We start from the raw sequence: 41,567 nt of genomic DNA on the forward strand, positions 1-41,567 counted from the left end.
TTCTCTGGGCTCTTCGCCGCCACCTTTGCCGTTGTCTCCTTGACATTCCGCTTGACCGGCGTTGGCTGCATCACCCGGTAACCATCCCGCGCTTCTGGCTGCCGCACTGCCTGAGCTCCTTGCGGTGCCCCTGTCTCTGGTGCATTGGCTTTAGCCTGCGGAGCATTTGCCTTAGTCTGCGGTGCACTCGCCTTAGCAGCCGGACTAGCTACCGGAGCCGGTGTATCCTTCTGTACCGGAGCCGGTGCTTCATTATCCTTAGAAGCCACACTGGCCTTTGCCGCTGATGCTTGTGGCGCACTCGGAGTTGTCGCTTTTGCGGCACCACTCTGCGCTGCCTGTCCACTGGCTTGACCAGCTTTTACAAATACAACTCCGTCTTGCCCATCATTTTTAAGGCCTGTTTGAGCTGCCTGTTGTTCGTGTACGGGTTTAGGTACGTACATACAATTCACTCCTTATGATTTATTAATATCCGTATTTCTGTTTATTCGGATATTACAGCACTAACGTACCATCTTAAAATTGAAAATAAAATACTTATTCCGATTATTCCGATTATTCCGGTTATTCCGGTTTGTTAGTTGACATGAATATCCCAAAAGTTATCATTTTCCATTTTAGTAATACTTGAATAAAATCGTCTGTAACATTAGGAATACCTTTAACTGATAGCCGAGGTGTCCACCGAACAGACCACTTGGCCATCAATAATGCCAAGCGCAGGTAACATAAGCGTCCACTTAAAAAGCGAACCTGCTTTAGGAACTATCCTTAACGTAACCTTTAACCCTTCATTTTGTAGCCATTTAGCTAAACGTTGCCAACCAGCACGAGTTAAATTACTAACGCGTGCACGAAAGTCTCTTACAATAAGGGTTCTTTGATTTTGTAAAACAAGGTCTGCAAATCCAACAACCTCACCTAATTGAGTACCATCTGTATCTTGCCACGAGTAAGTGAAATCCCAAAAGCTATCGTCACTCAAAGACTGGGTAAACTTAACATGTTTTTTCGGGTTTGAGGAAATCGGTGTTATAACCTGCCCTTTCTCTTCTCCCCAGTTAATTAGATCACCAACATTGTAATTATCTATCTTTAGATTATCCTCACGACTGGAAAACAGGTTAACTATCTTGGTACGCAATTTTCCGACAATCATATCTTTCATTTTAACGTCAGGACAAATGGCTTCTAGAATGCCATTAGCAAAGTCTTCAGTTAAATATTCATGCTTAAACTTCTTAATTAGTTGTTCGTTGATAGTCATTACATTATTCCTTCTCACCGCTTAACCCTTTACTCCAAGCCGTTTATTAATAAAACTTCCTAACCGCTTAGCAATCTCGTTAAAGTCCCATTCATTATCATTAATACGGTCAAAATTATCGGTTATATGATAACGAACATGATCCGCGACGTGGTCGATTACTCCCGCAAATTTAATAACGGCCTCATCATTTTGCGGATTGTTTCGGTTTAGCGGTTCTTTTAGTTTCTTATAAAGTCTAGTAGCTAGTTCATGGTTAGTAATTGGGTTTACCAGTGCACCAAAGTAACCATCCAGCACTTCGTCTCCAGTGTTACAGAGCTCCTCTGAAGCTTTTTCCTTTAAAAGATACGGCTTTAACTTGATCAAGCGCCGATCGTTTAGCATACACTCTAACGCCGGAATAGTTGAACCAGAATGCGTCGCTGGGACACATTCCGCTTCGGCTAATGCAGCAATGATAGCATGCAATTCTTCTGAATCATAAGTCGTCATGTTATCCTCCCTTTTGCGTCTCTTTATAAATCTTTCTGTATTACCGCCATTATTCTTCTCTCTTCAAGAGACCTTCAGTATCTCCGTGTAAGTAACAAGTATGATAAGCAACTAACAAGCCATTCAATACAGATACCTGCATTTCTGCTAATTTTAAAATCATTTCCATATCGTCCGGCTTAGCCGGTTGCATACTAATGATCATATCCTTCTGTCGTCTATCGCCAATCCGGCATTGGTATTTTTTAAGCACCGGAGCTAACCAACGAGAAAATACATGCGGTAACTCACCTGCACCATTTCCCACACCAAAAATTGATAATTCGAAGAAAGTCTGGCCACCATCGTCGTAGCGCTGTGTTTTCGGATCAAAGTAAACGGAAATATTATCGCTAATGTGGTTATCCAGATTGGTTTCGTATGCAACGACGCCATCGTTTAACAACTCACGTTGATAAACTAACGGTACATTCTTATTCATTAATGTTTACCCCCATTGTGTTAAAAACCTCCGTATTATACGGAGGCTTCTAACAGGAAAACTGCACTTCATTTAATTAACCCGCCTTCACCATTTGTGGTGCACTAGCGGTCTGATTATTCCCCGTCTCGCTGACCTGGGTCTCACCCGTTGTTACCAACTGATGCGAAGCAGTCTCCGGCGCAGTTGCTACCGGATGGCCAGCAGCTACCATTTGCTTTGCAGTTACCGGTGCTGCAGTAGGCGTTGCTTGTTGCGCTACACCATTAGTTGGCTTCGTATCAACATCTTGCGAATCATTCGTTGGTTTTGATGCCGGGAGTGTTGAATGAGTTGTATCACTAACATCACTGGTTTGTGTCGAACCTGAATCAACACTGGAGCTTGTTTGATCAGCAATTCCTGAGCTACTTGACGAGCTGCTATTCGTTTCATTCGATGAACTCGAAGAACTTAACGTTGAGCTCGAATCAGCGTCGGAACTGGAACTGGAGCTAGAGCTTGAACTGCTACTTGATGAACTCGAGCTTGAACTACTTGAGCTATCTGTAGTCGGTGTATTTCCACCAGTTGCGGATGAACCCGCACCAGTTGAACCGCCACTGTTAATAATTGGCGGTGGTACTGGCGCCGGAGCAAGATGTCCGGTTGAATGCCCTGTCCCCGAGCCACCAATCACGCCACCAGTAGTCCCTGTAGTTCCGGTTGTACCAGTGTCACCAATGCTTGGCTGTGGTAAAGGTCTAATCGGCGCTGGTTGCGGCATTGGAATTGGATTACTCGGTCGGTATTCAGTCGGTTGATAAACCGGAGCTGGTGAAACCGTACTAGGAATATAACGGTTTTCGTGAGAACCCACACTATCCGCGTCCGCTAACGCTAGTGTTCCTTGGGTTGCTGCTAAGCGATCTTTAATGGATGCTATTGCTTGAGCACCGTCGTTATTCGTCGACGCCCCTAGTAACACTGACGCTAACTGCTGCGACTTACTATTACTGGCGTTGCCACCTGCTAATACGTCCATTAACGAAGTTGTATCACCGTTATGCGGATGACTATCCTTCGATACCCCCGCTAAATGGGCAACATCCTTCGCCTGACCTCCCGCCAGCAGAACCTCATCATTATGTTCCGAATGCTTATCTGCATGTTTATGTTTGGATGATGAGGTTACAAATCGTACCTTACGATAAGCAGAAGAACTGTCCGCCGAATGCTGCGCTTGCGGCTGCTCATTAACACTGTGATGATAGGCGGCTGCGCCTGCTGCGCCCACAACCGCTACCGCACCAACGGCCCCAATGCCCCAACCAAGCCCTTTCTTAGCATATTGCTTGTCTTGGCGATGAAGCTGTTGCGCCCGATTTCCTTGCGGCCTTTTCGGCCGTTTTGGTCGTTGCATAGTCTTCCCTCCTTTCCTTTATATAACGTTATTGTATTCCCGTTTTGACTTTTATTCCAGTATATTATGCAATATATAATTCTAATTTAAGGATAACCTATTTCTGAATAAGCTGTAATAACGTCTAATATATCATTATAAGATATGCTATAATGAAAAAGCCGGAATAAACTATAATAACAGTCAAAACTAAACATGAAAGGAAGCGGAACCCGGTGGTTAATACAAAGAAACGTGATTTCCAACCATTATCACATCCCACGTCTTTACGCGATTACGGAAAGGCTAAACGATTTATAACAATGGACAATGACCGTTTACAATTTTCTAAAGCAATTTCTGACCAAGTTACAGCCGTAGCCGGCGCACAACCATACGTCGTCTTTTTACAGGCTAAAGACACTAAGTCTTCGCAGATTATGCTGAGCTTTTATCAGGAACAGGTACAATACAGTGTCCACGCTAATCGTAATAATTCGGGGGCATTACGGATTATCTCTGCCGGTATGGTTCGAACCATAGCACAAATGATGGGACTTCATCGGCCGTATTCCCGCCATTTCACTGCATTGAACTTTAACGAAACAAATTACGGTTGTGATGTCGTCATTGACCTCTCTATCACTATTGAAGACGCAAATTAGGAAGGTGATAAAATGCGTAAACGACATCACTTTAATATAGCTAAGACAATGTTTGCGGTTTGCTGTGTAGGTGCACTTTTAGCTAGTTGTGCGCCAGTCAATCATCGGGTTCAATTTACTCACCACACAGAACAGAAAACTAATCTAAATCAAACGCCACAAACTCCAAACATAAACCAAACAACATCAGATGGTAATCCAAGCGGTTTAGCTAATTTAAATTACGTCCCTGGTCACAGTGCCATCGTTCAAGTAAATGGCGGTCACTCAACACTTAATATTAACGACTGGAAACAGAATCATGTAGCCTATCAGCAACTTGATGGTTTAAATCGGACTTCTGGAATTACTACAGCCTTCCTTGAAAAGCGAAACGTGGCTAACGATAGTTTGCGTGTCCGTCAAACGGTAATTCCTACTGGATGGCATCAGAAGCGCAATGGTCAAGGCGAAATGATCCTTAACCGAGGACACATCATTGCTTATTCTCTTTCAAAAGGAATTAGTATCAACGGCTCATACAGTCCCTTGCAACGCTCCGGTGACCAAAATAACCCGCGTAATCTGTTTACTCAAACAGCATTTTGCAACCAAGAATTACAGACCATCTATGAACAACAGGTTCGTCAAGCCCTACGTCAAGGGGCCAGAGTGGTCTATCAAGTTCAACCCGTTTTCCAAGGAAATGATTTGATGGCTAAGGGTGTTCATTTACAAGCGGTTGGTTCTAACGGATTAAACTTTAATGTATACCTCTTTAATGTCCAACCAGGATTCCGCTTTAACTATATAGACGGGACTTCAGTAGTTGACCAAAACATGCAAGTTCCAACGCCGTCAGATGCACCACGTTTCCATGGCCAGCATTGATACTGGTACACTAACTTCCTGAGAAAATAAAAATTATGTAGCTGTACTCATTACAATAAGGCTGTTAAGAGCTTTCCTTAACAGCCTTATTTTTTGTAAAGGAAACGGCAATGAAAAAAGAAAAGAGCGCTACTGCGCTCTTTAATCATAGATACATCTAGGGAAAAGTGTAATTCATTTGTCAGAAAGTCCGAAGAGAGTTAACACACTCTTTATTCATAATGCGTCCAAGCCGAATAAATACTAACAGTCTTTTTCTCCTCGTCCACCCGATAAACCACCCGGTGTTGACTATTAAGTCGACGAGAAAATCTGCCTGCACTATACGGTTGTAGTTTCTCAAAAGATTGACTAGGCTCGTATGGATTCCTTTTTAACGTTTCAACAATCTCTAAAAAAGAACTTTTAAGATGACTTTGCTTTACCTTCTTTAGATCACCTTTTGCGCTATTTTTTATTCTTACCTTGTACAAAATTACAGCTCATCCCAATCAATATCATCAATGTCCGTAAATCCGGATTTGTCGTTCTCACGCTGCTGGACTTTTTCCATAGTACCAGTTTGAATTAAATATAACGTCTCTTCAATTGATTCCCAGTCTTGCTTACCAACGACAACTGCGGACTTCTTTTCATTACCATCCGCTGCATCAATCATAACTGGCTTTTTTTGTTCGTTTACCGTCTTAATGATTGAATAGAGATTTTTTCGAGCATTTGTTGGTGTATACGTTTCAATCATCCTAATCACCTCATTTATATTGTAACGTACGCATACGGCGTACGCAATGATTTGAAATTAATTAATCACCATAATCTTAATTTTATTGTCCAAACAAAAAAGAGCGCTTAATGAAGCACTCTTCTTTTGACTCACTCTCCCTAAAGCCAAGCAAATTCATTTGCAGTAACGCCATGAACGGCAATCCGCGCCTGATATTCTGCTTTAACGACCTCAAAGAGGGTTTGCAAAATGTCATCATCGAAGCTAACAAATAGCTCCTGTTGTGGGCCGTGGGTAGCAATTACCCGCAGATAAACACCATTATGTCCACGCCCTGTCACCATAAAGTCAACGTCGCATAAGTTAAACGTGTACGTAACTGGTCGGTTACCCAGGAATTCCCGAGCATGATATTTACCAGTTACAATATACATCGGACTCCGCCGCAGCGTTGTCCGCCAGCCTACGCATTCTAATGCTGCTGCTTGGCAAGCGGCTTTTTTAACAAACCGCTCCGCCTCGCACCGAATATAAACCGTTGCCTGCATGGTACTGTGATTCTTAACTACCTTCGTTGAACTAAGCTTCTTCATTGTTATGCACTCCTTATTATTGTAAATACTCTAATTCGAGTCGCTGTCCATGCTGCAAAGCATCATCAATGCCCTTATCTTTCGGGTCCCAGTGCGCTACCGCAACATGGTAACCTTCCGCTTTCAAAGCAGCGATTAACTCCGCTTGAGCTTGTGCGACTTGTTCTTTACCTTGGTAGTCCATGTCATACGCAACAATAACATTGACTGCCTTCAATTCCCTTAATACCGGCAAGAATTGTTTCCACTGGGAAACGCCCCCATTACCAAGGATTACATTACCCAGCTGCTGCCGTTCCTTAACCGAATAAACGTGCTCTAAATGTTCCGCTGCAACAATTGCCTTTAATACCCCTTCGGTTAAAATCACCGTTTTTGGAGTATTATGTAGCCATTGATGCGCCGCGGCTGTCCGCCGTTTACGATCCAATGACGGTACTAACGCAACATTTACCCCAGTTTGCACCTGAGTACCATAGTCCCTACCAGAACTACTTACCCAAGTATATTTACCAAACTTCGGATCATGATGCCGAACCTGCATCGCAAAAACATTCCCATCAATGTCTTGACAAGGAATAAAATAGTCCTTATCCATCGCATCCGGATTGTAGTATGGCGTTTGTTCCTGCTTTTGCTTAAAGCCCGCAAAAACTGGCTGAGCTTCAGCTTTACTTTGAGGAAGATAGAATACCGCAGTATCCTTTTCAATGCCATCATTATCCGTGAAATGCCACTGATAAAAACCCGGTACTCCTTGCCAAGCATTTTCTGGAATTCGGTCTTTTACGAACCAATCAGCGTAATTAAAGCCGTTAAAGTTTTCCGTTTCATCCCGGAGATAGAGATGTTCATCATCGTTTGCATCGCGGTCTGTGCACGATGCTAAAACTAAACCAGCGACGGGTGTAATCCCCCACCGTTCAATGGTTATATCAGATAATCCACGCCGGTGTAAATCATCAATAACTCCGTTGAACTTTTCACGGTTAATTGCGTGCTTTAAAACTGACCGGTAAATTACATCTAGCTGCTTATGCGTCCGAATCCGATACTGCGGAACATCAGCTTCTTGCTGATACGTTATCAATTCTTGAGTTGGGGCCTGCTTTTCTCCTGATAGAGAGAACTTAAATCCTGCACTCCCCATGGGAATACCGGATTGTCCGTTCCATTCACGTGCTCGCGTGCATGCAACTTCTGTCTGTGCCTGATTAATCAAGCAATGTCCTTTATGTCCACAAACAGGACACGTCACACCAACCATCTCGAACCAGTCACCAAATGCCTTCCGGTATTCCTTCATTGTTAATTTCCTCCTATTCTGGAAAGACGATTGTTGTTTGTACCAACGCTCGTCTTAATTGGCTATTCATTCGTTGAAATAACTGGGGAATTTCTTCATCATCAAAGAAATATCCCATTTTGCTTGAGCCGGATAAGTAATGCAATGTACGCTCGCGTTCAAACCCGGCCATCGTTTCTTCATCAATTCGGATTTCATGTTCCGCAATCATCGCACGAAAACGTGCAACATCACGGGGACTTGTGCGAAAATCGTAGAGTCTTCCCCACAGAATTGTTTTTAATGCGACATAATCTTTGCCTAAACATTTCACATGGCTTTCTAAAACACGCATCATTAAGCTACGTGCTCGTTGATAGTCATGCTGCTGTAACAATTGATTAATTTTTGTTAAGTCATCCATCGCACATTCCTCCTAATAGGCCATTACTTGTTCATCAGCAGTCGCCCACGTTGGTTTCGTTGTAACTGCTGACAGCGAAGCAAAACCTGCTTCCGTTGCCGGGTAGAGTTCAGCTTCTGCTAACAGCTCTGATAAAGAATCCTCAGATTGGTCCATCATCTGCCAATCCATTAAATTTGCTGCTAAAACCTGGTTAGCCGCACTTTCAGTTCTTTGAAGTTGCTCAATTAACTCCATTACAGAATCAGCAACTTTTTCCCCATTACGGTCAATAATTTCCATCATTCTTGTCCTCCTATTTAATTTCTCGTTCTAAAATTGTTTGATAATCCATTGGCATCGTTGTTCCGTCATCAAATTGCACGACAGCACGAATACTTGCATCACTAGACGTTACAATTCGTACAACAGTTCCACGTCCGTGGCCCTTAGTAGCAATCTGTACGTGTAATAAATCGTTATACCGGATAAATTCGGCAACACGATGATTGCTATCTACCGAATGATTACGATTTAATTCCGCTGGTACGTAGACCACCGTAGGATTAATCTCATCTTCACCTGGTTGTGGCAAGACGATCAAAATTGGTTGTTTTTGACTAGCGCTATACCAAAACGTTCCTTGGACATCACTCGGAAAACCGATATGATCAGTGATTAATAAATCCCAAGTTAGTGGCCATTGTTCTTTGTTTTTGTAGTAGTACACTTCAATCGGATTAGCACCGTCGCCGTAATGATTTCTGAAAAGCAGCGGCTTCTTAAAATCATCCGTTAAAACAGCAATTTCTCCCGTTTCTGTCGATTGTTTAAAGCATTCATATTCCATCCTCATTGTTAATTCCTCCCAAAATAAAAGGCTCTGCTGCATAACTAAACACATAAGAACCCTCTTTTCAGGTTTTATCTGCTTAATTAAACAGCAGAGCCGTAACTCCACTATTTCATTATTTCTTTCGCTCTATTCGTAATAATCTCGAATGAACGTAATCAATGAACTATAATCCACTGCGGATAAATGCCCAATTATTTCTAACCGGTCACACATAATCCGCGTAACTTCTTTTATATCGACATAGGATTGTTTTCGCAGTCCCGCCTTCTTCCATTCTCTGATTGGATAAAACTGTCGCTTAATTTGTGCTGACTTGTTCTGATATTGCGATGTAATTGTCAATACAAGACATTCCTTCGCATTAACCTGAACAATTAAAACCGGACGGCGTTTACCACCAACCCGTTCTGGGAACCGAATAAAGGCGATTGCTACGTCACCTTCTTTAGTCACTTTCTCGGCCTCCTTCAGCAATAAACTTCATAAGCTCCTTATCCGAAGTTGCATCACGGATATTGTCCTTACCAATCTTTTTAATCATTAAGGCGATTGCTTCTTTCATTGCTTTGTCCTCCTCCGGTTGAGCAAGTTCAGCTTTAATCGGGAAAGCGCGTTGAGCAACAATTGCACTGTAAAAAACGCGAATTGCTGTTGTGCGTGAATATCCTAATTGCGCTAAAATTTGCTCTGCCTGTTCAACTAATTCAGCATCTAAGTTCACTTGGATACGTACATTTTTACTCATAATATACTACCCCCAGACTATCTATCTACTCATATAATAGCGAGATAATCTAGCAGGCGCAATTACTTTATAAATAGCAATTATATAAATCTATTCCGCACAAGAGTTTGGATGCAAAATTATAACTCAATTCAATTGGGATATACTCATCAACGCTTGTTTGGTAAGCATCATAATCTTTCTCTATTTCTAATTGGTGATACATGTCTTTAAAACGCTGTTTGCTTTCTGTAATCGAAAGTAATTCACCCTCGTCAGAATGTACCGACTCCAATGTTTTAAGCAACCTTTCCAATTCCTTATCCGCTTCGGTAAATTGTAACCGAATCACCTTTTCAATCATTGGATGCGTTGCTCCTTCTGCACGTAACCAACTATAGATTAATCCACCAATTACATGCACATCTTCACGAAAATGCTTCGTTAAAACGTTTAATTTCGATTCAAGCTTGACTGCGCACGCCATTTTATTCTCAAATGACGTTATTAATTGCTGATTATGTTTAAAAATTATCTTCTCAAACGTCGCAATCCGTTGTTGCGCATAATCTGCCGACAGCTCAACCATTTTAAGCAGCCATCGTTTGAATGAATAGGTCAAGTACACTGAACCAAACGTCGATTCCTTCGAAAAGTCCTGTTCCGTTAATTGATAAACACCCAATCGCTGTTTCCCCGCAAAGAGTGTTTCATCCACCTCTGCGATAGAAAACTCATGGTTAAAGGTATTGCTCATCAGATAATTAGATGATTCAGTTTGCCGCCGACTATACTCGCAGTACATCGTCACCCGACCATCTTTACTATTTCGTAAGCTATAGTGAACTGCCAACTTCTGTTGTGCGTATTTACCAGGTACGAAATCACAATTAACGGTTACTTCATCTGGCAATAGCTTACAAAGCACTTCGCCATGTACTGAAATTTGAACATTTTCCTGTTCATCAATCCATGAATGGGGTGTAATTACCACTGTAACATATTCCTTTCCATGGACGCCATAACCTTTACTATTATCAAATGTTACTTTCTTCATTGAAAATACCTCCTCTAAAAGGCAAAAGCTCTATTGCTACATTAAGCACACTAACGCCCTTATCGGTTCCGCTAACTTACTTAATGTAACAATAGAGCAATTCACCCTATTGTTCCTGATTACTTCAACAACTCGTGTTTAACATCCGTAGCAAAATCATGGATTTCACCTAACGTATGTAACACGACCCACCGGCAATCAATATAAATGATGCCGAAAGCAAAAATCATTAAAACTTGTCGCCAAAAAATTAACGCTAAAATCGCTAAAGCGTTACTCTTGATCCGATGTTTCTCACGATACCGTAAGAATTTCCGTAATAAATTTGCCATCGATAAAACCTCCTAAAAAAGAGCTCTATTATTGCATTAAGCACACTAACGGCTCCTTTTCGGGGTTTGCTAATCTGTTTAATGCAACAATAGAACTCACATTCTATTGTTCCTTTTGTTCTGAAAACGCCAATCTGTCTTATGCTAACTGTTCCAACTTAGAAGGCTGAAACCCACTCCATGAATCGTCTTCTGTAATTACGACTGGAGCGCTCATAAAACCCATTTGACGAACATACTCTGCTGCATCAGCATTCTCTAGCTGAAACTCCTTAAACGGAATGCGCAGTTCCTGCAATTTCCGTTTAGTCATTTTACACTGAATGCAATTACGCTTAGTAAACACCTTAACCATAAAGCATTCCTCCTTTATTAAAACGGTACTTCTGCTGGATTCAGCAAATTATCGTTTCTTTGACTGTCACCGGTCGGCGCGAAGGTTGATCCACCATTAGTGGTTGGCGCTGTCTGCGGTGCAGTATTTTGCGATGAACCAAACTGATTATTCTGGCTACCATAGGTTGATTGATTTGACTCTACATTAGCGTTCGCTTGATTCTTCGCACGCCGTTCTGCTGTAGTATTTTTATTCTCTAAGAACTTAACGCTGTTCACGTTAATCACTGTTTCATAAACTTCACGGCCAGTCTCTTGATCCGTAAAGTGTGACGTCTGGACTTCTCCGGATACAGCAATTAATGAACCTTTCGCCGTATATTTTCGAATATTATCAGCGATATTATTCCATGCTTCGCACTTAATGAAGTCTGCCTTATCACTGTTTCCACCACGTGAAACCGCAAGGATAAACATACCTACTGTATACTGCTTCTGTTGCGCCGTTGTTCCTGACTTTACCATAATTTTCTTAGAAATATGGCCAATTAACGTTACTTGATTTTCAACACTCATAATTTTTTCCTCCTAATTTGCTTGTTTTACATCATGCTGATGATCATTTACATACTTACTAAACTTCTGCCAGTCTGCAAAAGTTGGCTCGCCCTCAATCCGGAATAGTGCCTCCAGCTGACGGAGCGTATCCATGTAGTTCATACCATGCGCATCTGCAAACTTCTGAATTCGCCCTTTAGTTTGAGCAATAAAGGTTTGCTGCGCATTTGTTACATTACGCTTTGCAGTTGTTTGCATCGGTGACCGATCTTGTTGAGTATCATCACTTTGAACTGCGATGTTAAAACCGTTCAGCAATGCGTACCGCCGTGCATACGACAAGCTTGCTTGCACCGTTTTCGGATCCTGATTATTTTCAACCGGAACCCGAACCGTCGCCCAGGTTTCGGAATAACCCGATTCCGTATCGGTTAAAATTAAGCGCGCCGCAGCACAAGTTTGATCACTATTCACGCAAGATTCCACGTGATAAGCAATCGGTTGGCCATCGATCGCCTGTGCAATTGATTGCTCAATCCGGGCCAATGAAGCATACCCAAAAGTATACTTCTTCATCTCTGCATTTTGATCCGATGCCACCTCGATAGCTCGAATAACTGTTTGCGCATGTTGATGAAAAGCAACTTTAGCTTGCGTTTCCTTTGCTTGCTCGTTTTCACGAGCTGTCAGCAATTCTTTAATCACCTCAGCATTACCTTCTGCAATCGCTGATGTAATCACCTTTTCCCAGTCCATTTTTCATTCCTCCTTTAAATACAAAAAGAGCCTTCGAACAATAAACTCTTCTCCTAAACATTGCTATTTAGGAAAAATGGTTATTGTCAGAAGACTCTGACCTACTATAATTTACTAATACAAATCAATATAGCGTAAGAACCGTCGCCGTTTCTCACGTGCCCGCTAACAACACTGTCAGTGGCTAAACACATCACTCTGTAATCAAAGCGCTGTGCATGGTAATGACTTATAATCTTTATCATCAATTATAAGCAGTAACTGGGAATGCGAACCCCATTACCATCTTGCTCTTTATAGATAAGCCAACCTTCAAAGATGGTCAGCCTAACTTTGCATACCACAGTTAGTTTATTACTAAACCAACGACCGGGGAGCCGGTATCCATTAAACCCCATTAAAGGAATTAACCAAACGGTCAACTGGCGAGCCACCATTCCTTTATTAATGCTCATCGTCAGCACACGCTAACGGGTATCAAATAATACCTTTATTCTCCACTCTACATACGTAGAGCCAACCAATGTAGTTCCGCTACATACGGGGCTTTAAATCAAGCCAAATCTAAATACGCTGTTATTATAGCACAATTAACAATACGCATCAAAAAGAGCGCTAAATAGATAGCGCCCTTTATTTATCCTACAATTATTCGTCTAAATGCCCGAGATGCTCGAAATTTTGGCGACGTCGTTTCCGGCAGATACATCTGTTCACCAGTTTCCGGGTTCCGTCCTTTACGCGCTTGACGCGTTCGCATTTCAAATGTTCCTAAACCATATAGAACTACTTTTTTATTTTGCCGTAAATCATCTACAAGACACGTTCTGAAAGCAATGACATACTCTCGTGCAGCCTTATATGGTACACCCATTTGTTCTGCGATTTGCTGAGTGAATTCTCTTCGGGTAATCCGCTTTTCTTTTTTCACCATAATCCCTCTTTCTTGAGGAATTACCAATGTCCTACGGTAGTTAATGTATCAAATAGACATAAAAATAGCAACTGTTCTTCAACAGTTGCTATTCCGTATTAAGCCAGAAATGTCAATGTTATTGGGCACTGTTCATCATCTGTCACTGCCAATCGCCACGTACCCTCCAAGGCATGTAAACCACTATTATCCGTTACGTTATCCCGTTCTACCAGTAGTTGATAACAAACTTCATCGGTTAAATCTTCACGCCGGAGAACATATGAAATCGCTGTAGTATCATGTAGGTTACGAATAACTGCTGTCCGGATATTACCTTCTGATTCAAGGGATACTTCCCAATTACCATAGTTTTTAACATTGGACTCACGCCATACTTTATCGTCATTAAAAAAGTTACGTAACGCAACCCGATGAGACGTACCGACCAATTGATCTTCATCAAAGCTGATTAACTCCTTAACCTCCACTGGACGATACCGCTCAACGAGCCTTAATAGACCTTGCAACGTCCATTTCCTCTGCCTTTTAATTTGTCGTTCAATCGTTAATACTGAATCTATATTTATCCGGGATTCTGACCACCGTTGAATACTTGTAAAGACATTTTCCAATTCAGTACTGTTAGTCTTCACTAAAGTCCATCTCCTTAATTTTAGAAAAGAAAGTTTATCCTGTTCATCAAGTCTCATTATATTCCGCCATTTATTTGAAAGCAATATATACTGTAAATAAAGCATATTCGTTAGGTTGAAATAAATATCAACAAAATAAAAAGACGTATCTTTTAAAGATACGTCTCATACAGGGTTACTCAGCAATCATTGATTGCATCCCCGGGATCTGTTTATCAAGCTGTCGTTGAACAGCTTCGTTTACTTTCCGTAACAGCTCCGCAATGCGTGGCCACTGTTCTGATGTCCCGTGCAGATAGAAATTACCGTACGTTGACGAAATCTTCTCATTTAAGAACATTCCATCAGCTCGTGATAAAACGGATTTCGCGATCCGTTTTACACTATCCGGCAAATTAATCGCATTTAAGCGTTGCAGGACATTAATAATAGTTTCTTCAGATAAATCTCTTTTTAAGAGCTCCTGAATCAAACTGGTTTCCCATAAAGCTGCACAATAGCCTGCTACCGGACAATCAACTTTTTTCTGTTTCTCACCCCAGGTTAACAGCGGCTTTAGCGGCATCAAAACATAGTCAGAGTAATTTACGTACCATCCCTTACCCGGGATAAATACATAATTATATTCTTCGCCACGATCAATGAAATCATGTAGCGACGAATATATTCTTGGCTGTGTCTGTCGCCATTCTTCACCACGGTCACGGTGATATGCCGTGGTCTTATGATATACATCTTCCTTCAATCGTTGCTGCTCGGCCTTATCTAAGGCACGAAAATCATCCGTAAAGGAATAGTCAAAACCGAACTGTTGCACGGCTTCCGGCGCTTCAGGTTTATCGCCTAGTGAGCTAATATCGCCTAATGCCAGCAACTTATTAATATGCTGTTCATCCGTGTAGAAATTAGCTAATTTCTCGCCATTCCATTCCGGATAACCGTCCCAATGGCAATAAATCGCCTTAACTGTACCGTCAGTTTGTTGCAATCCAATTAATGATCGTGTACCCATGTCTTCTTCCTCCTGTTTTCTAGTTAGTTCTTTTATTAATACTTGTCCTTAAAAAGTGGGCGAATTCCACACTCAATTAATACGTCATCCATCGCCTTAAAAGCATGACTAGTATTCTGCTGTAATGCAGCATCATCCGGATGATGCGTAAGCATACTAGTAGCCAAGACAATCTTCTTCCAAAGCGGCTGAATGTCAGGATCAGCGATAAAATCACTAAAGGTTTCCCCAGCAAATGCAGTTCCACCATATGGAGTTTCATCGTCCACCAACCGAGTCTGAAGTATTGCTTGTAGTTCTTCTTTTTTCATATTGTTCCTCCTAACGAACCTGCGCTAACGTAACTCCGTGCTTCCGCCGAATCTGGCGGTACAGCCGAAGTAAGTCAGAATACTCAGCACCATAATAGTAGAAATCACTCAAGCGCCTTTCATCAAAGCGGCTCGCTAACAGTGGGTAAAGATTAATGAAACTTGAACCATCATGATCCCCAAGAACAATCTCAAGTTCACGCTGTTCATTTACGTTAATCTCCAAGTTATCCGCTTCGCAGTCATCGACCAACACGTTAATTGCATCTTGTAAGTCAGCACCCAGGATGAGCCGGAAGCCATACTTCGTTCCAAAGTAGCGGTTATCCCGTTCGTTAACTGCTAAATAACCTAATATCTTACCCCGAAGCTGAGCACGTTTTGCAACTGATTCCAACGCACACTCGTAATCTTCCTCAAACAAAGCTCCGTTAAAGTCATCCGCGTATAATTCGTTCGTCGAGTCAATTAATGTTTCTGTTGTCGTCATTATGATTTCCTCCTTAATTAAAAAGACAGTTGCCTAAACAACCGTCGTTCTTGTATTATTCCTTAATACCTATTCATGTTCAGTTTCTAATGTTTCTTTAAACGTTTCATCCATAAAATCAGTAATCCATGGAAGGGCGTCATCTGGATAGTCGTATGACCATAAGCCTTGTAAAAACTCGTTTTGTTGGATGAACTGCTTTAATTGCAGTAATTGTTCCGGTGTCCATTGTAAAGGCATCGGCACTTGGCGCTCACCATATTCGTTGCGGAACTGATTAATGATAACGTCTAAGTCTTCGTTAGAAACGACTGGTTCAGCTTCGCTATACCCAGTCGCACATAAGTTCTCCAGCGTATACGGAACATTTTGTTGCACTAGAACTTTGTCGACTACAAAGCGTCCGTTGCGGAAAACATATTGGACTTTACCCTTTTCGATGAATCCCTCATCAACTCCAATGTCAGTGTATGTTAGCGTCATAGTCGTTTCCGACTGGACTACAGTAGGCAACTGACTAAATATTCGTTGGGCTGTTCCTTGACCATACCATTCAGTATCAAATAGTCGCTCGAGAACGGCACTCCAACTCCAGCGACCAGTTCCTTCAAACCAGAGCGTATAATCGTCAACCTTTTCTATATAGTTAAAACCATAGACGTCCGATTCGCCTAACTTCTCTAACAAACCAACTAATTTTGGATTTATCTCTTTTTTGAAAGTTAATTTGCCGTCAGCAAATGTTATATTAGCCATCGTTCTTCCTTTCTTATTCTTGTGTTATTCCTTATCCATGCGTAACTTAAAAATCGTCCGGTTCAATTACACTGGCTAGTTCATTTTCGATGTAGCAGATAATATCAAACCATTCCGAACCGCAAATCCATATCCGCCAGGGATATATTTTTCAACTTTTAATTTCATAATGGTTTCCTTTCTACAAATTGAGAACCGCTTCAACATCATCCAAAAACGTTTCATAATCTGGGTCATCACCAGTAAAATCATACCCATAGGTGGCATCAGAAAGTGTTGACCAAAATGCCGCACCCAAATTTGTTCCGTTTTTAAGTGCCTGGACTAATTTCGGATGATTCTCAATTCCTAAATACTCACAGTCAACAGCAAACAGAACACAGTCCATTTGCCCTAAATCAAGAAACGGAAGCGTTAGTAGCTTATCTCTCTGTGAACCGCGACCGTTCTTTAAACGCGTCGCAATCACGGCAAACTGCATATCCTTAATTTGTTCAAATAGTTTTTGTGTTAGTTCTTCATTCATGTTTACTTCCTCCATTGCCTATTTAGTTCTTCGTCAATTTATTCTTTACTTGTTTAGCTACGACTAATAGCTGTTGCAACCGCGCACTAATGACGCAAGTACTTTCACCTTCGCCTTTGATGCGGATGAAATCTTCAATGCGTCCAGTATCCATATCGAGGTAATGCCACCGATAGTCATGCGCTCTTAAAGCAGACTCAATTAAATTACCCAGGTGCTGACGTGGTATTTTAACTTTCCCACTCTTAACACCTTCTGCTAATGCCTTTAACATTCCGCGGTTAACTAAGCCTGCCTGATAGAGCAGTGGCGTCCACTCGATTTTTAGCCGAACACAAAGATCAACCAAGCGATCAATTAGCGATACTGCAACCTGGTCTAAATCTGGTAAATCCAGTTCTGGGACCAGGCGTTCCATTTGGACATAATCTCGCGTATTCTCAATTAACAAATCCAGCTCTTCTTTAGCAGCTTGCTTACGTTGCGCTACTAAAGCCTGCTTGCGTTGATTAAGTTGAGTAACATCCACTTGATCTAGGTCCATAGGTAATTGCGTTAACTGTAATAACCGTCGTCGGGCCTCTTCGTCGTCTTCCATTCGACGTAGTTCATCGACATTATCAGCTGAAATCCCCCAAATTGCAGGGTCTTCCGGTCCACCGGATAGTCCAATGGCCAAAATTACATTAGCCGCATCAGACTGGTTTAAGCTGTGCAAGCATTCGCGGACATCCGCTTTACTGTCAATTAAACAACGCTGTTTGCGATATAGCTCTGTCAACAAAAAGTTTTCTGCCCTACTATGTGACATCACTAAATAGTAGCAGTCTGCCCCACTAAATGCAGGAAAGTCTTGAACTTTTTCGTTGCAAATTTCCTCAAAAATCATTATAAAAACCTCCTAAAATAAAACAGCTCGGTTGCTGCATTAAGCACACTAACTGCCCTTTAAGAGGTTCAGCTAATTTGTTTAATGCAACAATCGAGCTAACGATTGTTCCTACTTCTTCAACTAAAATAACGATAATTGTTCCGCAGCATGAATTGGCGCTTCCTTCGCTGCAGGAGCAACCAGTGTATTCATTTGCGGTTTAACAGTAATATGTGATTCATATAAATGACTGGTACCCGTTAAGTTACTACACCAATCATATAAGACACGCCAACTAGCAATGGCCATATTCCGTGCGCAGAACGAGTATTCGTCCGCATGGGGTAGGTTATTTCCACCAACTACGACGAAAACGCATGGTCGTTCCGCACGTTGGAACTTCCGGCGCTTCTCAATTGTATGATTACGGTAAATACTAAACGGCGCAATTGAATGGTCACAATAACTATAACCATCGATAATCGCACTCATTTGAGCCGGATTTTTCAAACAGTTAGCGTTATCATTCAACCCCCACTTGCGTAACCAGTTCTTATGTTCTGTACTCTTGTCATCAGATGGTTGTCGGGTTAAAAATAACCCAACATGACCAGCTTCATGGATCAGCGTATCTTTCATTAAATCCCAAGCATGGGGATTATGATTAAGTTTAGCGTTAATCCAACTAGCAACTAACAAGTCTTCGTTAATTTCAATATCAGCAGCGCGTTTCCGGTTAATGATTTTCGCTCTAGTTAACCCATAGTAGGATTTACTCCGACGAATCTTAACCGGAACTGTCTTTTTAACGCCAAACTCTTCCAACAACGATGCTACAAATTTTTCCATTCGTGCTTCAATTACTGGATAATTACGTCTAGCGGATATAATGCCTGCATTAAATGCAGCAATATTACCAGTTGCAAAAATTACCGCTCGCTGACTTAAACCATGTCTGCTTTGTGCCTTGATGAATGAAACAGTCGCAGCCTGCATTAATTCTTCTTTATTCATCTAAATCCCTCCTTGAAATAAAAAAATTCCGTTACTTCAGCAACACAACATCTTTAATCAAAGAAATCTGTTTGTTGAAATAACGGAAATTGTTATTACCTATGTAACTTAAATTAATCTATATCTTTGAGTGGCTGCACAACCACCAACGTTTTTAGCATACGCCAAAAACGCTTCCGACAAATGTTAAAGAGCAACACTCGCCGTAATCAGCCGTTTAGTAACGTTACCGTCACTACATTAAGGAATGCGAACCTTGACTGATTTATGCTCTTTTCTGCGCAATTGGTTAACACAAATAGCATATACACATCAGGTATATACTACCGAAATTGACCGGACAAGCCGTTTAATTTCAACGACATAGCATACGCTAGTCAGCTCAAGAAAAATTCTTGAACAATCGTTTTTTAGACAAACGTCTAAACTACAGGTTTCCCTGTATGGAAAAAATATGGTTCCGCCATATACGGGACGAAAATACGTCAAATTTAAATACATTGGTATTATAGCACACTAAAAATCATGGGCAAATTATCGGAATTAATTTACTGCTCGAAGTGCTTGTAGTTTCGCAAGATTCTGTGATAATTCTGCTCTAATCGAAACTGTTTTCTTAGCTGACTTTGGAGTAGGTACAAATCCTTCTTTGGCCCAATCTGGTAGCTGCTCTTTAACTTTTCTTTCTTTTCCCGGTAGATTCTTAGAATATTGGTGTGCTTGCATAGCTCGTTGTACTATCGTTTTAAAAAGATTAAGCATAACAGTCATAAAGTATGCTTCCCCGTTTTGCAGTCCACGTCGGGTAATATTTAAACAGGCAGCATTAATCGCCCGTGTTACTTTAAGACCTAATGTGGGGTTAGTTTCAAATGTCAGGATTTGGTCAACATTATCCTGATTGTTAAACTGCGTTTTGATTTTGGCTTTAGCAATGAAGATTGATTTAACGTAATGTGAAAACTTAGCTTGATTATCGTTACAGAAATCAGTTAATAATTTAAGTGCTGTCTCCGGTAATCCTGTTTTAGTATTTAAAACATGCAGTTGGTTTTGCCAAGATGATAAAACTTGATGATTGTAATCAGATTTGCGGTTTACCGCAGTATTAATAGTTTTATTATTAGTTTGATTAAAGTTAATCTGATTAAGAGACCGATTTGAACCGTTAGATGGGGTCATTATGGTCTGTTGCTCAGATTCATTGTTAAAAATGCGATGTGGTGACGAAATGAAAATAGCGTTAGCACGACTTTTAAGCCGCTTGGTGTATAACCAACCAGCCTTAATTAAAGATTTCATTGTCCGCTTAATTGTAGACGTGCCGACATTTAGCGTATCAGCTAACTCCTCAACGGTATAAATTACAAAGTATGATTGTTCTGTCTTATCAAAAAAATTTGGACGCTGACATGAGCTTTCCATTCGGTCGTAAATGGCCGTCATACACATAACTTGGGTAGGATTTAACCCGGCGTCCGTTAAGAATACATATTGTTTTTTGAATTGAAGTGTAGTCACTTTAGTCATTCCCTTCATGGGAACGTCAGTCCAAAATAGTCTTAGTCAGTACTAAAGAAACCTTGCTTGATAGCAGTGGTGATGCTATAATATAAGGCGTAACGAAGCGATAGAGAAAATCGTAATTTTAGTACTGAACGTGTTTGTGGTGGACGACGTTCAGTTTTTTTATGCTTAATTTTAAGATTGTTGCTGTTTCTCTTGTTTTACCAAGAATAGGACGAAGTTTTGAAATTCATCGAGTGAATTTTGTGGAACAAAAGTCTCTATTAATGGACCATATATCTCATCGATATAATTTTCTACTTGATCGAGCATTTCTTCTGAAAAAGAACGACGGCCTTGTTTAAAATCATTCAAACGCGCTGCCCGTAAATTAAGTTTACGAGCTAATAGACCGTTATTTACTAGATAAGTATTACTCAGCTCTTTAATTACAAAACGTATATAGATGTTACGAGCGTTTTGCGATAGGTTAGCATCTACTCGTGAATGAAACATCAAAGACTCCTCCTTAACGTGCGGGGTATGAACATACCCCTGTTGGGGTATGTTCATACTCCACGCTGTTATTGAAACATATATGTAACAAAAACTCAAGGGGGTATGTTCATACCCCAAAGCGTTAAATATCTTTGTAAGTTTATTATTAACTCCCTTTAACTCTAAAAAGTAAAATTTTTCGTTTATATATTCATATCATTAATCATATGTACTTTTAATACATTATGTAACTGATAACAGTATATAATTAATTATATGTTTGGATACGAATATATAATATTAAGAACAGTGATAATAAAGTCCTTTAATCTATGCTACATATAGTGTTTACTGAATAATTAGATACAAAATAATGATAATTTTGCGTTGCTTTGTTTGTAAGGTGTTATTTGCTGATTCGTGGGGTTGATTCATACCCCAAGGAAATGCTATGATATATTTTGTTAGAAATCGTATATACGATTTATTTAGTATATACGATTTAATATTATGTAATAAGTTATATACGATTATCGTCGTATATAATGTCGCGCAAAATTTTCAAAAAAATTTTGGGAGGTGCCGATTTATGGCGCAAAAAATCGCTTTCGCGAATAATAAAGGTGGAACAGCAAAGACTACATCATTAGTTAATATTGTAGGTGCTTTACATTTAAAACAACCAAATGCAAAGATCTTAATTATTGATACTGATGGTCAGGGCAATGCTGCACGGTCTTTTAATATCGATGCTAATGATAGTGACCTATCAATGTATGGGGTGTTCATGGGACAAACGAATCCTGTTGATGCTATTTACCCACATGTTTTTGATAATATTGATATGATCATGGGTAATAATGATCTGAACTACCTTGAATTTGATAAAATGAAGAAATTGAGTACAGAATCTGATTCCGATTTACAAGATCAATATTTCAATATGTTAAACGGAATTATCAAACGTCCTGCTGTAGACACTGATAACTCGCATCAGTATGTTGATGAGATGTATGATTTTATTTTCTTTGATACGCCACCTGAAATGAAGGCAGTTACCAGTAGTGTTTTGGCAACTTCTGACTATGTTATTATTCCATATGAGCCAGATTCATTTTCAATTGATGGAATTGTTAACATCATCGAACGAATTAGTGACATTCGTCAAAACTACAATCCGGATCTAAAGATTGGTGGTTTATTGGCTACGAAATACCAGCGAAATACGAAAATTGCGCCAGAAGTTGTTATGGCTGTACAAAATTACGCTAATGAGCATGGCGTTCCATTTTTCTCGAATTATATTCCGCGCTCAACAACGTATGCAAAATCCCCTGCTTATAAAGGATTACCTGCTACATTATCATTGGGTGATAATCGTTCAAAACGGAAGCGAAACCCATTGACGGATGCTTATTTTGATTTGTTAGATGAAATGATTGCGAAGAACATTATTACGCTTGATTAGAGGTGATCATCATGTTAAATGATACTGAAGGACGATTACAACGTGCACAAGGAAAAGTTAATCCGTTTGCGCAACAGTTAGGCAAGCATAATTCTAAGAAGAAAGAAGCAGGAATAAATAATCAACCCGTTTCTTCTACTAGTTCAAAAAACTCATCTTCAAAGGATACGTCAGATGTGGCATCTGTTAAAGGTAAGACTTTTCTACAACGTGATGTGCAAAAGAGCGACATCCAAGTACGTGCGGATGGTACTTATATCTTAGATTCAAAAGGTTCACCAGTACCAACCTCTCCTCGTTCGATTGCATTTCGACGAGATTTATTACAGATTCTTGATAAATATTGTGATAACGGTAAAGGAAGTAAGATCCGTGGTTTGGTTACAACGATTGCTTCTAATGGCGTGATTCGTGAGTTAGAGTCGTTAGGTGTTATTAACCACGAGGATGCAAAGCGGGAGCTTAATGACTATCGTTCTTTTAAAATGCGAGGATAATCTCTTTTAAATGATTTCACAATTAAAGCGTTCCAATAGGAACGCTTTTTTCATGCGAAAGTTATGCATACCTTTATATAATAAAATACATAATGCAGTATATAATGATATTATATTATATAATCTAATTGATTGTGAAGCTAATTTTTATTGATACTTAACATGACTATCATTAAAGCGTTTTGCATTATTTGATTATATAATCAAGTATATACATTATTATATAATAATACTTGTAATGACGTATATCTTTCGACATATGCTAGAGATTAATAATATATATTTCTATTATGTAACCGTAGTATATAATCAACGTACATAATAAAAGTATATATTAGTTGGTTTTTGGTGAAAGTTATTAATCATTAATTGGGTGTTGAGCTTCTTTGAATGAAAATGTTCTTCGTGTAGCAGCATAGACAGTTACATATGAGAGTACATAATACAATATATAACGTGTTATATAACCACTTATGTAGTTATACATATACTAATAATTATTATCGGTATGTATTATGTTACGCACTATATCGGAGTTCGTGCGTTAGGAGTTGTGACGAACTATAATTGTTCTATTTTATTGCCGATGCTCATATAAATAGCTACAAGTTAAAACACATATCGTTAGTATATAATAAACGTATATAATAGGGGTACATAGTATTAATATATACTAAAAGCCGTCCTCAAAGGAGAGCGGCTTGAAAGTTAGAATTATATTTCGTTTTTGGAGAAGCGTTTAACCTGTTCAAAAATCTCAGCAAGTAAATAAGCAATATACGCGCTTTGATGAAGATCAGGATTAATTTCGCTTAGTGCTTTTCCCAAGTCTAACCATAATTCTTTAGGAATAAGTGATCCAACAGGCCTTTTTGGGAAATATAGTCCGTTGATTCCTTGATATAACGGATAACTAGATATATCCGTTTTGTTCATATGATTTAACGTGTAATCAATTAACCAAATAATATAATCGCCAACTCGCATATCACATAGTTCAGCAACAGCGTTAAGTTGTCCTACTAAGGTAGCTGGCGTTGATAAGTAAATACTAAGATTGTGTCCCTGTTTGAGTTCTTCAACTCGTTGTTCTTTTTCAGCAGATTTTGTGATGAACAGAGACCAATTTGTATGATCGATTTTAAGTGGAGAGGGGTTGGATTCACTCCCGTTATATCGATCAATTAATGAATATGTTGATGCAATTGTTTCAATATTGGCTTCGCTCCCGCTTTTGATATTAAGACCTAATTGCTTAATTTTAACTTTGTTGGAGTGTTCAAAGCCGATTTTTAAGGCGTCCTTTATCTGCATTTGTTTCCTCCGGGTTACTTGTATAACAATTGAAAAAGTTCAATAAATGGTTGATACTCACTATGTTCTTTTATAACGTTAACTAGCGGATTTTTATTATATTCCAGTATTTGAAAGTCTGGTACCAACGGTAAAAACATTTTATTTGTTATTTTTGATAATGCTTTTTGAAATTGATGAGACAACGTTGATTCAGTAAACTTGTTCCCAATCGTTACGATTTTATTTTTCGGAACTGTAATTCTAGCTAAGTGTTCCTGGAATTCGGTATTGGCAACAATACTTAAACTATCGGGAGTAATAACGTCGATAATTTGGTCCATATGGGCAAAGATTAAATCGTTTAATTCATTTAACCCCGATGAGGTATCAAACAAAACCACTTGGTATTCAGTTTGTAACTTAATGTATTGTAACCATTTTACAAAATATCTTGAATCCCCATTGTTCGGCAAAACTTCGTTACCTGGAAGTAGGGTGCTGTTTTGTGTAATTATTTGAACATTGCAATCTAAGTAGTTAGATGTGAAGATTAAATCGACGTTTTGTTCGCTATTCATCGCGGTGTTAAGACTTCCCGCAAGTGCTGTTAGCCCACGTTGAGGATCACAATCAACCATCAAAACTGGAAGGCCTTTTTTGGCCAAAAACGCAGCGTAATTCCACAATAAGCTGGTTTTACCAACGCCACCCTTAATTCCGCCAAAAGCAATAAATTGTGTTGTTTTATGTCTCATACTAATGTTCCTCGTCTGATTCTGGTTCTTCGTTGTAGTTAGCTAGTAATTGTTCTTGGTGGTTGGCTAAAAACTTGGTTAAAGCAGTTGTTGGCGTGATTCGCGCGCTGACTCGCTTCTTTAACGTATAGCTGTTTAATCGCTTCTTACCGAATGCGGTGGTAACTGTTTTAGGAAGACGAAGCGCTGTTTCAATTGTACATAACCCAGGGACAATAATGCGATCCCCAGTTAATAAATGCTCACGAATCACTGTAATTAAGGAATTTAAAGCAACTAACGTTTCCTCATCAGACATATTGTCCAGTTGTGCGACTTCATGGACGAGTTCTTTTCGCTTTATTGTGCTCATTGTAACTACCTCGTAATTTTAGGTTCTCTTGCAATTATAATGTTATTTTCGTATAACGGTCAATTCGTCATAAGAAAAGGGCCTCAACTTGTGAGACCCTCTTGTCGGTTTAGAGTAGTGTACTTTAGAACACTAACTCTAGTTGCTGTTTATCAAAGTTATAGCGTAGTCGAGCTTTGTAGTCCTTGTTCTTACGTCGGGAATGGAACGTTAACTGTGAGCTGACATCTCCAGCGAGAAGCTTTTGCATGGTCTTATTAGAAAGGGCTTGTTTAGCATCAAAAGCGTGTTTGTTGATGGAAAAGTTACACCCGGAATGTTTCCATTCACCTGTAACCATTTTGGTGTACTGGCAATGTTCGCAGGTATAAGAGTTCTTCCGTTCAATTACGTTACCACCGCAGAGGGGGCAACGACCGAGAACTTCGGTTTCTTGTGAATCTAATGTTGAAATCTGGAGTTTACCTACATTAAGCACCTGGTCAACTTGTTTCTGCGTAAGATCAAAGTATTTTTCTTGAAATGCTGTAGCCGACATTTCCTGATTTTGAACAGCAGTTAAGTCCATTTCAAAGTGAACAACATCTGATAGCTGTAAAATTCCCATTTGATTTAAAGTATCTGCTAAATCAATTCCCGCATCGGTCGGGATTAAGCGTTTAGCCGGAAACTGTTCGCCTTTTTTAGTCAGCCGGAGACTTTTATTGCTAATAAGTTGGTCAATGATGGTTGCACGCGTAGAACTAGTTCCAATCCCTTGAGCAAAATTTTGCAACAGTTTCCGCTCGTCATTAGGTAATACGTCTTGCAAGTTTGAAAGTGTTCCTAAATGCGTCATTAACGTTTTAATCGTGTATAACGGTTGAGGTTTAGTCTGACCCTTAACGGCCTCTGATTTTATGTCAACGTCATCTCCTACGTTCACTGTTGGTAAGCTGTGTTTAACTTCGTCATCCGTCGCCCGCTTATGTTTTAGTTCTGACCAACCAGCTTTAATAATAGTGGAGCCAGTAGCCCGCCAATGATAAGTGTCATTACCAGCAACATCAATACTGGTTTCTGCGGTTTCTTTTGGCTCTAAGAAGGGCAAGAGGCAACGCAAAGCAACTTCATAAAGGATCTGCTGCTCATCCCGAGAATAGTCATCCCAGTTAAAGGACTTGTGTTCCTTGGTATTTAACATTAATGCTGGGTGGACAGATACCTTTTTGTCATTCACCCACCTTTTTCGCGGATCATTGACAACTTCCTTGAAGCGATTAAGTTTTAAGGCTCGTTGTGCGTATGGCTTGAGGGCCGGGATAGACATACACATGGTAACAATAGCTGGTAATTCCGGGGCCTGTGCGCGTTTAATTACTACGGAATCTGTCCGGGGATAGGTTAATAACAAGTCTTGATGATAGAGCTTTTCGAGAAGTTGATCAGAACGCTTCAATGACATGTTATACCGTTGGTTGAGAACCCCTTGGAGTTCCGTTTTTTTGAAGAACTGCGGTGCCAGGGTAATTTTGCGCTTCCGTTCCTGTTTAAAAATTGTGCTCTGTTGCGGCAACGTTTGGAGAATTTGCTGGAGTTCTGGTTGTGTTTTAAACCGGAGCTGGTGGTTCTTTTCATCCACCAGTTTAGCTGAGAAGTTACCGTTCGGATGCACGATGGTAGCACTCCCCTGATAGAATGTTTCGGGTTTAAAGTTAACGAACTGCTGGTATCGCTTATTGACTAACTGAATAATCGGCCCTTTAACGTAGCCGACCCGAATAAACTTCTGAGCTTTCACAGTGAGCGCTCTGGTCAAGGACGTTCCCATGGCGAAGTTGATTTGTGAACGAAGAATTCCGCTGTTATTGAACGATGCGAAGGTGGCATTACTGTCCGGCAAGCATTCTGTTTCCCGTGGGAGGTGCTTCATTGCCGTTAAGATAGTCTGGCTAGATAAATCATCAATAAAAAGCCGATAGCGGGGAAGCCGCTGGTATTTAGCGGGTAGCGTGGAAAGAAAGGCACTAGCTAAAAATGATCCCTCAATATCATCGTCTGTTCCGATGCAGATACCCTCAATTTCAGGATGTTCAGTTAACACCTTGATGATGTAGTTGTACTTTGATTGACAGCTTTTTTTGATCTGATAAGGACTGTCTTGTGGCGTGTTAACCGCATTTGGAGCAAAATCCCACGTTTTAAAAGCTGGAGGAATGTTTAATGCATTTTCAGCGGTCCATTTTTCCTTTGATTGGGCTTTTAATTCATCTACATGTCCTTGTAGCGAAGTAAAGTAAAAACGGTACGGAATTTCTTGTTGGTGTGCAAAATAAGCTTCTTTGTAGAGCTTACACTGACCTTCTTCTTTTTCAGCTAGTAATAATAGTGCGGGTTTTACCATTAAAATCACCTTCCTCATTATCGCTTAATAATTAACGTATATACGATAACTAATAACATTAATTATAATGTACTTATTAATTAAATAACGTATTAGTACGCTTAATAACAGCAATAGCAACTTCCATTATATAACTGTATTATCATATATACGTTTATACATAACACTGTCTATAATAAAATTAATAACAAACAACCGACAATATACAGAATTCCCAGCACAGATAACCAGAATTGCATTAATTGGGATCCCCAAAGTATTGATCAATGGGGCGGTCATCTTCGACTTCCACCATGGTAGTTTTCGGGTTTGCTTCATTCTGTTTATCAGCAGATGAATCCGTTAATGAAGGTGAATTGTTGCTATCCTCTGCATTATCAGATTTGTCCTCGTCTGGAGTGACTCGTGCCGTTGTTGTGGGGCCATTTGTCTCAGCTTTCGTCAAATGGTCAGTTTTCACCGCAGTGGGTTCTACAACTTCATCCGGCTTTCCCTCCACCAAGCGTTGCTCCTCGTTCGTTTCTGATGTCGGTTCATCAGTTGGAGATAATGCTGGTTTGCCCGGAATGTGGGCTTGGTGTAACAGCTTCGCCGTATAAGCGGCGTATTCATCCTGGATCTTTTCTCGCATTTGTGCATTAAGTTTTTTCATCAAGGTATCCGGCTGCGCTAATAATTCATCGAGAGTCACAGTTCGCCCGTATAGTTGGGTAGCGAAGTTCTCTAAATGGGTTAATAGTTTTGCGACATTCCGTTTATCACCAACAAAAGCCTTTAGTCGTTCGTTGATATAAACCGATACACCATAATCGTGACTTGATTTCTTTGTGGTTGCGATGATAAATCCTCCTCTGTTAGAAATACATGTTAATTGGCATTTATAAAGAAATTATTCTCTTTCCATATATTAGAATATACTGTAACTATGGTATAATTCAACCGTTCGGAAGGAGAATTCAGGATGAAAAAAGCAAAACAAATTAATAATGCTAAGCAAGCCGAACAAACGGCGCCATCGCTGAAGCAACGAGTAAAGCAAAGGATTGTACGTCGAGCAATCCAGTTGCCACATTATTTGCTGCTATATATTGGAACGCTTGTCCCCATTACAGCAGCGTTAAAGATTATTACCCTGGGTTGGCGTTGGTTAAAGCGGTGTTTTCATATCCATCAATTTTATCTACCGCATTTGACAGCATTAATCATTAGCCTAATTTTTTGGGCTGGGCTAGGTATTGTGGGGTTTGCAGCCAACGATGCCGCGCAGGTGCTTTATCCACGCAGTGCTGATGAACATCAGATTGAGCAACGATTACGGCGGTTTGTGGGCACTGTAATTACAGGTTTAGTGCTTTTAGGCGTGGCGTTATTAATTAGTTTAATTACACAAACGAAGTAGCGATTTAGGAGGTAGCGTGATGGCTTATTACGATGATAACGATCGACAAAGGTGGGATGATGCAGATGACTATGCCCGACGGGAAGAGCAACATGCGATGGACGATGCTCAGCGTCGCAATTTCTTTTATGGGCCACACCGGCGGATTCGACCTCGCAAGGCTGGTGAAAAGGAATCAAGCCACGTGGAGACTGCGCCGAAAACTAGCAAGTGGTCAGGATGGTTACAACGGTTAATCGCCACCGCCAATGAACGTGATAATGAACAGCGCTCCGGGTATTGGATTTATCGGGCATATTACAACGCTAACCAAAAGAATGGCCGTATTATGCGGCATTTAAAGCGCCTGAATCAGGGCATTGTTACTGGCTACGATGCGCGGGGAAGTTATGAAGATACAGACCAGGATTTAAGTGGAGTGGTGGACACTTACGAAAAGCGAACTCATCTATGGCACCAATTAGCAGTTGTGAGTGTTGGAGCAGGTTTCATCCCGGCATTGATCCCCCCATTTCATCCGTCACTACTTAATCTTTTAATTGCAGCGGGGTTATGGACCGCCTTAATTGGCCTTATGTGTGTCACAACCGCGGATAATGTTTTTGTTAGTAAATTAATGTCCCGAGCCCGGCTTTTACGTCGCCATGGAAAGAAAGTAATTATTTCAGATGATGAGAAAGTTACGAACCAACGGGAACAGATTACGCATATGTTTTGGACATTAGCGTTATTTGCGGCAGCAGCCATGCAAGTGGCCATTAACTTTGGGTTGTATCCGATGTTGCGTTTAGCAGCGCATCCTGGGCATGGCGTAACGTGGGGCATGTTCTATCTCACCCCAGCATTTATTGGTGCTTTTACCGGCCGGTTTTTAATGCCCGTTCACACATTGTTACTCGCTGCACCGGTAATGTTGATGTATACGACGTATAAGACAATTGAAAACAATATTACCCGGTTTCACAAGAACGTTGATGTGGCTTTAAATGAAGAACGCTACCGGTTAAAACCACTTCATGAACTCTTAGGGGGTCACGTGCCAAGTTATGAACCGGTATTGGTTATGGGGCAGAGTTTGATTACTGGGGATGATGTCACGATTAACGTTCAGGACCGGGCAAACGGGATGTTAGTTACCGGGACAAACGGTGCTGGTAAATCGGGAAGTATTTTTAAGCCGGCTATTTCGCAGGACTTAATTCACTATGTGATGTTTCTTCGGGCTTATCCGCAACTACGTGAATTACCCAATTACTACTCTAAAAATGTTGCTGCCAGGTATTTAGGTGGAATTGTTGCGATGGACACGACCAATGATCTTTGTCGGGATGCTTATGAATTAGCGCATAAAGACTTAAATATTCCGTCAGAAATGATTCGGTGGTTGGATCCTGGCAATCCAGATTCACAGTCGATTAATCTAATGCGGGGGCCAGCTCAAGCTGTAACCAACATGTTGGTCTCATGTATCGGTGGCTTAATGGATAGTGGTAATGGGAAGGGTAATCCTTTCTTCGATTCATCCGGGAAATCTTGGGTTCAAAACTACGTTTTATTAGTTAAGATGGCGGGGGTAATGAAACCATATCCGGTATCCTTTGATGAGTTATTTGACACGTGCTTGGATACCGCTAAGACGGATGATTATTTGAAGTTACTTACCGTGTATGAAGAGATTTTGCGGAAACTTCAAGCACTCTATTATCTATACGCACGAAAACACGTCGATTTACAAGTTCCCGTTGATCCAACAATTGAAACAGACATTGTAACGTATGAGCAAAGCGGTTCTCCAGCATTTAAAGCTGCATTAAAGCGGGTCCAGGAACCAACGGATGTTGAATTCCATACCCGAGCTAATCAAGTTTATGATGCTTACGAGCAAGCAGATATTGATCCGACTAAACGATTTATTGCCCAAGAGCAATTTATTAGCAATTTAGTTAATGCCACGGATCAATCATTCAGTGGTCCCGTAAGTTACAACTTAGTGATTCCATTTAATGAGATTCGGACTGCTTATATGAACGTTCATAATATCCATCTTTGGTTCCAAAGTAATGTTGCAAAGTATAAAGATGAACCCACGGTTAATGCCCAGGGTAAACTTGTCCAATCGCGCGCCCAACGGAATATCGAAAGTGCGGAAAAGCAGGGATTAACACCCCATCGTCGAGGAAAATACGTTTACTTTGATCGACAGGAATCCTACGTTAAACAAATCCGGGTAGCGTTAAACACCATGTCCGAAAATGCGTATGTACGGCGGATCTTTTTTAATCGCAAAGTGAATGATAACTTCTCGATCGATAACTTCTTCCATACCGGGGGCATCTTACTGATGTACACCGGGAAGAGTACCCCAGGCGTTTCCGTAGAAAACTCCCGGATGATTGCCAAGATTGAACAGGCGTTGGTTTTCTCCGCAGCGCAACGGCGCATGGTGGATGATGGTGCGGCCGCCGAACCACTAATGCCGATTTACTTTGATGAACACGTTGACTACATGACCGCAGAATACGTGCAGACCACTGGACAGGTCCGGAAATACGGGACGCCACTAATGTCAATCGTTCAGTCGCCAGCTCAGATTACGAATAAGTTTGGCGATGCCTTTACGAAGACGTTAATGGCCACCCTGCGGACGAAAGTAGCCTTCGGAGATGCAGAAGCTAACGACGCTAAGTACAGTTCGGCGATGTTCGGGACACATCAGGAATTTAAAAAGGCGTACTCCGATACGAAAGTACAGGGCCCGCGGAATGACCGCTTTAGTTTGCGGGGAAACTTCCAGCAAGTACCAAATATCACCCCAGAAGAACTGATGCGGATGCAGGAATATACGATTGCCATTCGGTATAACGATAAGAATTCCCCGGTGCCATACGACCACTTAAAGGTAACGCAGGTGGATCACCAACAGCTGCATCATTCACCATATCGGATGGATCCGCAAGAGAATGCTCAGGATCAAGCTGCTGTCCAAGCTTATCGGAAAGATATTAACCGGTCGAATCCTGACTTTGCCGGTGTGGATCTCATTATGCATGAATACTTTATGCGGGTGCGGTCATATTTTGAACATGATCATCAAGACCTTTATCAAACGGATGGTATGGATTATAACCATGCAGTCGAACCTTTGGCAGTAAATCTTCAGACCGCAATGGACTATGTAAATGAACTAAGCCATTCAGCTAATAACTTGCCACACTTTGAACAAATCAAGCCAATTCACCAAACCGTTATGGGAGTGCCGGAATGGGTTTTTGAAGAACTTCGAGATAATCTCTTTGAAGCACCGGACGAAGAAGATGCAGTGAATGAAGATGTTTCGACTGGTTCCCAATCAGTAAAAAATTGCCAGAACGAACCAATACAAACGCAAGCTCATGGTGGACAACGGGCTGACAGTGTTACGGAGGATGAGTTAACGGAACGGCTTCAACGGGCGCCGATTTCGGATGAAGATGACCAATCCACTATTAGCGATATTTTCGCAGATGATGATGAAATTGTATATGCCGCGGATGATGACGAAGACGATTAATTGAAGGGAAGTGAAGTTAATGTGGTTTTTAAATTTTGCTGGCGCATTTTTTAAGGGGTTTTTCTTTGGCATGTTGTAGTAAGGGAAAGTTTTCGGGCTAAGAAGATAATACAGAATAATAATTGAATAAGAGGAATGACATAAATGGATAAACAAGAATGGCGTGCTGAGCGGTTTCGCTTGGCCAGTAAACGGAGAAGCCAGCATCAATGTGTAACTAAACAAGTAAAGAAATCGTATATCGATAGTCGTTCTGTTATTACGTGCGAGGATAACAATAAATTTCCTTCCGTAATGGGCAATATATTTTTCGGCGATGTGCTCAGTACAATTATCACTACAATTTTAATTTTAACAGGGGCGATAAAACCTGTTTTTTCACTTTTCTCGGATTGGGAAAGATCATTCCAAAGCCTTTTTAATGGTCAATGGATTGAAGGAATAATTTCAATTGTAACGTGTTTGTTAGCACTATGGTTTGGTATGTTACTTGGTCATCTATTTGATAAAGGAAAAAGGTAATTATTTATGCTCACCAATTTTGGCGTGTTGTGGTTAGGAAGGAGAATTTAAATGGCTGTAGTGAAAGATTATAAGAAATACTATCGTGATTATATTACAAAGAATCCGTTGCAACGCTCTGCTGAATGGGAACGTCTTTACAGTGAGGAAATTTATCTCGCTTGTCATCCTTTGCCAGAGCTATATCAGGAAATGAAAGAAGTTGAGGAGCATCTTTCTAAGAAAGATAAAGAAAAGATTTTATTTGAGGAATTAATCCCTTGTGTACACGGCTACATTGTGAAGCCTTGGAAGGGAAGAAGAGCATACCGTGGATATTAAAGCCGGTGAATTTACTAAAGAAAAGGTTATTGGCTTCTGTAATTTCAATAGTCATCCACTAAACAGGAGAGGAGTGTAATCAAAATTATGCGAATCCTTGATGCTTGTTGTGGTTCCCGCATGTTTTGGTATGACAAGCAAGATACGAGAGTTACTTTCATGGATAAACGACGTTACTATGAGCGATTAGCAACGGGTCACATTATTGATGTTAATCCAGACGTTTTAGCTGATTTTACCGCCATGCCATTTGACGGCAGATCTTTTGATTTAGTCGTGTTTGACCCTCCTCATTTAATCCATGCGGGAGAATCTTCGTGGCTACGAAAAAAGTATGGCAGCTTAAATCCTAAAACGTGGCCAACGGTTATCCATGATGGTTTTTGGGAATGTCAGCGAGTCTTAAAGCCAAACGGTGTGTTGGTATTTAAATGGAACGAGGAACAAGTATCATTTTCTGATGTTTTAAGTGCCATTAAATGTCAACCACTTTTTGGAGATAAGCGCGGTAAGACTCGTTGGAGTGTTTTTGCTAAAGAACAGAATAATGAATTATCACTATTTAGTGATTAGAGAGGACTAAAAGAAATGAAATTAAGTACGTGGATAGCTGAATACAATCAACATGCTAAATTGATAAAGTTTTACCAAGCCTCGCCAGCAGTTATAGTTACATTTTTAACATTAGCACTTGTTAGTTTAGTTGTGCTGTTGGTATTTAACTGGTACATGAAGAAAAATAAGTTTAACCACTTTTTGCTGTTAAAAAAGATATTTAAATATACATTAGCAGCATGGACCGTATTCTTACTTTGTCTAGCTGGTGGAAAAGCCTTAAAAATGGAACAGCTACACACTCATTATGATAGGGTAATTCAAAAATTAAGCCGTGATGCCAACAAAATTAATACAAAAAACGTTTATATTGTTGGAAGTAATACCGATTGTGTTTCAGACAAAAACTCTAAATTAATAGTTAATTATGATGCGTCTGATGATGATGGCGATGTTGAGGTCGCTCCATTTTATACGTTATATACACTCAATAACGATAAATTAAAACTACGGTATCACTATGATTGTAATGATGATGACAAATCAGAAGACGAGACCTGGGCACAACATAAAGCAGTAGTAGCTTATTTAGAAAACTCCTTCTTAGGAGCACATAAATGCTTTCCCGGAACACAACTATAATCCACGAATAGGAGAAGATTAATTATGACTTTTGAAGAATTTACCAAGAATGTAATCAAGTGGGCAGACAAACGTCACTTATTGCAAACCGAAGTTAATGAAATTTTTTCGCAGGACGAATTAAACGCCTTGATGCAATCGAACCAGTTATTGAAGTTCCACGAAGAATGTGGCGAATTAACCGAAGACTATCTCAAAGGTAATGATGCTCATCTGATGGATAGCTTCGGTGATGTGCTAGTTACGCTAGTTATCTTCGCTAAGCAAAGGAACATTCCATTAAATAAGTGTTGGGAAAATGCCTGGCGTCATATTGCTAACCGGAAGGGCAAGACGGTTAACGGGACTTTCGTTAAGGAAGCAGACCTTCACAACAAAGAAGTGAAATAAAAATGATTAAGTCAATTAAGAATTTAATGCTGATTGGTGCCGTTGTAATGCCGTTAATTGGTAATTCAGCCAATGCTAGTTCAGTGAGTCAAACGCAACCGATTTACGTAGAACAGCCTTCCAAAGCACAAATTGAAAAGCAATGTGCTAAAGATGATATGGAGCTATTAAAGAAACATCAAATGGTTACGATGTTAGTGAATTAGTATGTATCGAAGATTCAAAGGGTCAAAACGTTCCTTTGAAAAAGCTTGGTTACAGTCTGCTACTAAAACTAGAACCAACGGCTTCACGGCTTATGACCGTAATGAACTAATCAGAAAGGATCTGAAATCATGAGCGACAAAATTACTAAGAACCCAACTATGCATCAATTTAGTGATTGTTTAACAGCAAGGAACAGCGACTTGAGGAGGGAAAAGATGAACAATCCAGACTTAAGTAAATATACTATGCACCTAATTGTTGGTACAGAGCAGGGGAGTAACAACATTTCTTCCCACATCAGCTTAAAAGACAAGTACCAAAATTTTAAAGACGTTATTGGTGATTCCGTCGCGTTAAGCACCATTGCTGCGACGGAAGGAATCAGCTATACCACTAAGATTGTCACTACCAACGCTAAAAATAAGAGTAAACACGAAGTTCAAAAAATCAAACGTCTAGCTACTAGTGACACGATTACTAGTGTACTAAAGAACCTGGGCTTTCACAATAATGACATTGACCAGATTGCTACTATCATCAATAACGCTCACGTGGAACTAAACGACGAAGAACTAATGTTAGTTAATGGAAAGAAGAAATGATAATGAACTAAGAAAGGAGAACAGAAAATGGAAAACAATTCTGAACGTGCCATTGCCAAACAGTTAATAACCACGCTTGACGGTCCACACCACGCTATTGGCGTTTGGCGAAGCGGTTCTAAGCTTAACGGACTAGCTTCTGATGACTCCGATAGCGACTTTGTTGTGCTAGTTGAAGATAAGCCTAAAGAAGTACTTACTAGCACACCAGTATCAAGCCAGCGGATTATCGACGAACCGGGACACACATACGATATTAAAGAATACAGTGTGCTCCAGGCTTGGCGCTTAATTCGGAAAGGAAACCCTAACCTAATTGAGCCTTTTGTGGTAGACCCGTTAGCATATGACCAGCACGATCCGTTTGTCAGTCAATTTATCGACGCTAAGTATGACATCCTGTACTACGACATGCCCCGATTCATTAAGAGCTGTCTAGGCATGGCGAATAGTCTTAGCGGGCGTTATAAAAACGACAATGTGACGCTCAAGAATTGCATTCAAATCATTAAAAATCTAATCTATGCCAAACAGCTTCTAATAGCTGATAAGCCAATTTTAATTAACCCCGACGTTAGTGACGTATCAGTTACGCTTCCGAACCTCGGCAAGACAATGACATTACGCGAAATTAAGTTCTTAAAATCAGGAACGCAAGATAAAAATCCATATAGACTCTGCATCCAATACGAACTAATAAATGTCATTAGGCAACTGCAAAAGGAAGTTGCTGATGAATTGCACAAGCAAAATCCTGTCAAGCAAGCACCTGCTGAATTTGACCGGTTGTTCTATGACAAGGTCGCCGAAGAATTACGGGAAGGAGAATAGCAATGCACGATAAGTACAAATTCCGCGCATGGGATAAACAAAAACAGAAGTACATCTACGGTGTCGAAAGAGGATTAAACGTTATTTCGCAGGCTGGCAATATTCGCGTATTAAGTATCGCTGAGATTGATGATAGTGAACGTTACGTACTAGAACAATGTAGCGGTTTAAAGGATAAACAAGGCCGATTAATCTATGAAGGCGATGTTGTACAAATAACAGAAAAGGAAGACGAAATCTACAAGGAACGTCTTTTAATTACCCTTAAAAATGGAATTTTCTGGGCTAACGATAATGATGATAACGAGTATCCAGAATTAATAACAGTAGATGAAATGGTTAACGATGACGCTGAAACATTTGAAATTCTCGATAACAGAATCATCGGGAACATCCACGAAGATCCGAAAATATAAGCTAAAAATAGATATAAAAGAGGCGAATAACATGGGTATATTTAGTGATTGGTCTTTAGATGATTTAAGAAAGGACTTTTCAAAGCATATAGCATCTGATTCATTTAAAGAATTATGTGAGGAATATTTTACTTCGTTGATACAAGAAGAAAAGAGGAATTCTAAGCAAAGAGACTAATGATGACTAAAGAAAGTGGGCATGGAGCCATACGAATAACAATAATTTGTTTTCTACTAAGTAAATTAATTAATTGGGTTGGGTATCATGGATACCAATTTTTAAACTAAGGGGCACACCAATGAACGATAAAGAACCTTTCTTTTAAAACAACTTAAAAACGACACACCGCAAGTTACAGCTAAAGTAAGGTGATTAATAATGACTAACCGAAGACAACTTCAAAAACATATGTTAAATTCCAATAATGGTGGCGTATTAGCAACGGCTTGGGCAACTTACAGAATGGCCCACAAACATCATTTAAATCCAGACGCTATTGCGGTGTTTTGTGTTAACCCTCGGTGTTCTACTGATCGACTTAAATGGACGTTAGAGCTTGGAGCATACGGATTAACAAAAAATAATGGTGGCTATGCTTCCATCTGCTCAGCGATTACCGATATTCATCGAAATAAACAAATTGAAGTTTGGGAATTTGACGACCACATTGATATCAGTGAACTTTATGAGATGGCAAAAAACGGTGCGATTTACCAGCTCTGGATTTATCGTTTTAATAACTATCATTTTGAATATCAGGGGTATCAAAGTAAGCAACCACCAGTAGCGTGGATGAAACAGTAACCAGAGAATGAGGAGCAAGCACAAAGTATGAACCAATGAATAAAAGTAATTTTTGTTTATAAATACAGTTGCAAGTGTATTTATATATGATATAATAATTGGCGTAGAAATAAATACTACTAAAAAGGGCGGATTAATTATGAAATATCTTATGGCACATTTTGTAATGCAATTAGTACGGAGAATGCTTTATCATTTGGCTTATCTTCATGGATTAATGCACGGTTGGGTAGGTGTAGTTGTAGGTGCTGGGATTGGTACACTTTGTTATTACCTCTTTCGTCGCTATTACCGTCGTCATTCTCGTCGTAATTATTCAATGTTTAATTTAAGGGAAAGAAGGTAGTGTTATGTTAGTTGAAGAAATGAGCCGCGAATGTTTACGGTTTAGGATTTATGATTATGGAACACATAAATACCGAAAGAAGAAGTTGCAAGATATTACCGCCATTTTCTCTAAAGATGCGGCTGAAGTTGTGCTGGGGGTTATGCCTGATTTTGATATTGAAATGGGTACTGGTCAAAAAGATATGCACGGTACTTTGATTTATGATGGCGATATTGTTTTAAAAACACTGGAACCGCGAAATAAAAATAACCGCTATTTGGTACATTGGTCAGATAAACGAGCGTCTTTTGTAGTTGCACCGGCAGTTCCTATTTGTTGCGGTAATAATAAGATCCAGTGGAAATTTTCTGATAAGCGAGGGTGCACACTTGAGAATTTCATGATTGCTTGTAAAAGGCAGTTGGAAATTATTAATAACATTCATGATGAGAATCTTATAAAGGAATAATTTAAGTAAAAGAGGTGTAAAAGTTGGAGAAACCAGAATTAAGAATGGTAACACGTGAACTAGAGCTGACACCAAGGGAATTTAATGCAATGACTGATCAGGAGCTGATTCGACGTACAGGTCTTACAGCGATGACAACGACCGGAGTAGACGTAACTGATCAGATTTCATTTGATAAATCAATGGTAGACCAACAACGGGTCGGTTTACCGCAGTCTATTCCGATTCTCTTTCGGGATGGACGTAGTAGTTCGGATCAAAAATATGTAGGTGCTCTTTCGGTGGTTTTAATTGGTACACAATTTCAAAAGCGTGGTGGAAATGGTAAACTCCAGCATCATCGTAAATGGTCATGGATTGTTGTTTTTTTAATAGTAATTGGACTTATTGTTGCTGGAATTCATCATCAACATTTGATCAACCAAGATAATCAGGCGGAGCAAACATCGCAAACATCGCGAATTAATAATAATGCTCAACACATTTCTGATCTTGCAGCGCAAGTTAAAGAGCTACGAGATGCAATTAAGCAGTATAAGCAAGACAACGATAACCAAGCATATCAAAATGCATTAAATAATATTCAACAGCAATTAAATAACATTAAGTCGCAGCAAACAAACACCGAGTTACAGAATTTAATTAATCGTTTGAATAACGTTATAGATCAGCTGCGAGGGGAAAGTCCAACTCAGGCGGAGCAAACGTTGCGAAATGCCCATTTAGCTTGGTGATTGGGAAGGAGGACTAATAAACTTGCAGCCAGTTAATCAATTTCGGGAGATCGACTATGAAACGTTATTATTTAACTCCTTATAAGACAACGACTACATTATCAGGTGTACCTGTATATGCGATTGATTATCACACAGCAATGCATACAGAATGTTTAGGGGTCGTATATGTTCCTCAGTACCATAATGCGCATCGTCTCGTAATGCCTGCGGAATCTTATCGGAATCATACGTCGTATATTCTTTCAGCAATCACGTATTGGGGATTAAAGCGTCTAAGGCGTCAAGTTTCACGCCAGTTTGGAGTGTATAATTTTCGCGTAATTTATGCTTAGGAGGTTAATTAAAATGAACAATATATTATTATTTTTTGGTATCTTGGATTGTACTTGTTTGGCACTGTTTGAAGTTGCTTTTATATATTTGGTTTGGCATGCAAAACATACCGTGAAAGAATTTCGTGATCATAATTGTGGGCTTGATCTCACAAATACCACATACAGTGCAATGGTTGAGCGCATCGGTATGGAAATGATTATGCCACTTAAAGTTATAATGATTACAGGGTTATTTGTTTTCATGGCAATCTGCATGGTTGGGCTTATTGCAAGTATCTTTTTATCATTTAATGCTTTTCTTGTATTAATTCTAGCAACGCTTTGTTTGGGGAGTCTTTTATTGACAGGTAGCAAAGCTATTAAAGTTAATTTGTCATTAAAAAAACAATTCTTAGCTTTAGTATCATAAAAGTGAATAAGAAATTCTTTCGGGATTTAAGAAAAATCCCGAGTACATAATGTTTAATTAATTCAATAAACCCATGTTGTTGCGGGTAATACTATACTCTTGATAGAATAGCAACGATAAAGTAGGTGATTGAAATGGGAATGCGTGCCATTCGCAAACAGCATGGATTATCTTTAGCACAACTTAGTAAAAAGCTCAGTGAAGAGGGAATTAAAGTTTCACCTGACACGTTAGCAAAATATGAACGTGGTCAACGAAGCATGTCTCTAGAACGGGCACGGCAAATAGCACAGTTCTTTGACGTTTCTTTAATTGAATTATATGGCGATCAGTACGTTGCTGATAATCTACGCCTGTTACGTGAACAGCAAGGGCTTTCGTTAACCAAGTTAAGCGAAAAGCTTGCGTCATATGGGATTAAAGTGTCAGTTGCTACGTTATCACAATATGAAAATCACGAAATTAAAGTTCCTAGACAGCGATTGGCTCAATTTGCAAATGTATACGGAATTGAACAGGAACAGCTTCTTATTAAACATACTAATAAAGGTAAGTTGATTCCGTCAGCGGAAGACGAAAAACAGCGTTATAGTCAAGAACGAGCACATGCTAAAGCTTTTATTAGGCAAGCAACAATTTCAGATTTACGTAAGTTACAAACAATGATTTGTGAGCGTTTAAGAAAATGTTAAAGTGTTATCGGTTTTACGTTTAAACGAGTTGAGAACTTAACAGAATAGAAAATCATGTTATACTGAATTTGTTAATGAGTGTGCACCTACACTCATATCTTCATTGTTATGGGGTACCCGAATTGGGTACCTTTTTTATTTTGTTTTTTAGATACATAGCAGGTTTGGGTTCGTAAAACAATGGTGTGATAGGATTGTCTTCATAACGCCGGTCAAGCGGAATGTCAAGGAGACAACGGCAAAGGTGGCGGCGAAGAGCCCAGAGAA

The 41,567-nt window shown here is 39.9% G+C and carries 54 protein-coding genes and 1 pseudogene; 20 read left to right on the forward strand and 35 right to left on the reverse strand.

Features of this window, described 5'->3' with window-relative positions:
• The 5 genes and pseudogenes from ACI3E1_RS06935 to ACI3E1_RS06955 all read right to left on the reverse strand — a co-directional run.
• A pseudogene (locus ACI3E1_RS06935) lies at positions 1 to 446 on the reverse strand (hypothetical protein); the annotation flags it as partial.
• 218 nt (positions 447 to 664) lie between these two features.
• On the reverse strand, positions 665 to 1,270 hold the full coding sequence (locus ACI3E1_RS06940; protein ID WP_405024926.1) for a hypothetical protein: 606 nt from the start codon (positions 1,268 to 1,270) through the stop codon (positions 665 to 667).
• 21 nt (positions 1,271 to 1,291) lie between these two features.
• The gene (locus ACI3E1_RS06945) at positions 1,292 to 1,765 is read right to left on the reverse strand and encodes a hypothetical protein (RefSeq protein ID WP_405024927.1); all 474 of its coding nucleotides are present in this window, start codon (positions 1,763 to 1,765) and stop codon (positions 1,292 to 1,294) included.
• Between the two features lie 49 nt (positions 1,766 to 1,814).
• Entirely contained in the window at positions 1,815 to 2,246 is a 432-nt protein-coding gene (locus ACI3E1_RS06950) for a hypothetical protein (protein WP_405024928.1), read from the reverse strand.
• Positions 2,247 to 2,322: 76 nt separating this feature from the next.
• Complete coding sequence (locus ACI3E1_RS06955; protein ID WP_405024929.1) at positions 2,323 to 3,648, reverse strand: hypothetical protein; 1,326 nt, start codon at positions 3,646 to 3,648, stop codon at positions 2,323 to 2,325.
• Between the two features lie 302 nt (positions 3,649 to 3,950).
• Between ACI3E1_RS06955 and ACI3E1_RS06960 the strand changes: the two genes are divergently transcribed.
• Together ACI3E1_RS06960 and ACI3E1_RS06965 are read left to right on the forward strand one after the other, a co-directional pair.
• Positions 3,951 to 4,292, forward strand: coding sequence for a hypothetical protein (locus tag ACI3E1_RS06960; protein WP_405024930.1), 342 nt, complete (start codon positions 3,951 to 3,953; stop codon positions 4,290 to 4,292).
• Positions 4,293 to 4,304: 12 nt separating this feature from the next.
• Positions 4,305 to 5,162, forward strand: a complete 858-nt coding sequence (locus ACI3E1_RS06965) for a DNA/RNA non-specific endonuclease (RefSeq protein WP_405024931.1) — start codon at positions 4,305 to 4,307, stop codon at positions 5,160 to 5,162.
• Between the two features lie 212 nt (positions 5,163 to 5,374).
• Here ACI3E1_RS06965 and ACI3E1_RS06970 read toward each other — a convergent pair whose 3' ends face one another.
• From ACI3E1_RS06970 to ACI3E1_RS07090, 25 genes are all read right to left on the reverse strand, one after another.
• Complete coding sequence (locus tag ACI3E1_RS06970; RefSeq protein WP_405024978.1) at positions 5,375 to 5,638, reverse strand: Txe/YoeB family addiction module toxin; 264 nt, start codon at positions 5,636 to 5,638, stop codon at positions 5,375 to 5,377.
• Positions 5,638 to 5,904 carry a type II toxin-antitoxin system Phd/YefM family antitoxin gene (locus ACI3E1_RS06975; protein WP_405024932.1) on the reverse strand — a complete coding sequence of 89 codons (267 nt, stop codon included), beginning with the start codon at positions 5,902 to 5,904 and terminating at the stop codon, positions 5,638 to 5,640. The genes ACI3E1_RS06970 and ACI3E1_RS06975 overlap by 1 nt, the downstream gene beginning before the upstream one ends.
• Before the next feature lie 140 nt (positions 5,905 to 6,044).
• Positions 6,045 to 6,479 (reverse strand): hypothetical protein, encoded by a 435-nt coding sequence (locus ACI3E1_RS06980; protein WP_405024933.1) that lies wholly within the window; start codon positions 6,477 to 6,479, stop codon positions 6,045 to 6,047.
• Positions 6,480 to 6,495: 16 nt separating this feature from the next.
• A complete protein-coding gene (locus ACI3E1_RS06985) occupies positions 6,496 to 7,785 on the reverse strand; it encodes a toprim domain-containing protein (protein ID WP_405024934.1) in 1,290 nt (429 codons plus the stop codon).
• Positions 7,786 to 7,798: 13 nt separating this feature from the next.
• Positions 7,799 to 8,188, reverse strand: a complete 390-nt coding sequence (locus ACI3E1_RS06990; protein ID WP_405024935.1) for a hypothetical protein — start codon at positions 8,186 to 8,188, stop codon at positions 7,799 to 7,801.
• Positions 8,189 to 8,200: 12 nt separating this feature from the next.
• The gene (locus ACI3E1_RS06995) at positions 8,201 to 8,473 is read right to left on the reverse strand and encodes a hypothetical protein (RefSeq protein ID WP_405024936.1); all 273 of its coding nucleotides are present in this window, start codon (positions 8,471 to 8,473) and stop codon (positions 8,201 to 8,203) included.
• A gap of 10 nt (positions 8,474 to 8,483) precedes the next feature.
• Positions 8,484 to 9,023, reverse strand: coding sequence for a hypothetical protein (locus ACI3E1_RS07000; RefSeq protein ID WP_405024937.1), 540 nt, complete (start codon positions 9,021 to 9,023; stop codon positions 8,484 to 8,486).
• A gap of 126 nt (positions 9,024 to 9,149) precedes the next feature.
• Positions 9,150 to 9,476, reverse strand: coding sequence for a type II toxin-antitoxin system PemK/MazF family toxin (locus ACI3E1_RS07005; protein ID WP_405024938.1), 327 nt, complete (start codon positions 9,474 to 9,476; stop codon positions 9,150 to 9,152).
• Positions 9,469 to 9,768 carry a type II toxin-antitoxin system RelB/DinJ family antitoxin gene (locus ACI3E1_RS07010; RefSeq protein WP_405024939.1) on the reverse strand — a complete coding sequence of 100 codons (300 nt, stop codon included), beginning with the start codon at positions 9,766 to 9,768 and terminating at the stop codon, positions 9,469 to 9,471. The genes ACI3E1_RS07005 and ACI3E1_RS07010 overlap by 8 nt, the downstream gene beginning before the upstream one ends.
• A 67-nt stretch (positions 9,769 to 9,835) precedes the next feature.
• Entirely contained in the window at positions 9,836 to 10,804 is a 969-nt protein-coding gene (locus tag ACI3E1_RS07015) for a hypothetical protein (RefSeq protein WP_405024940.1), read from the reverse strand.
• 119 nt (positions 10,805 to 10,923) lie between these two features.
• Positions 10,924 to 11,136, reverse strand: a complete 213-nt coding sequence (locus tag ACI3E1_RS07020; protein WP_405024941.1) for a hypothetical protein — start codon at positions 11,134 to 11,136, stop codon at positions 10,924 to 10,926.
• A gap of 139 nt (positions 11,137 to 11,275) precedes the next feature.
• Entirely contained in the window at positions 11,276 to 11,491 is a 216-nt protein-coding gene (gene nrdH, locus ACI3E1_RS07025) for a glutaredoxin-like protein NrdH (protein WP_405024942.1), read from the reverse strand.
• Positions 11,492 to 11,508: 17 nt separating this feature from the next.
• Entirely contained in the window at positions 11,509 to 12,048 is a 540-nt protein-coding gene (locus tag ACI3E1_RS07030) for a single-stranded DNA-binding protein (RefSeq protein ID WP_405024943.1), read from the reverse strand.
• A gap of 12 nt (positions 12,049 to 12,060) precedes the next feature.
• The gene (locus tag ACI3E1_RS07035) at positions 12,061 to 12,786 is read right to left on the reverse strand and encodes an ERF family protein (protein ID WP_405024944.1); all 726 of its coding nucleotides are present in this window, start codon (positions 12,784 to 12,786) and stop codon (positions 12,061 to 12,063) included.
• A 637-nt stretch (positions 12,787 to 13,423) separates the two neighbouring features.
• Entirely contained in the window at positions 13,424 to 13,720 is a 297-nt protein-coding gene (locus ACI3E1_RS07040) for an HU family DNA-binding protein (protein ID WP_405024945.1), read from the reverse strand.
• Between the two features lie 98 nt (positions 13,721 to 13,818).
• Entirely contained in the window at positions 13,819 to 14,355 is a 537-nt protein-coding gene (locus tag ACI3E1_RS07045) for a hypothetical protein (RefSeq protein WP_405024946.1), read from the reverse strand.
• A gap of 175 nt (positions 14,356 to 14,530) precedes the next feature.
• Complete coding sequence (locus ACI3E1_RS07050) at positions 14,531 to 15,367, reverse strand: hypothetical protein (RefSeq protein ID WP_405024947.1); 837 nt, start codon at positions 15,365 to 15,367, stop codon at positions 14,531 to 14,533.
• Between the two features lie 35 nt (positions 15,368 to 15,402).
• The gene (locus ACI3E1_RS07055; protein WP_405024948.1) at positions 15,403 to 15,678 is read right to left on the reverse strand and encodes a hypothetical protein; all 276 of its coding nucleotides are present in this window, start codon (positions 15,676 to 15,678) and stop codon (positions 15,403 to 15,405) included.
• Between the two features lie 10 nt (positions 15,679 to 15,688).
• Entirely contained in the window at positions 15,689 to 16,168 is a 480-nt protein-coding gene (locus ACI3E1_RS07060) for a hypothetical protein (RefSeq protein WP_405024949.1), read from the reverse strand.
• Positions 16,169 to 16,237: 69 nt separating this feature from the next.
• A complete protein-coding gene (locus ACI3E1_RS07065; RefSeq protein WP_405024950.1) occupies positions 16,238 to 16,924 on the reverse strand; it encodes a hypothetical protein in 687 nt (228 codons plus the stop codon).
• A gap of 181 nt (positions 16,925 to 17,105) precedes the next feature.
• Positions 17,106 to 17,450: a hypothetical protein gene (locus ACI3E1_RS07070; protein ID WP_405024951.1), complete on the reverse strand. Its 345-nt coding sequence runs from the start codon at positions 17,448 to 17,450 to the stop codon at positions 17,106 to 17,108.
• 22 nt (positions 17,451 to 17,472) lie between these two features.
• A complete protein-coding gene (locus tag ACI3E1_RS07075; protein WP_405024952.1) occupies positions 17,473 to 18,339 on the reverse strand; it encodes a hypothetical protein in 867 nt (288 codons plus the stop codon).
• A 123-nt stretch (positions 18,340 to 18,462) separates the two neighbouring features.
• On the reverse strand, positions 18,463 to 19,335 hold the full coding sequence (locus ACI3E1_RS07080) for a hypothetical protein (RefSeq protein ID WP_405024953.1): 873 nt from the start codon (positions 19,333 to 19,335) through the stop codon (positions 18,463 to 18,465).
• Between the two features lie 543 nt (positions 19,336 to 19,878).
• Positions 19,879 to 20,874 (reverse strand): hypothetical protein, encoded by a 996-nt coding sequence (locus ACI3E1_RS07085; protein ID WP_405024954.1) that lies wholly within the window; start codon positions 20,872 to 20,874, stop codon positions 19,879 to 19,881.
• Positions 20,875 to 21,036: 162 nt separating this feature from the next.
• Positions 21,037 to 21,357 (reverse strand): hypothetical protein, encoded by a 321-nt coding sequence (locus ACI3E1_RS07090; protein ID WP_405024955.1) that lies wholly within the window; start codon positions 21,355 to 21,357, stop codon positions 21,037 to 21,039.
• A 571-nt stretch (positions 21,358 to 21,928) separates the two neighbouring features.
• On the opposite strand from ACI3E1_RS07090, the gene ACI3E1_RS07095 reads away from it, so the two are divergent.
• The gene (locus ACI3E1_RS07095; RefSeq protein WP_405024956.1) at positions 21,929 to 22,807 is read left to right on the forward strand and encodes a ParA family protein; all 879 of its coding nucleotides are present in this window, start codon (positions 21,929 to 21,931) and stop codon (positions 22,805 to 22,807) included.
• A gap of 11 nt (positions 22,808 to 22,818) precedes the next feature.
• Positions 22,819 to 23,304 carry a hypothetical protein gene (locus ACI3E1_RS07100; RefSeq protein WP_405024957.1) on the forward strand — a complete coding sequence of 162 codons (486 nt, stop codon included), beginning with the start codon at positions 22,819 to 22,821 and terminating at the stop codon, positions 23,302 to 23,304.
• Positions 23,305 to 24,018: 714 nt separating this feature from the next.
• Here the strand turns inward: ACI3E1_RS07100 and ACI3E1_RS07105 are convergent.
• From ACI3E1_RS07105 to ACI3E1_RS07125, 5 genes are all read right to left on the reverse strand, one after another.
• Positions 24,019 to 24,618, reverse strand: a complete 600-nt coding sequence (locus ACI3E1_RS07105; RefSeq protein WP_405024958.1) for a hypothetical protein — start codon at positions 24,616 to 24,618, stop codon at positions 24,019 to 24,021.
• Between the two features lie 14 nt (positions 24,619 to 24,632).
• On the reverse strand, positions 24,633 to 25,355 hold the full coding sequence (locus tag ACI3E1_RS07110; protein WP_405024959.1) for a ParA family protein: 723 nt from the start codon (positions 25,353 to 25,355) through the stop codon (positions 24,633 to 24,635).
• A 1-nt stretch (position 25,356) separates the two neighbouring features.
• A complete protein-coding gene (locus tag ACI3E1_RS07115; protein ID WP_405024960.1) occupies positions 25,357 to 25,707 on the reverse strand; it encodes an HU family DNA-binding protein in 351 nt (116 codons plus the stop codon).
• 124 nt (positions 25,708 to 25,831) lie between these two features.
• Complete coding sequence (locus ACI3E1_RS07120) at positions 25,832 to 28,090, reverse strand: DNA topoisomerase (RefSeq protein ID WP_405024961.1); 2,259 nt, start codon at positions 28,088 to 28,090, stop codon at positions 25,832 to 25,834.
• 238 nt (positions 28,091 to 28,328) lie between these two features.
• The gene (locus ACI3E1_RS07125; RefSeq protein ID WP_405024962.1) at positions 28,329 to 28,742 is read right to left on the reverse strand and encodes a hypothetical protein; all 414 of its coding nucleotides are present in this window, start codon (positions 28,740 to 28,742) and stop codon (positions 28,329 to 28,331) included.
• A gap of 309 nt (positions 28,743 to 29,051) precedes the next feature.
• Here ACI3E1_RS07125 and ACI3E1_RS07130 point away from each other — a divergent pair, with 309 nt between their 5' ends.
• The 16 genes from ACI3E1_RS07130 (at position 29,052) to ACI3E1_RS07205 (ending at position 41,300) form a co-directional block, all read left to right on the forward strand.
• Positions 29,052 to 29,489, forward strand: coding sequence for a hypothetical protein (locus tag ACI3E1_RS07130; RefSeq protein WP_405024963.1), 438 nt, complete (start codon positions 29,052 to 29,054; stop codon positions 29,487 to 29,489).
• A gap of 19 nt (positions 29,490 to 29,508) precedes the next feature.
• The gene (locus ACI3E1_RS07135; protein ID WP_405024964.1) at positions 29,509 to 33,039 is read left to right on the forward strand and encodes a TraM recognition domain-containing protein; all 3,531 of its coding nucleotides are present in this window, start codon (positions 29,509 to 29,511) and stop codon (positions 33,037 to 33,039) included.
• 144 nt (positions 33,040 to 33,183) lie between these two features.
• Positions 33,184 to 33,561, forward strand: coding sequence for a hypothetical protein (locus ACI3E1_RS07140; RefSeq protein WP_405024965.1), 378 nt, complete (start codon positions 33,184 to 33,186; stop codon positions 33,559 to 33,561).
• A 51-nt stretch (positions 33,562 to 33,612) separates the two neighbouring features.
• Positions 33,613 to 33,882 (forward strand): hypothetical protein, encoded by a 270-nt coding sequence (locus ACI3E1_RS07145; protein ID WP_405024966.1) that lies wholly within the window; start codon positions 33,613 to 33,615, stop codon positions 33,880 to 33,882.
• A gap of 84 nt (positions 33,883 to 33,966) precedes the next feature.
• Positions 33,967 to 34,455 (forward strand): class I SAM-dependent methyltransferase, encoded by a 489-nt coding sequence (locus ACI3E1_RS07150; RefSeq protein WP_405024979.1) that lies wholly within the window; start codon positions 33,967 to 33,969, stop codon positions 34,453 to 34,455.
• A 15-nt stretch (positions 34,456 to 34,470) separates the two neighbouring features.
• On the forward strand, positions 34,471 to 35,079 hold the full coding sequence (locus ACI3E1_RS07155) for a hypothetical protein (protein ID WP_405024967.1): 609 nt from the start codon (positions 34,471 to 34,473) through the stop codon (positions 35,077 to 35,079).
• A 24-nt stretch (positions 35,080 to 35,103) separates the two neighbouring features.
• The gene (locus ACI3E1_RS07160) at positions 35,104 to 35,469 is read left to right on the forward strand and encodes a MazG-like family protein (protein ID WP_405024968.1); all 366 of its coding nucleotides are present in this window, start codon (positions 35,104 to 35,106) and stop codon (positions 35,467 to 35,469) included.
• 2 nt (positions 35,470 to 35,471) lie between these two features.
• Positions 35,472 to 35,675, forward strand: coding sequence for a hypothetical protein (locus ACI3E1_RS07165; protein ID WP_405024969.1), 204 nt, complete (start codon positions 35,472 to 35,474; stop codon positions 35,673 to 35,675).
• A gap of 216 nt (positions 35,676 to 35,891) precedes the next feature.
• Positions 35,892 to 36,278 carry a hypothetical protein gene (locus ACI3E1_RS07170; RefSeq protein WP_405024970.1) on the forward strand — a complete coding sequence of 129 codons (387 nt, stop codon included), beginning with the start codon at positions 35,892 to 35,894 and terminating at the stop codon, positions 36,276 to 36,278.
• 27 nt (positions 36,279 to 36,305) lie between these two features.
• Positions 36,306 to 37,109: a DNA polymerase beta superfamily protein gene (locus ACI3E1_RS07175; protein WP_405024971.1), complete on the forward strand. Its 804-nt coding sequence runs from the start codon at positions 36,306 to 36,308 to the stop codon at positions 37,107 to 37,109.
• A 2-nt stretch (positions 37,110 to 37,111) separates the two neighbouring features.
• A complete protein-coding gene (locus ACI3E1_RS07180; protein ID WP_405024972.1) occupies positions 37,112 to 37,525 on the forward strand; it encodes a YopX family protein in 414 nt (137 codons plus the stop codon).
• 379 nt (positions 37,526 to 37,904) lie between these two features.
• The gene (locus ACI3E1_RS07185) at positions 37,905 to 38,330 is read left to right on the forward strand and encodes a hypothetical protein (protein ID WP_405024973.1); all 426 of its coding nucleotides are present in this window, start codon (positions 37,905 to 37,907) and stop codon (positions 38,328 to 38,330) included.
• Between the two features lie 350 nt (positions 38,331 to 38,680).
• Complete coding sequence (locus ACI3E1_RS07190; protein ID WP_405024974.1) at positions 38,681 to 39,127, forward strand: YopX family protein; 447 nt, start codon at positions 38,681 to 38,683, stop codon at positions 39,125 to 39,127.
• A 23-nt stretch (positions 39,128 to 39,150) separates the two neighbouring features.
• Positions 39,151 to 39,861: a hypothetical protein gene (locus tag ACI3E1_RS07195; RefSeq protein WP_405024975.1), complete on the forward strand. Its 711-nt coding sequence runs from the start codon at positions 39,151 to 39,153 to the stop codon at positions 39,859 to 39,861.
• Between the two features lie 348 nt (positions 39,862 to 40,209).
• Positions 40,210 to 40,608, forward strand: a complete 399-nt coding sequence (locus ACI3E1_RS07200) for a hypothetical protein (protein ID WP_405024976.1) — start codon at positions 40,210 to 40,212, stop codon at positions 40,606 to 40,608.
• A gap of 134 nt (positions 40,609 to 40,742) precedes the next feature.
• The gene (locus tag ACI3E1_RS07205; protein WP_405024977.1) at positions 40,743 to 41,300 is read left to right on the forward strand and encodes a helix-turn-helix domain-containing protein; all 558 of its coding nucleotides are present in this window, start codon (positions 40,743 to 40,745) and stop codon (positions 41,298 to 41,300) included.
• Positions 41,301 to 41,567 lie beyond the last annotated feature (267 nt).

The sequence above is a fragment of the Ligilactobacillus sp. LYQ139 genome, assembly GCF_045033025.1.
Classification (GTDB): Bacteria; Bacillota; Bacilli; order Lactobacillales; family Lactobacillaceae; genus Ligilactobacillus.

Coding starts and splice junctions, on each gene's coding strand:
- ACI3E1_RS06995 (WP_405024936.1), bottom strand. CDS start 8,473: ATGATGGAAATTATTGACCGTAATGGGGAAAAAGTTGCTGATTCTGTA.
- ACI3E1_RS07175 (WP_405024971.1), top strand. CDS start 36,306: ATGGAAAACAATTCTGAACGTGCCATTGCCAAACAGTTAATAACCACG.
- ACI3E1_RS07035 (WP_405024944.1), bottom strand. CDS start 12,786: ATGGACTGGGAAAAGGTGATTACATCAGCGATTGCAGAAGGTAATGCT.
- ACI3E1_RS07205 (WP_405024977.1), top strand. CDS start 40,743: ATGGGAATGCGTGCCATTCGCAAACAGCATGGATTATCTTTAGCACAA.
- ACI3E1_RS06955 (WP_405024929.1), bottom strand. CDS start 3,648: ATGCAACGACCAAAACGGCCGAAAAGGCCGCAAGGAAATCGGGCGCAA.
- ACI3E1_RS06990 (WP_405024935.1), bottom strand. CDS start 8,188: ATGGATGACTTAACAAAAATTAATCAATTGTTACAGCAGCATGACTAT.
- ACI3E1_RS07015 (WP_405024940.1), bottom strand. CDS start 10,804: ATGAAGAAAGTAACATTTGATAATAGTAAAGGTTATGGCGTCCATGGA.
- ACI3E1_RS07020 (WP_405024941.1), bottom strand. CDS start 11,136: ATGGCAAATTTATTACGGAAATTCTTACGGTATCGTGAGAAACATCGG.
- ACI3E1_RS07110 (WP_405024959.1), bottom strand. CDS start 25,355: ATGAGACATAAAACAACACAATTTATTGCTTTTGGCGGAATTAAGGGT.
- nrdH (WP_405024942.1), bottom strand. CDS start 11,491: ATGGTTAAGGTGTTTACTAAGCGTAATTGCATTCAGTGTAAAATGACT.
- ACI3E1_RS06980 (WP_405024933.1), bottom strand. CDS start 6,479: ATGAAGAAGCTTAGTTCAACGAAGGTAGTTAAGAATCACAGTACCATG.
- ACI3E1_RS07190 (WP_405024974.1), top strand. CDS start 38,681: ATGTTAGTTGAAGAAATGAGCCGCGAATGTTTACGGTTTAGGATTTAT.
- ACI3E1_RS07105 (WP_405024958.1), bottom strand. CDS start 24,618: ATGCAGATAAAGGACGCCTTAAAAATCGGCTTTGAACACTCCAACAAA.
- ACI3E1_RS07065 (WP_405024950.1), bottom strand. CDS start 16,924: ATGGCTAATATAACATTTGCTGACGGCAAATTAACTTTCAAAAAAGAG.
- ACI3E1_RS06985 (WP_405024934.1), bottom strand. CDS start 7,785: ATGAAGGAATACCGGAAGGCATTTGGTGACTGGTTCGAGATGGTTGGT.
- ACI3E1_RS06945 (WP_405024927.1), bottom strand. CDS start 1,765: ATGACGACTTATGATTCAGAAGAATTGCATGCTATCATTGCTGCATTA.
- ACI3E1_RS06940 (WP_405024926.1), bottom strand. CDS start 1,270: ATGACTATCAACGAACAACTAATTAAGAAGTTTAAGCATGAATATTTA.
- ACI3E1_RS07180 (WP_405024972.1), top strand. CDS start 37,112: ATGCACGATAAGTACAAATTCCGCGCATGGGATAAACAAAAACAGAAG.
- ACI3E1_RS07140 (WP_405024965.1), top strand. CDS start 33,184: ATGGATAAACAAGAATGGCGTGCTGAGCGGTTTCGCTTGGCCAGTAAA.
- ACI3E1_RS07010 (WP_405024939.1), bottom strand. CDS start 9,768: ATGAGTAAAAATGTACGTATCCAAGTGAACTTAGATGCTGAATTAGTT.
- ACI3E1_RS07090 (WP_405024955.1), bottom strand. CDS start 21,357: ATGTTTCATTCACGAGTAGATGCTAACCTATCGCAAAACGCTCGTAAC.
- ACI3E1_RS07095 (WP_405024956.1), top strand. CDS start 21,929: ATGGCGCAAAAAATCGCTTTCGCGAATAATAAAGGTGGAACAGCAAAG.
- ACI3E1_RS07000 (WP_405024937.1), bottom strand. CDS start 9,023: ATGAGGATGGAATATGAATGCTTTAAACAATCGACAGAAACGGGAGAA.
- ACI3E1_RS07200 (WP_405024976.1), top strand. CDS start 40,210: ATGAACAATATATTATTATTTTTTGGTATCTTGGATTGTACTTGTTTG.
- ACI3E1_RS07125 (WP_405024962.1), bottom strand. CDS start 28,742: ATGAAAAAACTTAATGCACAAATGCGAGAAAAGATCCAGGATGAATAC.
- ACI3E1_RS06950 (WP_405024928.1), bottom strand. CDS start 2,246: ATGAATAAGAATGTACCGTTAGTTTATCAACGTGAGTTGTTAAACGAT.
- ACI3E1_RS07160 (WP_405024968.1), top strand. CDS start 35,104: ATGACTTTTGAAGAATTTACCAAGAATGTAATCAAGTGGGCAGACAAA.
- ACI3E1_RS07060 (WP_405024949.1), bottom strand. CDS start 16,168: ATGACGACAACAGAAACATTAATTGACTCGACGAACGAATTATACGCG.
- ACI3E1_RS07070 (WP_405024951.1), bottom strand. CDS start 17,450: ATGAATGAAGAACTAACACAAAAACTATTTGAACAAATTAAGGATATG.
- ACI3E1_RS06960 (WP_405024930.1), top strand. CDS start 3,951: ATGGACAATGACCGTTTACAATTTTCTAAAGCAATTTCTGACCAAGTT.
- ACI3E1_RS07135 (WP_405024964.1), top strand. CDS start 29,509: ATGGCTTATTACGATGATAACGATCGACAAAGGTGGGATGATGCAGAT.
- ACI3E1_RS07185 (WP_405024973.1), top strand. CDS start 37,905: ATGACTAACCGAAGACAACTTCAAAAACATATGTTAAATTCCAATAAT.
- ACI3E1_RS07100 (WP_405024957.1), top strand. CDS start 22,819: ATGTTAAATGATACTGAAGGACGATTACAACGTGCACAAGGAAAAGTT.
- ACI3E1_RS06965 (WP_405024931.1), top strand. CDS start 4,305: ATGCGTAAACGACATCACTTTAATATAGCTAAGACAATGTTTGCGGTT.
- ACI3E1_RS07055 (WP_405024948.1), bottom strand. CDS start 15,678: ATGAAAAAAGAAGAACTACAAGCAATACTTCAGACTCGGTTGGTGGAC.
- ACI3E1_RS07165 (WP_405024969.1), top strand. CDS start 35,472: ATGATTAAGTCAATTAAGAATTTAATGCTGATTGGTGCCGTTGTAATG.
- ACI3E1_RS07145 (WP_405024966.1), top strand. CDS start 33,613: ATGGCTGTAGTGAAAGATTATAAGAAATACTATCGTGATTATATTACA.
- ACI3E1_RS07085 (WP_405024954.1), bottom strand. CDS start 20,874: ATGAAGGGAATGACTAAAGTGACTACACTTCAATTCAAAAAACAATAT.
- ACI3E1_RS07030 (WP_405024943.1), bottom strand. CDS start 12,048: ATGAGTGTTGAAAATCAAGTAACGTTAATTGGCCATATTTCTAAGAAA.
- ACI3E1_RS07155 (WP_405024967.1), top strand. CDS start 34,471: ATGAAATTAAGTACGTGGATAGCTGAATACAATCAACATGCTAAATTG.
- ACI3E1_RS07080 (WP_405024953.1), bottom strand. CDS start 19,335: ATGAATAAAGAAGAATTAATGCAGGCTGCGACTGTTTCATTCATCAAG.
- ACI3E1_RS07115 (WP_405024960.1), bottom strand. CDS start 25,707: ATGAGCACAATAAAGCGAAAAGAACTCGTCCATGAAGTCGCACAACTG.
- ACI3E1_RS07120 (WP_405024961.1), bottom strand. CDS start 28,090: ATGGTAAAACCCGCACTATTATTACTAGCTGAAAAAGAAGAAGGTCAG.
- ACI3E1_RS06975 (WP_405024932.1), bottom strand. CDS start 5,904: ATGATTGAAACGTATACACCAACAAATGCTCGAAAAAATCTCTATTCA.
- ACI3E1_RS07170 (WP_405024970.1), top strand. CDS start 35,892: ATGAACAATCCAGACTTAAGTAAATATACTATGCACCTAATTGTTGGT.
- ACI3E1_RS07075 (WP_405024952.1), bottom strand. CDS start 18,339: ATGATTTTTGAGGAAATTTGCAACGAAAAAGTTCAAGACTTTCCTGCA.
- ACI3E1_RS07040 (WP_405024945.1), bottom strand. CDS start 13,720: ATGGTGAAAAAAGAAAAGCGGATTACCCGAAGAGAATTCACTCAGCAA.
- ACI3E1_RS07130 (WP_405024963.1), top strand. CDS start 29,052: ATGAAAAAAGCAAAACAAATTAATAATGCTAAGCAAGCCGAACAAACG.
- ACI3E1_RS07050 (WP_405024947.1), bottom strand. CDS start 15,367: ATGGGTACACGATCATTAATTGGATTGCAACAAACTGACGGTACAGTT.